Annotated in this window: 46 protein-coding genes and 2 pseudogenes; 31 read left to right on the forward strand and 17 right to left on the reverse strand. The window is 73.4% G+C overall.

Annotated features, from left to right (window positions below; genetic code table 11):
* Positions 1–12 precede the first annotated feature (12 nt).
* Positions 13–144, forward strand: a complete 132-nt coding sequence (locus ACFQBR_RS28565; RefSeq protein ID WP_378554896.1) for a hypothetical protein — start codon at positions 13–15, stop codon at positions 142–144.
* 171 nt (positions 145–315) lie between these two features.
* Here the strand turns inward: ACFQBR_RS28565 and ACFQBR_RS28570 are convergent.
* From ACFQBR_RS28570 to ACFQBR_RS28580, 3 genes and pseudogenes are all read right to left on the reverse strand, one after another.
* Positions 316–1,716, reverse strand: a pseudogene (locus ACFQBR_RS28570) (tyrosine-type recombinase/integrase); the annotation flags it as partial.
* On the reverse strand, positions 1,617–1,943 hold the full coding sequence (locus tag ACFQBR_RS28575) for a hypothetical protein (protein WP_344181100.1): 327 nt from the start codon (positions 1,941–1,943) through the stop codon (positions 1,617–1,619). The gene ACFQBR_RS28575 and the pseudogene ACFQBR_RS28570, both read right to left, overlap by 100 nt.
* Positions 1,944–2,029: 86 nt before the next feature.
* Complete coding sequence (locus ACFQBR_RS28580; RefSeq protein WP_344181098.1) at positions 2,030–3,472, reverse strand: hypothetical protein; 1,443 nt, start codon at positions 3,470–3,472, stop codon at positions 2,030–2,032.
* 564 nt (positions 3,473–4,036) lie between these two features.
* Between ACFQBR_RS28580 and ACFQBR_RS28585 the strand changes: the two genes are divergently transcribed.
* Positions 4,037–4,738, forward strand: a complete 702-nt coding sequence (locus tag ACFQBR_RS28585; RefSeq protein WP_344181097.1) for an AAA family ATPase — start codon at positions 4,037–4,039, stop codon at positions 4,736–4,738.
* 387 nt (positions 4,739–5,125) lie between these two features.
* Positions 5,126–5,335: a hypothetical protein gene (locus tag ACFQBR_RS28590; protein WP_344181095.1), complete on the forward strand. Its 210-nt coding sequence runs from the start codon at positions 5,126–5,128 to the stop codon at positions 5,333–5,335.
* A 115-nt stretch (positions 5,336–5,450) separates the two neighbouring features.
* Here ACFQBR_RS28590 and ACFQBR_RS28595 read toward each other — a convergent pair whose 3' ends face one another.
* Positions 5,451–6,194 (reverse strand): MBL fold metallo-hydrolase, encoded by a 744-nt coding sequence (locus tag ACFQBR_RS28595; protein WP_344181093.1) that lies wholly within the window; start codon positions 6,192–6,194, stop codon positions 5,451–5,453.
* 201 nt (positions 6,195–6,395) lie between these two features.
* Here ACFQBR_RS28595 and ACFQBR_RS28600 point away from each other — a divergent pair, with 201 nt between their 5' ends.
* From ACFQBR_RS28600 to ACFQBR_RS28675, 16 genes are all read left to right on the forward strand, one after another.
* Positions 6,396–7,295: an aminoglycoside phosphotransferase family protein gene (locus tag ACFQBR_RS28600; RefSeq protein WP_344181091.1), complete on the forward strand. Its 900-nt coding sequence runs from the start codon at positions 6,396–6,398 to the stop codon at positions 7,293–7,295.
* A gap of 198 nt (positions 7,296–7,493) precedes the next feature.
* Positions 7,494–7,802 carry a gas vesicle protein GvpO gene (locus ACFQBR_RS28605; RefSeq protein WP_267948540.1) on the forward strand — a complete coding sequence of 103 codons (309 nt, stop codon included), beginning with the start codon at positions 7,494–7,496 and terminating at the stop codon, positions 7,800–7,802.
* 72 nt (positions 7,803–7,874) lie between these two features.
* Positions 7,875–8,291, forward strand: coding sequence for a gas vesicle structural protein GvpA (locus ACFQBR_RS28610; RefSeq protein ID WP_267948539.1), 417 nt, complete (start codon positions 7,875–7,877; stop codon positions 8,289–8,291).
* Positions 8,288–9,019: a GvpL/GvpF family gas vesicle protein gene (locus ACFQBR_RS28615; RefSeq protein ID WP_344181088.1), complete on the forward strand. Its 732-nt coding sequence runs from the start codon at positions 8,288–8,290 to the stop codon at positions 9,017–9,019. The genes ACFQBR_RS28610 and ACFQBR_RS28615 overlap by 4 nt, the downstream gene beginning before the upstream one ends.
* A 41-nt stretch (positions 9,020–9,060) precedes the next feature.
* Complete coding sequence (locus ACFQBR_RS28620; protein WP_267948537.1) at positions 9,061–9,309, forward strand: gas vesicle protein GvpG; 249 nt, start codon at positions 9,061–9,063, stop codon at positions 9,307–9,309.
* Positions 9,310–9,330: 21 nt separating this feature from the next.
* Complete coding sequence (locus ACFQBR_RS28625) at positions 9,331–9,924, forward strand: hypothetical protein (protein ID WP_344181085.1); 594 nt, start codon at positions 9,331–9,333, stop codon at positions 9,922–9,924.
* Positions 9,911–11,152, forward strand: coding sequence for an SRPBCC family protein (locus ACFQBR_RS28630; protein WP_344181083.1), 1,242 nt, complete (start codon positions 9,911–9,913; stop codon positions 11,150–11,152). Before ACFQBR_RS28625 ends, ACFQBR_RS28630 begins: the two co-directional genes overlap by 14 nt.
* 106 nt (positions 11,153–11,258) lie before the next feature.
* Positions 11,259–11,717 carry a gas vesicle protein gene (locus tag ACFQBR_RS28635; protein ID WP_344181081.1) on the forward strand — a complete coding sequence of 153 codons (459 nt, stop codon included), beginning with the start codon at positions 11,259–11,261 and terminating at the stop codon, positions 11,715–11,717.
* Complete coding sequence (locus ACFQBR_RS28640; RefSeq protein ID WP_344181079.1) at positions 11,704–12,495, forward strand: GvpL/GvpF family gas vesicle protein; 792 nt, start codon at positions 11,704–11,706, stop codon at positions 12,493–12,495. The genes ACFQBR_RS28635 and ACFQBR_RS28640 overlap by 14 nt, the downstream gene beginning before the upstream one ends.
* Complete coding sequence (locus tag ACFQBR_RS28645) at positions 12,492–12,797, forward strand: gas vesicle protein (RefSeq protein ID WP_378554891.1); 306 nt, start codon at positions 12,492–12,494, stop codon at positions 12,795–12,797. Before ACFQBR_RS28640 ends, ACFQBR_RS28645 begins: the two co-directional genes overlap by 4 nt.
* 27 nt (positions 12,798–12,824) lie before the next feature.
* On the forward strand, positions 12,825–13,283 hold the full coding sequence (locus tag ACFQBR_RS28650; RefSeq protein WP_344181077.1) for a gas vesicle protein K: 459 nt from the start codon (positions 12,825–12,827) through the stop codon (positions 13,281–13,283).
* A 339-nt stretch (positions 13,284–13,622) separates the two neighbouring features.
* Positions 13,623–14,450: a MurR/RpiR family transcriptional regulator gene (locus ACFQBR_RS28655; RefSeq protein WP_267948530.1), complete on the forward strand. Its 828-nt coding sequence runs from the start codon at positions 13,623–13,625 to the stop codon at positions 14,448–14,450.
* Between the two features lie 79 nt (positions 14,451–14,529).
* Entirely contained in the window at positions 14,530–15,696 is a 1,167-nt protein-coding gene (locus ACFQBR_RS28660) for an extracellular solute-binding protein (protein WP_344181075.1), read from the forward strand.
* Positions 15,697–15,850: 154 nt separating this feature from the next.
* On the forward strand, positions 15,851–17,629 hold the full coding sequence (locus ACFQBR_RS28665; protein WP_344181073.1) for an ABC transporter permease: 1,779 nt from the start codon (positions 15,851–15,853) through the stop codon (positions 17,627–17,629).
* Positions 17,626–18,780: an ABC transporter ATP-binding protein gene (locus ACFQBR_RS28670; protein WP_344181071.1), complete on the forward strand. Its 1,155-nt coding sequence runs from the start codon at positions 17,626–17,628 to the stop codon at positions 18,778–18,780. Before ACFQBR_RS28665 ends, ACFQBR_RS28670 begins: the two co-directional genes overlap by 4 nt.
* Complete coding sequence (locus ACFQBR_RS28675; RefSeq protein ID WP_267948526.1) at positions 18,777–19,412, forward strand: histidine phosphatase family protein; 636 nt, start codon at positions 18,777–18,779, stop codon at positions 19,410–19,412. Before ACFQBR_RS28670 ends, ACFQBR_RS28675 begins: the two co-directional genes overlap by 4 nt.
* A gap of 251 nt (positions 19,413–19,663) precedes the next feature.
* On the opposite strand, the gene ACFQBR_RS28680 is transcribed toward ACFQBR_RS28675, so the two are convergent.
* Complete coding sequence (locus ACFQBR_RS28680) at positions 19,664–20,347, reverse strand: TetR/AcrR family transcriptional regulator C-terminal domain-containing protein (protein WP_267948525.1); 684 nt, start codon at positions 20,345–20,347, stop codon at positions 19,664–19,666.
* A gap of 39 nt (positions 20,348–20,386) precedes the next feature.
* Here ACFQBR_RS28680 and ACFQBR_RS28685 point away from each other — a divergent pair, with 39 nt between their 5' ends.
* On the forward strand, positions 20,387–21,271 hold the full coding sequence (locus ACFQBR_RS28685; protein ID WP_344181068.1) for a CPBP family intramembrane glutamic endopeptidase: 885 nt from the start codon (positions 20,387–20,389) through the stop codon (positions 21,269–21,271).
* 81 nt (positions 21,272–21,352) lie between these two features.
* Here the strand turns inward: ACFQBR_RS28685 and ACFQBR_RS28690 are convergent, their stop codons facing one another.
* From ACFQBR_RS28690 to ACFQBR_RS28715, 6 genes are all read right to left on the reverse strand, one after another.
* Complete coding sequence (locus ACFQBR_RS28690) at positions 21,353–23,746, reverse strand: ATP-binding cassette domain-containing protein (protein WP_378554892.1); 2,394 nt, start codon at positions 23,744–23,746, stop codon at positions 21,353–21,355.
* Between the two features lie 181 nt (positions 23,747–23,927).
* A complete protein-coding gene (locus ACFQBR_RS28695) occupies positions 23,928–24,335 on the reverse strand; it encodes a VOC family protein (RefSeq protein ID WP_344184287.1) in 408 nt (135 codons plus the stop codon).
* Between the two features lie 272 nt (positions 24,336–24,607).
* The gene (locus ACFQBR_RS28700; protein ID WP_267948521.1) at positions 24,608–25,258 is read right to left on the reverse strand and encodes a class II aldolase/adducin family protein; all 651 of its coding nucleotides are present in this window, start codon (positions 25,256–25,258) and stop codon (positions 24,608–24,610) included.
* A complete protein-coding gene (gene otnK / locus ACFQBR_RS28705) occupies positions 25,255–26,493 on the reverse strand; it encodes a 3-oxo-tetronate kinase (RefSeq protein ID WP_344184286.1) in 1,239 nt (412 codons plus the stop codon). Before otnK ends, ACFQBR_RS28700 begins: the two co-directional genes overlap by 4 nt.
* A gap of 100 nt (positions 26,494–26,593) precedes the next feature.
* A complete protein-coding gene (locus ACFQBR_RS28710) occupies positions 26,594–27,976 on the reverse strand; it encodes a GntP family permease (protein ID WP_344184285.1) in 1,383 nt (460 codons plus the stop codon).
* 18 nt (positions 27,977–27,994) lie between these two features.
* A complete protein-coding gene (locus ACFQBR_RS28715; RefSeq protein ID WP_344184284.1) occupies positions 27,995–29,362 on the reverse strand; it encodes a homoserine dehydrogenase in 1,368 nt (455 codons plus the stop codon).
* 167 nt (positions 29,363–29,529) lie between these two features.
* On the opposite strand from ACFQBR_RS28715, the gene ACFQBR_RS28720 reads away from it, so the two are divergent.
* Positions 29,530–30,369, forward strand: a complete 840-nt coding sequence (locus ACFQBR_RS28720; RefSeq protein WP_344184283.1) for a DeoR/GlpR family DNA-binding transcription regulator — start codon at positions 29,530–29,532, stop codon at positions 30,367–30,369.
* Between the two features lie 158 nt (positions 30,370–30,527).
* On the opposite strand, the gene ACFQBR_RS28725 is transcribed toward ACFQBR_RS28720, so the two are convergent.
* Entirely contained in the window at positions 30,528–31,607 is a 1,080-nt protein-coding gene (locus ACFQBR_RS28725) for an RNA ligase (ATP) (protein WP_344184282.1), read from the reverse strand.
* Positions 31,608–32,066: 459 nt separating this feature from the next.
* Here ACFQBR_RS28725 and ACFQBR_RS28730 point away from each other — a divergent pair, with 459 nt between their 5' ends.
* The 5 genes from ACFQBR_RS28730 to ACFQBR_RS28750 all read left to right on the forward strand — a co-directional run bounded on the left by ACFQBR_RS28730 (position 32,067) and on the right by ACFQBR_RS28750 (position 37,834).
* Positions 32,067–33,344, forward strand: coding sequence for an MFS transporter (locus ACFQBR_RS28730; RefSeq protein WP_267948515.1), 1,278 nt, complete (start codon positions 32,067–32,069; stop codon positions 33,342–33,344).
* A gap of 77 nt (positions 33,345–33,421) precedes the next feature.
* A complete protein-coding gene (locus ACFQBR_RS28735) occupies positions 33,422–34,756 on the forward strand; it encodes a preATP grasp domain-containing protein (protein WP_267948514.1) in 1,335 nt (444 codons plus the stop codon).
* A gap of 83 nt (positions 34,757–34,839) precedes the next feature.
* Positions 34,840–35,976 (forward strand): glycine amidinotransferase, encoded by a 1,137-nt coding sequence (locus ACFQBR_RS28740; RefSeq protein ID WP_344184281.1) that lies wholly within the window; start codon positions 34,840–34,842, stop codon positions 35,974–35,976.
* Between the two features lie 108 nt (positions 35,977–36,084).
* Positions 36,085–37,080, forward strand: coding sequence for an iron-siderophore ABC transporter substrate-binding protein (locus tag ACFQBR_RS28745; protein WP_344184280.1), 996 nt, complete (start codon positions 36,085–36,087; stop codon positions 37,078–37,080).
* A gap of 205 nt (positions 37,081–37,285) precedes the next feature.
* Entirely contained in the window at positions 37,286–37,834 is a 549-nt protein-coding gene (locus ACFQBR_RS28750) for a M23 family metallopeptidase (protein WP_267948511.1), read from the forward strand.
* Between the two features lie 85 nt (positions 37,835–37,919).
* Here ACFQBR_RS28750 and ACFQBR_RS28755 read toward each other — a convergent pair whose 3' ends face one another.
* From ACFQBR_RS28755 to ACFQBR_RS28765, 3 genes are all read right to left on the reverse strand, one after another.
* Complete coding sequence (locus ACFQBR_RS28755) at positions 37,920–39,572, reverse strand: ABC transporter permease (RefSeq protein WP_378554893.1); 1,653 nt, start codon at positions 39,570–39,572, stop codon at positions 37,920–37,922.
* A complete protein-coding gene (locus tag ACFQBR_RS28760) occupies positions 39,569–40,546 on the reverse strand; it encodes an ABC transporter ATP-binding protein (protein ID WP_344184278.1) in 978 nt (325 codons plus the stop codon). Before ACFQBR_RS28760 ends, ACFQBR_RS28755 begins: the two co-directional genes overlap by 4 nt.
* Before the next feature lie 210 nt (positions 40,547–40,756).
* Entirely contained in the window at positions 40,757–41,767 is a 1,011-nt protein-coding gene (locus ACFQBR_RS28765; RefSeq protein ID WP_344184277.1) for a helix-turn-helix transcriptional regulator, read from the reverse strand.
* A gap of 436 nt (positions 41,768–42,203) precedes the next feature.
* Between ACFQBR_RS28765 and ACFQBR_RS28770 the strand changes: the two genes are divergently transcribed.
* Positions 42,204–42,608, forward strand: a complete 405-nt coding sequence (locus tag ACFQBR_RS28770) for a hypothetical protein (protein ID WP_267948507.1) — start codon at positions 42,204–42,206, stop codon at positions 42,606–42,608.
* A gap of 202 nt (positions 42,609–42,810) precedes the next feature.
* Here the strand turns inward: ACFQBR_RS28770 and ACFQBR_RS28775 are convergent, their stop codons facing one another.
* Entirely contained in the window at positions 42,811–44,391 is a 1,581-nt protein-coding gene (locus ACFQBR_RS28775) for an apolipoprotein N-acyltransferase (protein WP_344184276.1), read from the reverse strand.
* Positions 44,392–44,704: 313 nt separating this feature from the next.
* On the opposite strand from ACFQBR_RS28775, the gene ACFQBR_RS28780 reads away from it, so the two are divergent.
* Positions 44,705–45,877 (forward strand): sensor histidine kinase, encoded by a 1,173-nt coding sequence (locus ACFQBR_RS28780; RefSeq protein WP_344184275.1) that lies wholly within the window; start codon positions 44,705–44,707, stop codon positions 45,875–45,877.
* Positions 45,868–46,512 carry a response regulator transcription factor gene (locus ACFQBR_RS28785; RefSeq protein ID WP_267948504.1) on the forward strand — a complete coding sequence of 215 codons (645 nt, stop codon included), beginning with the start codon at positions 45,868–45,870 and terminating at the stop codon, positions 46,510–46,512. Before ACFQBR_RS28780 ends, ACFQBR_RS28785 begins: the two co-directional genes overlap by 10 nt.
* Before the next feature lie 235 nt (positions 46,513–46,747).
* Here ACFQBR_RS28785 and ACFQBR_RS28790 read toward each other — a convergent pair whose 3' ends face one another.
* Positions 46,748–47,422, reverse strand: coding sequence for a lytic polysaccharide monooxygenase auxiliary activity family 9 protein (locus ACFQBR_RS28790; protein WP_344186706.1), 675 nt, complete (start codon positions 47,420–47,422; stop codon positions 46,748–46,750).
* A gap of 354 nt (positions 47,423–47,776) precedes the next feature.
* Between ACFQBR_RS28790 and ACFQBR_RS28795 the strand changes: the two genes are divergently transcribed.
* Both ACFQBR_RS28795 and ACFQBR_RS28800 read left to right on the forward strand, forming a co-directional pair.
* Positions 47,777–49,135, forward strand: coding sequence for an MFS transporter (locus ACFQBR_RS28795; protein ID WP_344186705.1), 1,359 nt, complete (start codon positions 47,777–47,779; stop codon positions 49,133–49,135).
* A gap of 431 nt (positions 49,136–49,566) precedes the next feature.
* Positions 49,567–49,897: pseudogene (locus tag ACFQBR_RS28800) on the forward strand (hypothetical protein); the annotation flags it as partial.

The raw sequence follows: 49,897 nt of genomic DNA on the forward strand, positions 1-49,897 counted from the left end.
GACGTGACTTCGGTGGCCTTCAACCACGACGGCACCACCCTCGCCACCGGCAGCAACGACGGCACCGCACGCCTGTGGGACGTCCGTTGCGAAGTGGCCATGGCCGATCTCCCGCAGGAACAACGACAAGCGTGTCACTTCTGAGACTCAGATCCATGAAACCGGCCACACGAAGGAAGCCTTACTCAGGAGACCTTTGATCCGATGGTCACCCCGCCCCAGCCACGAGGAAACCCCAGGCCAGAACGGTTGAACCCGTATCCTCACCTGGGGCAGAGCGCCTCGTGGTGCTCCTGGTGTGCTTCCCGGTACCGGCTACCGCACCGGCACCACACCACCCGACCCAGCCGGCGCCGCCGCTCCGCGCAGCAGAGCGGCGGTCGCCTCGGCCGCGGCCCTGGCAACGTCCGGGAACACGCTCTGGTAGGTGTCCTGGGTGAAGTGGGTGGTGGAGTGGCCCAGCTCGGCTGAGACCACCTTCACGTCCGTTCCCGCGGCCAGCGCCATCGAGGCGGCCCCGTGGCGGAGCCCGTGCAACGTGATCGGTGGGAGTCCGGCTGCCCGTGCGATGCGGGCGAACCAGTCGCTCACATGCGAGGGGTGCCACCCTGAGCCGTTCTGGCGGGTGAACACCAACCCCGAATCCGCCCACTCGGCCCCGGCTTTCAGGCGGGCCTGGTTCTGGAACTTCTTCCACCCCCGCAGCACCTTGACGGTGTCGGCGTCCAGGGTGATGGTGCGCTGACCCGCCTCACTCTTCGGCGTCGAAGTGAACGTTTCCCAGGACAACTGCACCACCTGGGTACGGATATCAGCCTCAGCGTCGGTCAGTCGCGTGTCCGCCCAGGGCAGCCCGACGGCTTCGCCCCGCCGTAGGCCCTTGAGGGCGATCAGGTGGAACAACGGGTGCAACCACACATACCTGCGCGCGTGCTCCAGGAAGGTACGGGTCTGTTCCGGAGTCCACACCATCACCTCCCCCGGGATCGTCCCGTCCTTCTTCCACTGGGCCACCCGCCCCGGAGTCCACACCAGCGGGCGTTTCCTCGGACACGAGGGCAACCTCGCATGGGAGGCGACGTTGACCGACACCGCCGCCTCCGGGCTGCGCACCGCGTCCGACAGGGCGCTGCGCAAAGTGGCGCGGATCCGGTGCTTGCTCGACAAACCGATGACCCGCTGCCCGCGCACCAAGACCCGCACCCGGGGGTCTTCGGATTCTCGGCACTCGAGAATGCGGGTGTTGGTCTCCTCGATGGCTGCGAACATCGCCTCGACGTGGCGGGCCTGCAACCGGTCCAGGCGGATCGTGCCCAGGTGCGGGGCGAGGTACTTGCGGATGTGGCCGGCGTAGGAAGCACGGGTTCCTGAGGCGAGGTCGGGCTTGCCGGCGAGCCACTCCTTGAGCCATGCGGCGAGGGTGGGTGGTTCGGTGCGCACGTCCACCGCCATCGCCACCCGCGCACGTGTCTCCTCCAGGTCCGGAAGCGGACGGCGTTTCCGCAAGGAGTCCTGGATCAGGTCGGCGATCTGGACCCGCACCTCTTCTTCATGCCGGGCCAGGTCGAGCAGCACCTTGAGGTGGTCGAGTGCCTCCCACGCCTCCTCTTGTGAAGTCAGGCCCGTCCTGCGGGCCTGGCGCCGTCGACCGTCGCGGGTGCGGGGCAGTTCGAGTTGGTAGCCCCATTCTCCGTGGCGGGGGTTCCACGCCCCGCCCGCCGGTCCGCCTGGGCCACCTGTCCGGGAAGGTCCACGAGCCTGCCCCGGGTGCGATAGGGGTGCGTGGTCACCACGACCACCCCGCCCGGCACGAGCAGCACACGGCAGGCGGCCATCATCCTGGTGAAGGGATCGATCAGCTTCTCAGGGCGCTGGTAGGCGAGGTCGGCCGCACGCCGGTCCCGGTCCCGGTCGCGCGAGTAGCGGTGTGCGTGCTTTTCCACCGGGTTCGACGCACCTCGCTCGGACAGGCGAACAGCACGGCCCGGATCCGCGGCGAACGCAGATCCGGGCCGCTGTCATCCAGACGTCAGGCCTTCCCGGAACCAGGATCCATTCGTCCCAGAAGCGCTGACATTCTTTCCCTGGTCGTGGTGTGCGGTTCCTCGGTTTCAGCCGAGCGGAGCACGGATGTCGCCTCCGTCGGCAAGGACCCGTCCGGCCACCCTTCCAGAGCGGCGATCGCTGCTGAACGTGCCCCGATACAGCGGTTGCGCAGGCCGGCACGGATGAGCGGCCAGCCCGATCCCGGGACGTGGACGAGGCAGTGCAGGACACTGGTCAAGGCACGGTCGTTCTCGTACCCGGGTCCTACCGACGACGCCTCGGACGGTCCTGTCGACAACTCGTCCATCGGCAAGAGGGCCCCGGCGAGTCCCACGAGCTCGTTCACACGCTCGGGGGCGACCCAGCGGAAGGCCCAGTGCCAGGCGGAGGAGTCCTGTGGTGCGATGCGCAGACGCCGTAGGACATCGTCGAACGGTTTCATCCCCAGGCGGTCGGCCGCCCCCAGCGCAACGGCGAAATCCCTTGCCTGCGGGTCGGCCAGACCCGCACGGACCTGCGCTTCCCATGCGGAACGCTCCAGTACGCGGGCGAACCGTCGGCCGAGTTCGGCGACCTTGTCGGCCGAGTGCGCCAGTCCCTCGGGCCCGGCGCGCAAGTGGTCGCGGATGACAGCCAGGCCGGTGAGGCGCCCCAGGGTGGCGGGCGCGGTATCGATCAGTTCGGCGTAGCGCTCCAACGCGGCCGGCGCGTCCGGGTAGTCGGCCAGTCCTTCGGCCGGGCCGCCCTCGGACAGGGCCATGGCGCTGAGGATGCCGCCCGCACCGTCGAGCAGTGCGTCGTCCACGTCCCCTTGGGCCCCGTCGCCGGCAAGGGCCTCCACCAGCCCGCCGTTCACTGCGGCGAAGTGGGCGAGGTACTCGTTCATGACACCGTTGCGGAACCCCTCACGCAGCAGCCATGCGCGTACGGCGGGGTCGGTGGTACCCGCCAGCCGCTTCACCGCGTGGATGCGGCCCCACCCCGTGGCCCGCCGGGCGAGACGGAACAGGTCCGGTTCGGGGTCGGGTACGGCACGCCGCAACGCGACGGCCGCGTAGAGGGTGAACTCGTCCAGCGACCCGAGCAGGAGGAAGAGGTCTCGTTCGCGTTCGTCTCCGCACAATCCCAGCAGCGCGAGCGCGATCTTGATCGCGTTGCGGTGGGTGCCGTGCTCGACCGTCCACCGGGCGAGGACCCGTGTACGGCGACGGGACACCTTGCGTGCGGCAAGTGGTTCGAGGAGATGGTCCACGACCGTCAGGGCGTCGGTGTCGGCGAGCGCGTCGTGGAAGAGCTGCGCGGCAGCGACGTCGGGCGGTCCCTCGACGGTCCGTGAGACGACCTCGGCCAGGGTGTCGGCCCGTTCCGTCTTCGAGTCGATCCCGAAGTGGTGGGTGCGGATCCCGTCGAGGACAACGCTGTGCATCACGTTGTTGGCCCAGTCGGGCGGATCGTCGGGAAACGGGTAGCCGTCGTCCGGCCAGGGAGGTTCACCGTGCTCGGCGAAAAGAGAGGTGACGTGTTGAAGAAAAGTGGATCGTCCGTCAGCAGGAGCGCCGAGGGTCCACTCAGAGGGGCTCAAAGGCCCGGGCGGAGGCCGCCCTTCCATGAGATCTGCGTGATCATGACGGCAAGAGTGGCCTATTTCGCTCTCAGGTGCAAGGGCGGATCTGCTGATCTTCCACGCATGGACAGACAAGAGCCGTAGAACCGGCATAGAGAATCCACGAATCGAGGCGGTTCCCAAGCGATCTGTGATCCGAGGGTCAACACACCCGGACCACGAGGAAACCGCAGGCCAGGGTCGATGAACCCCCACCCTCATCTGGGACCGTAGGCCCTGAGGTGCTCCTGGGGGGCTCCCCGGTATCGGCTTGGAGTGTCCTGCATTTTCCGGAGCCGTCGATGCCCGGTAGCGTCAATGACATCGGTGACGCGGCCACTGCAGGGCCGCACCTCACCGGCGCGAAGGTCGGAGGAGCTGCCGAAGATGTTCCAAGGGCTGGCGCGGTACGTGCCCGCGGTGAATGACGCGACGGTGCGCGGCATGGTCTACCCCCGGCGATCGCTGGTCCTGGTCTCCGGGGTGCCCGGGGCCGGGAAGAGCACCCTGCTGCGGCGGCTGTTCGGACTCCGCGAGAACGAGGAGCGGACCGTGCTCACCGCGGAGGGTGTGCGGGTGATCGACTCGCTGCAGTCGCGGTACCGGCTGGGACCGTTGCTCGGGCGGATCCCCTACCCGCTGTGGCGCTGGGTGGTGCACGTACTGCACCTGGTCCGGGTGGCCGCGGCGTTGCGCGGCGGCCCGGTGGTGCTGCACGAGTGCGGGACCCGGAGCCCGGTCCGCGTGCTGCTCGCCCTGCTCTGCCGACTCCGCCGGTACGAGATGCACGTGGTGATGATCGACGCCACCCCGCGGGAGGCCCGCAACGGGCAGGACGCCCGGGGGCGGCGGGTGTCCGAGCGCAGCCACCGGGCGCATTCGCGGCGCTGGCGACGGCTCCGCGCGGCCACCCGGCGCAGGCCGACGGCGTTCGCGCCGGGCGTGCGCAGTCTGCTCGCACTCGACCGGCACCGGGCGCAGGAGCTGGCCTGGATCCGTTTCGGTCCCTGCGCGGATATCCATGGTCCCCTGTACACCGCGAGGGAGTCGCCCCCTGGCGAGCTCGAACTCGTGATGTCCGATACCTAGCGGCACCGGTCGGCCGAACCCGCTCCGGACCGGGGATCCGCGCAGCAGCGCGGCGGTGGCCCCGGCCACGTCCGGGAACACCGTCCGGCGGGCGTCCCAGGCGAAGGCGTCGTCACACGGTCCAGCCCGGCCGGGCGCACCTTCACGTCCGACCTCGCGGCCGGAACGGGACGCCGCCGCAGCGCGGCCCGGGAGATGTCGTCCCCGTGTCAGACGCCGGGCCCGGGGCGAGGCCCCGTGTAGGGCGGGCCGACCGGGAGGGCGAAAAGCGGGCGGATACGCTGCTGAGCGGGGAAGGCCGCGGATCTTCGCGGTGATGGGTTCTCTGCTCGACTGCACTCTCGCGGCGTACGTCCGCGATCCCGGCGAACGGTGAGGTGGACGGCCATGGACAAGCCGCGTGGGAAGGACTCGTTCTCGTTGCTGTACAGGACGGGGTTCCGTATCAACTACGCGCTCCTGCACGTCATGGGCCCGGCGTCCCAGTCCCCCGAAACCGATCCGCAGAACCGGGCGAAGAAGGAGTACGACCGTCGGCGCGGACTCCACCGGGCGTGGAAGGCGCACCGGCGGTCGGAGCAGCACGACCGCGCCTGAGGCGTTCGCCGGCTCCGGTCCCCTGCGAACGGGCAGGGGCCGGGCGCCCGTCCGGGCCCCGGCTCCTCGGCGGCTCCGGTGGTCTTCCCCGTAGACGCGGGGCAGGACGCCTCCCTCAGTGCTCACCGACGTCGAGGGCCCCGCGTACGGCGGCTTCCACCCCTCCGGTCCAGGGCTGCCCGTGGCCGGGGAGGACGGTGGCGGCGCCCGTGGCCGCCAGGGCGTTCAGGGAGGCCAGGGCCTGGCGCGTGTCCTTGGTGGCGGCGGAGGCCACGATCTGCGGACCCGTCCGCCCGGTGTAGGGATCGAGTGTGACCAGGGCGTCGCCGCTGATGACGGTGGCGCGGTCGGGCAGGTGCAGGGCACAATGGCCGTCCGTGTGGCCGGGGGTGTGAACGGCGACGGGCCGGCCGGGCACCGGCAGGGCGGTTCCGGTCGCCAGTGGTTCGACCCGTTCCACCCCCTTCACGTTCAGCGCCCCGGCCGCGGCCATGCTCACGAGCAGGGGCAGGGAGCGGGGGTGGGCGAAGGGGTAGAGGAAGCGGTTGCGCTGGGGTGAGTACCGGTAGGGATGGGCCGCCAGGCGCGCGTCGCCCGGGTGGACCAGCACGGGCACCCCCCATTCCCGTTGTGCCCGTGCCGCGAGGCCGACATGGTCGAAATGACCGTGGGTGAGCACCAGCGCCCCGACCTGGTCCGGGTTTCGGCCGCGTTCCTCGAGGGCTCGCAGGACCATGGGCCACATGCTCGGCAGGCCCGCGTCGACGAGGGTGACGCCCTCCTCGTCCTCGACCAGGTAGCAGTTGACGTGGGCGTGGGTGACGAGGTGGACGCCGTCGGCGACTGTACGGGTGGGCATGGGCAACCTCGTTCGTCGGCACCGTGCTGTGCTCTCCCCTCCCAGCCTGTGGGGCCGACCTGGGCCGGTCAAGCGTGCCGGGGCCATGGGTTCGGCAAGGATGCCGGACACGGTCGTGGCCGGACCGCGGCGGTTCCTCCGCCCGGGGCCGGGCCGGAAAACGGGGTGCGCCGCCGGGCGGGGGGCGGCCAGACTGGGTCGATGGACATGCACGAGGGCCAGGTCGCGGTGTCCGCGGAGTGGGCTGCCCGCATCGTCGCCGCCGAGTTCCCGGAGTGGGCCGGGCTGCCGCTCGCGCCCGTGCTCCCCGGGGGCACGGACAACGCCGTGTTCCGCCTGGGCGAGGGGTTCTCGGTGCGCTTCCCGCTGCGGCCGGGTGACCCCGGGGAGGTCGGCCGCCGACTGCGGGCGGAGGCCTCGGCCGCACGCGAGCTGTTCGGGCGCACACGGTTCGCCACCCCCGCTCCCGTGGCGATCGGGGGGCCGCGGGAGGGGTACCCGCTGCCGTGGGCGGTGCAGACCTGGCTGCCGGGGACCCCGGCCGACCGGCTCGACCCGGGCGGGAGCACGGGGTTCGCCCTGGACCTGGCCGAGTTCGTCCGCGGGGCACGGGCCGTGGACACACACGGCCGGACGTTCCGGGGAGCGGGTCGCGGCGGCCGGATCGCCGACCACGACGCGTGGATGCGCACGTGCCTGGAGCGCAGCGAGGGGTTGCTGGACGTACCGCGGCTGCGCGGGCTCTGGGAGGGGATGCGGGAGCTGCCCCGGAGCAAGGAGCCCGACCTCATGTGCCACGGCGACCTGATCCCCGGCAACCTGCTGGTACGGGACGGGCGCCTGGCCGGGGTCCTCGACGTCGGCGGTCTGGGGCCTGCGGACCCGGCACTGGACCTGGTCTGTGCCTGGCACCTGCTCGACGAAGGGCCGAGGCACGCGTTCAGGGAGGCCCTGGGCAGCGGCGACCAGGAGTGGGAGCGAGGCCGGGCCTGGGCCTTCCAGCAGGCGATGGGGCTGGTCTGGTACTACCGGTACAGCAATCCGGCCATGAGCCGCACGGGGCGGCGGACCCTGGAACGGATCACCGGCGCGACCCGGTGAGCGTGCCGGTCCGGACCGTCTCGCGCCCCGCTCCCGGCGGCGCCTCCCGAAACCGGCTCCGCGCCCCCTGCCTGGTGGAACACGCCCTTCTCCCCCGCCTCTGACCAGCGGGACGTTTTGCCTGGATTTTTCGTGGTAGTGGTTAGTCCTGAGGGCAGGAAGAACGAATTCGGACAATGGCCATTGGACAGGAGATCCATGAGCCAAGACAATGGAAGCGAAGGCCGCCCCCCGCCTCGCTCCCCAGGCAGAAAATCAATGATGGAACGCTTGCGGGAGGCCCGGGAACAGTTCGAGGAGATCACCGGGATCGAAGTCGAGAGCGTTTCCAGTTTCGAGCGGGACGGCGAAGGATGGAGCCTGAACCTGGAGACACTCGAGTTACGACGCGTCCCGGACACGGTGAGCATGCTGGCCACCTATTCCGTGGAACTCGACTCGGACGGTGAAATCCAGGGCTACCGGCGCGTGAAACGCTACACGCGAGGCCGTTCCGACGGGACATGACCCCATTTTCTGCGCACTGGACAGGAGTATCTGCCCTTCGGTTCTTCACTGACGAAAAGGAGCACGATTCCGATGACCGTGATGCAGCAGTCCTCCGGCGGGGGCCGGAGTTCCGGCAACCTCTACGAGGTCCTGGAACTCATCCTCGACAAGGGGCTGGTGGTCGACGTGTTCGCGAGGGTCTCGCTCGTGGGCATCGAACTCCTCACCGTCGACGTCCGTATCGTGATCGCGAGCGTCGACACCTACCTGCGCTTCGCCGAGGCGTGCAACCGCCTGGACCTGACCAGCAGCGGCGGAGCCGGGCTCCCCGACCTGGTGAACGGCGGCATGGAGAAGGGCGCGCGCAGCAAGTCCAAGGGCGCGCTCTCCGGCGCCGCCGAGGCCATCTCCGAGTCCTTCTCCAAGGGGCAGGACGACGAGAGGGGTGAGGAGAAGGCCCCGGCCCGCTCCCGCCGCCGCGCCTCCGCCAAGAAGGAGGACGAATGAGCACGTACGTCTACGGCATCGTCCGCGACGACGAGTCGCTCGACCGCCTGAAGCTCACCGGGGTCGGCGAGAGCCCCGCCCCCCTGCGCTTCGTCCGCGCCGGCGGCCTGGCCGCGGCGGCGAGCGACGCACCCGAGGGGCTCCGCGCCAAGCGGCGCGACCTGACGGCCCACCAGGACGTGCTCCAGACCCTGGCCCAGGGGCACGGCGTCCTGCCACTGCGCTTCGGCGCGGTGAGCGCGGACGACGAGGCGGTCGCGGCCGAGCTCGACCGCGGGGCCGACCACTACTCCGAGCTGCTCGCCCGGCTGGCCGAGCGGGTGGAGTTCAACGTCAAGGCCACGCACATCGAGGAGGCGGCGCTGCGGCTGGTGCTCCTCGAAGACGAGTCGCTCCGGGCCAGGAACGAGGCCCTGCGCGCCTCGGGCGGCGGCACGCCCGCCGAGCAGATGGAGTTCGGCGAGCAGGTCTCCCAGGCCCTGGAGGTTCTGAGGCAGCGCGACGCCGAGGCCGTCACCCGGCCCCTGGCCGCGCACGCCGAGCGCGTGGCCATGGGCCCCCTCGTGGGCGGCTGCCTGGCCAACGTCTCGCTCCTGGTCCGGAAGGACCGGACCGAGGACCTCCTCCGCGTCGCGGGTGAGCTCCAGCAGAAGTGGGGGACCCTCCTGGAGATCCGGGTCAACGGCCCGCTTCCCCCCTACAGCTTCGTGACGGCTCCGCCGCGCTGAACCGGGGCACGACCGCCCCGGCCCGAACGAGAGGAGGGCGCATGGGCCTTCTCCGCACGATCCTCACCGCTCCCGCCGTCGCTCCGGTCCGGTTCGCGGACTGGACTGCGCGCCAGGTCCTGGAGGCCGCCGAGCGGGAGGTGTACGACCCTTCGCGGATCCGGCAGCGCCTGGCCGAACTGTCGGAGCGGTTCGACCGGGGCGAGCTGTCCGCGGACGAGTTCGACAGGCTCGAGGACGAGCTGCTGGACGAGCTGGAGGAAGCCGAGAGGTACCAGGGTCTCCGATAGACGACATTGAGGTGTGAACCCGTGAGTGACACGGCGAAAATCGTGGCCGCCGCCGTAGGCGGTTACATCCTCGGCCGGAAGAAGAAGCTGAAGCTCGCCCTGGGGCTCGGCCTCTACCTCGGCGCGAAGAAACTCGACATCAAGCCCCAGATGCTCGCCCAGGGCCTGCTGAAGGAGGTCTCCTCCCTGCCTCTGGTGGGCGAGCTGAGGAACCAGTCGCGGGAGCAGCTGCTCGACGTGGGCAAGGCCGCCGCGGGCAACCTGGCCGGCAAGTGGGCGGGGTCCCTGGCCGACTCCCTCAACGAACGGACCGAGAGCCTCCGGTCCGGCGCCGGGAAGGGCGCGGCGGACACCGTCACCGGCGGGTCGGAGCGGTCCGAGGACGGGGAAGGGGCCCGCGAGGACGACGAGGACACCGGCGCGCCCTCCTCCGAGAAGGACTCCGAGGGGTCCTCCCCCGACAAGGGCGGGCGCAAGGCCAAGGTGAGGAAGACGGCGCCGGGGCGGGCCGCGGCGGGCGCCGCCGGGAAGGCGGGCAGCGGTACGCGCAAGGCCGCCCAGCGCAAGCGCCCGGCACGCAAGGGCGGCGAGGAGGACGGTGATGGGCGTGGCTGAGTCCGAGGGCCCCCTGGCCCGCCTGCGCTCCGCCGCCGACAGGAACGAGGGCACCTCCAGGCTCGCCGACGCGGTCCAGGACTACGTCGGCGCCAAGGCGAGCAGTGTGGTGACCGGCGCCGCCCGCAAGCTCGGCAGCACGGTCGGGCGGTTGTCCGGCGAAGGTGTCGCCGGCGCCCCCGTGGTGGGCGAGGTCGGCCGCAAGCTCGTCCAGGGCAAGGGCCCGGCCAAGGCCGTGGTCACCGGCGGGGCCAAGGGCCTCAAGAACAAGGCCGGGAAGGCCTTCGGCAAGGGGGGCGGGGGCGGCAGGCCCTCGAAGAGCGTCAACATCGTCGAGGACATCGACGTCGGCGTCCCCGTGCGTGTGGCCTACAACCAGTGGACCCGCTTCCCCGACTTCGGCTCCTTCGCCGAGGGCGTGCAGAGCGTGGAGAAGACCGGCGACACCACCTCGCACTGGAAGGGCAAGGTCTTCTGGTCGAGCCGGAGCTGGAAGGCCGCCGTCACCGAGCAGGTGCAGGACCACCGGATCGCCTGGTCGACGGAGGCCGCCAAGGGCACCATGAAGGGGGCGGTGACCTTCCACCCCCTGGGGGAGAACCTCACACGGGTCCTGCTGGTGGTGGAGTACTACCCCAAGGGCCTCTTCGAGCGCACCGGCAACCTCTGGAGGGCCCAGGGCCGACGCCTTCGGCTGGACCTCAAGCACTATCGGCGCCAGGTCATGATGATGGCCCTGTCCGAGGCGGAGGAGATGCAGGGCTGGCGCGGGGAGGTGCGCGAGGGCGAGGTCGTCCTCTCCCACGAGGACGCCCTGGAGCTCGAGGAGGCCGGCCTCTCCGAGGAGCAGTGGGAGGAGCTGGCGCGGCTGGACGAGGACGAGGCCGCCGAACTCGCGGAGCTGGACCCGGAGGAGCGGGAGCGGCTCGCGGAGCTGGACCCCGGCCCCCCGCACGAGGACGACCCCGACGACGGGGACGACCCCGACGACGGTCCGTCCGACGGGGACGGGCCCCGGGGCGAGGCGTCGGAGGAGTTGGAGGAGGACCCGGAGGAGACCGACGAGGAACTCCTCGACGAGGAGCCGGAGGACGAAGAGCCCGAGGACGAGGAGCCCGTTGATGAAGAGCCTGCGGACGAGGATTCTGATGAGGCGGACGAACAGGACCTGGACGACGACGAGGAGTACGTCGACGAGGACGAGCCCCGCGCCGACGAGCGCTCCTGAGCCGGGCGGCCCCGCAGGTCCGGGAGCCGGGGCGCCGAAGCCGACGGGGGCGTGCCCGTGACCCGCACCCGTGCGCCCCGGCCCGGTGCGGAGGAAGGGGGGACCCGTGAGTGAACCGACACCGTGGCGCGGCGAGCCCCGGCAGATCCGCTCCTCCGGAGGCTCCTCGTCCGCCAACCTCGCCGACGTCCTGGAGCGCGTGCTCGACAAGGGCGTGGTCATCGCCGGCGACATCAAGATCAACCTCCTCGACATCGAGCTCCTCACCGTCAAGCTCCGACTCCTCGTCGCCTCGGTGGACAAGGCCAAGGAGATGGGCATCGACTGGTGGGAGCACGACCCCGCGCTGTCCTCTCGCGCGATGAAGCGGGGGGACGAGGAGCTGGAGGAGGAGAACCGGCTCCTGCGCGAGCGCATCGCCGCGCTGGAGGAGGGACGGGCGCCCCAGGTCGCAGCGGACGGGCGGGCGGACGCCTCCCCCGAGGACGCGGCCGGCGCCGCCGCGCTGGGAGGCGGGGCCTCCGGGGCCGGGACCGACGGCGAGGAGGAGCATGGACAGGGCTGAATACGCGAGCTACGTCTACGCCGTGTGCCGTCCCCCCGGGGCCGGTGCGCTCGACGGGGCGACCGGGGTCGGGGGGCATCCGGTGCACCTCGTGGCCGAGGGCGACCTCGCCGCCGTGGTCAGCGCCGTCCCCCTGGACGAGTTCGACGAGGCGGCCCTCCAGGCCAACCTCGAGGACCTGCGCTGGTTGGAGGCGGTGGCCAGGGCGCACCACGGCGTCGTCGACAGGACCGCCCGCCGGACCGTGGCCGTGCCGCTGAGGCTGGCGACGGTCTACCGCGGGGACGGGCGCGTGCGCCAGGTGCTCCGGGAGGAGCACGCGTCCTTCGACGCCGTCCTGCGGCGGCTGGAGGGCTGCGTCGAGCTGGGGGTCAAGGTCTACGCGGAGACCGGCGCGCGCCGTCCCGAGGACGCGCCGCGGGCCGAGGCGGCGCCTCCGGGCGAGAGCCCGGGCAAGGCCTACCTCCGCAGGCGCAGGCAGCAGCGCGAGAGCCGCGACGACGCCTGGCAGCGGGCCGCGCGGCTGTGCGAGGAGGCCGACGAGGTGCTGGGAGCGCTGTCCCGGGCCCGCGAGCACCACCGGCCCCAGGACTCGGCGCTCTCGGAGGCCCCCGGCGAGAACGTCATGAACACCGCCTACCTGGTGGAGGACGCCCGTGTGGAGGCCTTCCTCGACACGGTGCGCGAGCTGGACTCCCGGGCGTCGGCGGGTACGCGGGTCGAGGTCTCCGGGCCGTGGGCGCCCTACTCCTTCGCCTCCCCGGGGGTGGGCGTATGAGTCCGGTGGAGGGCCCGGACGCCCGTGACGGGTCCGCGTCCGGCTCCGCCCCGGGCCCCTACTCGCTCACGCGCATGCTGGACGAGGACCACCCCCTGGCCAACCGCGAGATCTCCCTGGTCGACCTGCTCGACCGCGTCCTGGCCAAGGGGGTGGTGATCACGGGGGACCTGACCGTCTCCATCGCCGACGTCGACCTGGTCCGGGTGTCCCTGCGTGCGCTGGTGTCCTCGATCAACGAGGACGTGCCCTCGCCGTGGGAGCACGGCCATCCCCTGGCCGGATGGATCCGTCAGGACTGACACCCGACCTCACCGAAGGGGGACAGCATGGCAGGAGGGACCGGGGACTCCCGGCAGCACACGGCGGGGGCGGTCGTCCGCGACCTGGACGGGGCCTCCGAAGCCGGTGGAGGGCGCGACCTCCTGGGCGAGCTCCAGAACGCGCTGGACGGCACGGCGCGGGGCGGGGAGGCCGCCCCCGAACCGCGGACGGAGCAGCAGAGGCTGCGCCACAGGATCGAGACCGAACCCGACACGGTGGAACGCGACCTGATCAAACTGGTGCTCACGGTGGTGGAGCTGGTGCGCCAGCTCATGGAGCGGCAGGCCCTGCGCCGGGTGGACCAGGGCGACCTCACCGAGGAGCAGGAGGAGCGCATCGGCATGACCCTGATGCTGCTCGACGAGCGGATGACCGAGCTGCGCGAGCGCTACGGCCTGTCCGCCGCCGACCTCAACCTCGACCTGGGTCCGCTGGGATCCCTGCTCCCCGGCGGAGACGGCTGACCGCCGACCGCCCCGGGGCCCGCCGCAGGCGTCCGCGGACACGCCCCGGGACCGTCCCCCGGGACCGCGACCGCCGGGCCCCGGGGCCCCTCCCACCGCGCCGCCCCGCCCGTGGAACCCGACCGGGCGGGGCGGCGCGCCGTCTGCACGGGAGTCCCGTGCCCCCGCCGTCCGGAGGGCGGCCCCGTGTCCGGGGTCGCGGACGCATCGGGCCTGGCAGAGGCCCCTCCTCCGCGGGACCGGGCGCCCGTCCGACCTGGGGGTGAAGGCCCCATGAACCGCAACTTAAATTGCAGAAGGTCATACTCACGCAATTAAAATTGCTGTAGCGTCACTGTCGTGAACTTCCACGAGCGTGTGAACGAGTACCGCGACCGGCTGACCAGGTCGGACCGCGTCCTCCTCGACGAACTCCTGGCCCACCCGGCGGAGGCCCCGCTGTGGCGGGGCGGGGACGTCGCCCAGCGCGCGGGGGTGCACCCCGCCGCCGCCACCCGCCTGGCGCAGCGCCTGGGGTACCAGGGGTACCTGGAACTGCGGGACGACCTGCGGGAGGACCGCGAGGCCCACCTCAACGGCGCCGGCGACCGGTTCCGCGCGGAGCTCCGGGGAGAGGGCCGCGTCCTGGACACGCTCCTGGCCACCGAGCTCGAATCACTGGCGGCCGTCGGAAGGCACGTGGACCAGTCGCAGATCGACGAGGTCGCCGACCTCCTGGTCGGCGCGCGCGTGGTCCACCTCTTCGCACGGGGCAACGCGGGGATCCTGGCCGAGCTCCTCGACGGACGGCTGCGGCGGTTCGGGATGCACTCGGTCAACCTCGTCGGCCCCGGGCGCGAGGTCGCCGAACGGGTGCTGGCGATGTCGGAGTCCGACGTCGTCGTGTCCTTCGCCTTCCGCCGCGCCCCGCGCAACCTCACGGACCTCTACGCCCGGGCCTCCGCCGTGGGCGCCCGCTCCGTCCTGATCACGGACACCCTCCACACCCTCGACCCCGCCCCGACCACCGTCCTGTCCGCCCCGCGCGGACACCAGGAGGGCTTCTCCTCCCTGAGCGTCCCGATGATGATCGCCAACGCCATCGTGCTCACCGTCGCCCAGCGGCACCCCGACGTCATCCTCCCCGCCCTCGACCGGCTGGACGGCCTGCTCACGGACTTCGGCTGACGCCACCGGCCGCAGTCCCCCGGCGTCCGTGCCCGCCCCCCTCCCCCACCTGCGCGAGAACTGACACAAAGGACCTGTCATGCGCTTTTCGAGAATGCTCTCCGCCTCCGTCGCCCTCCCCCTCGCCGTCTCCCTCGCCGCCTGCGGCGGCGGCGCCCCCCAGACCCCCGCCGCCGACGGGGGCGCGGACCCCCACGAACTCGACGACGCCACCCACGAGGAACTCGTCGAACTGGCCACCGAGGAGGGCGAGGTCACCGTCTACTCCTTCACCTCGCGCATCGCCTCGGTCGAGGAGGCGTTCGAGGCGGAGTACCCCGGCATCGACCTGATCGGCCACGACATCTCCTCCTCCGAGCAGATCACCCGGCTGCGGTCCGAGTCGCAGGCCAGCACCCCGTCGGCCGACGTCGCCTACATCTCCGACGCCCCGGTCGTCATCACCGAGCTCGTCGCGGGCGGCATCCTCCAGAACTACGTCCCGCCGCGGGTCGCGGAGACCGTTCCCGAGGAGTACCGTCAGCCGCTGCTGGCCAACCGCCTCTCGACCAAGGTCCTCATGTACAACGAGGAGGCCCATCCCGACGGCTCCCCGGTCGGGAACCTGTGGCAGCTGACCGAGGAGGAGTGGAACGGCAGGGTCGTCATGGTCGACCCCGCGGTCCGCGGGGACTACCTCGACCTCGTGGCCGAGATCGTGCGGCAGTCCGAGGCGATGGCGCAGGCGCACCTGGACCACTTCGGGACCGAGGTCGTCCTCGACGACGGCGTCGAGAACGCCGGTCAGCAGTTCGTCAAGGACCTGTACGGCAACGGACTGGTCCTGGTCGACGACACCGACAACGTCAACCAGGCGGTGGGCGCGGCGGGCCAGGACGACCCGCCGGTCGGCTTCACCTCCTACTCCGACCGCCGGGACAACGAGGAGGAGGGGTGGGCGCTCCAGGCCTCCCTGGGGACCGCCCCCTCGCCGGGGATCACCTTCCCGGCCTACATCGGCATGGTGCGCGACTCCGACAGCCCGGCCGCCGCCCGGCTGGTCGCGGACTTCCTCATGGGCGACGAATCGGAGACGGGCGGCCCCGCCTTCGACCCCTTCTACGTCCCCGGCGACTACCCGGTGCGCACCGACATGGCGGCCCCCGGGGGCGCGGTCTCCCTCGACGAGCTCGGCGCCTGGGACATCTCCCCCGAGGAGACGGCGCAGATCCGCGACGACGTCGCCGACTTCCTGCTGACCCTGTAGGCCGCGTTCCGCGGACCGTTCCGGGCCTCGCGAGCGCCGAGCCGGCCGGGAGCGTCCGCGGAACACGTCCCGGGGCGCGTCCCCGGGCGCCCCCACTGCGCCGCGCCGCGGAACACGTCCCGGGGCGGTCCCCCCGCCCCTGAGAGAGGATTCCATGAAGAGGGCACCCGCCCCCCGCCGCACGACGGTCGGCAGCACGCTGGCACGTGCGCGGACCGCCCTCGGGCAGCCGACCGCCGTACTGGGCGCCGGCACCCTGCTCGTCCTCGCCGTCCTCGTGGTCGCGCCGCTCCTCGGGCTGGTCAACACGACCCTGACGGCCGGCAACCGCGAGGCGTGGACGGACGTCTTCGCCAGCCCGATGTCGGAGAACCTCCTGTGGAGGCCGATGGGCAACTCGGTCCTCATGGGGGTCGCCACCGCCGCCGGCTCCACGGTGATCGGCGGCTTCCTCGCCTGGGTGGTCGTGATGACCCGGCTCCCGGGGCGCGGGATCCTCGGCCTCCTGGCGACGATCCCGTTCGCCCTGCCGAGCTTCGCCCTGGCACTGGCGTGGGAGTCGGTCTTCCGCAACGACCTGATCGGCGGTTCCACCGGCATCCTCATGAACCTGGGGATCCCCGTCCCCGACTGGCTGGCCTGGGGGCCGGTGCCGATCGCCGCGACCCTGACGGCCCACTACTTCTCGCTGTCGTTCATGCTCGTCGCCGCCGCCCTGGCGAGCGTCAACGGCGACCTCATGGAGGCCGCGGAGCTGACGGGCGCCCCGACGATGCGCGTGGCCCGCGACATCGCGCTGCCCGTCGTGGCCCCGGCGATGGTCTCGGGCGCCCTGCTCGCCTTCGCCGAGGGCGTCTCCAACTTCGTCACACCCGCGCTCCTCGGCCTGCCCGTCCGGTTCCACACGCTCTCGACCCGCCTGTACGGGGCGATCTCCACGGGCGACGTCTCACGCGGATACGTGCTGTCCATCGTGCTCATCCTCGTGGCCGCGATGATCATGTACGCCTCGACGAGGATCACCGGCGGCAGGCGCAGTTTCGCGACGATCACCGGCAAGGGCGGCCGCCGCCGGGGCGTCGACCTGGGGCCGTGGGCGCGGCCGGTGGCCGCGGTCGCGTGGCTGCTGGTCACCTGCACCACCGTCGTCCCCGGCCTGGTGCTCGTGTTCAGCTCGCTGACCCTGCGCACCAACGACTTCTCGTCGGGCCTGACCCTCCACTACTGGATCGGCGGTTCCGACCCCGCCCTCGCCCAGGGGCAGCGGGGCATCCTGAACAACCCGCAGATCCTCCAGGCCACCTGGAACACCGTGCTCCTCGGGGTGTGCGTCGCGGTCTGCGCGGGCGTCCTCGGCCTGCTCGTCTCCTACGTCATCACCCGCTCCGGCGGGCCGAGGTGGCTGAGGGGGACCATGGGCGTCCTCTCGTTCGTGCCGTTCCTCATCCCCGGCATCGCGCTGGGCGCCGCGTTCATCGCGCAGTTCGGTGCGCCCATCGGTCCGATCCCGAGCCTGTACGGGACGTTCGCGATCCTCGTGCTGGCCGGGATCGCGGCGACGATCCCGTTCGCGGTCCGGTCGGGCACCTCGGCGCTGGGCCAGGTGTCCAAGGACGTCGAGGAGTCGGCGGTGATGGCGGGGGCGGGGCTGTTCCGCAGGATCGGCTCCGTCATCGCTCCCCTGACGGCGCGCGGCCTGTTCACGGGAGGGGTGCTCGTGTTCGTCCAGATGGTGCGCGACCTCTCCCTCGTCGTGCTGCTGGCGACCCCCGCGATGCCCGTCCTGGCCGTCCTCACCTACCAGTACTCGTCGGAGAACTTCACGCAGTCGGCCAACGCGGTCACCGTCGTCATCGCGGTGATATCGGTTGCGGCGACCATCATCGCGCGGCGCTTCGAGGGCGCCGCCCAGCCCTGGAACTCGAACTCATGACCTCCACGATCGGCACCGATCGGGCGGAAAGGACCGGCATGCGCTCCGAGGCGTCTTCGGCCTCCCTGACCATCACCGACCTCCGGAAGGACTTCGGCGGCACCGCGGCCGTCGACGGCATCTCGGTCGACGTCCCGGCGGGCTCCTTCCTCGTCCTCCTCGGCCCGTCCGGCTGCGGGAAGACGACGACCCTGCGGATGCTCGCGGGGCTGGAGAACCCCACCGGCGGCGAGATCCGGTTCGGGGACCGCGTCATCGCCCGGGGCGACGGCACCGCGCTCGTGGCGCCCGCCGAGCGGGGGGCCGGGCTGGTCTTCCAGTCCTACGCGCTGTGGCCGCACAAGACGGTGCGGCAGAACATCGAGTGGCCTCTGACCGTCGCGAGGTGGCCGAAGGAGGAGCGCCGCTCCCGGGGCGACCGGGTGCTGTCGATGCTGGCGATCTCCGACCTCGCCGACCGGTACCCGGGGGAGATCAGCGGCGGGCAGCAGCAGCGCGTGGCGATCGCCCGCATGATCGCGCCGCAGCCCGAGGTGCTGCTCTTCGACGAACCGCTGTCCAACCTCGACGCGAGGCTGCGGGTCGAGACCCGCGGGGAGCTCATGCGCGTCCACCGCTCCAGCGGCGCCACGAGCGTCTACGTCACCCACGACCAGGTCGAGGCGATGACCATGGCCACGCACATCGCGCTCATGAAGGACGGCCGGATCGAGCAGTTCGGCACGCCGCGGGAACTGCTGGAGTCGCCGCGCACGGCGTTCGCCGCCACGTTCATCGGCACTCCCCCGGCCAACATCGTCGAGTGCCGGGTCCACGAGGGGAGGCTGCGGGCGTTCGGCGTCGACTGCGGCGCCGCCCCGCCCCCGTCCGGGGGCGGGACCGTCAGGGCGATGTACCGGGCCGGTTCGGTCGGGATCGCCGCCGACGCGTCGGAACCGGGGTGTGTGGAGGCGACGTTCGCCGACCAGGTGCCGATGGCCGACAGGTGGGTCATCGGCGTCGACCTCCCCGACGGGACGCGGATGCACGTCTCCCGCGACACGCCGGTCGGACTGCTGCCCGGTGACGCGCTCGGCGTGCGCCTGCCGTCGGCGCCGGACGCGTACTTCGACGCCTCCGGTGAGCTCCTGGACGCCGAGGTGTCCGGATGATGCGGCTTCTCCTGGTCCGCCACGGCGAGACCGCGTGGAACGAGGAGCGCCGCCTCCAGGGGCAGCGGGACGTCGGGCTGTCCGAGGCCGGGCGGCGGCAGGTCTCCGCCCTGGCGGAGACGGTCGGGTACCTGGCCCCCGGGTACGTCGTCACCTCGGGCCTGCGCCGCACGCGGGAGACCGCGGAGGTGCTCGGCGTCCGTCCGGACGCGCGCGACCCCCGGTTGAACGAGGCGTACCTGGCCGGCTGGGAGGGGCGCTACTCGGCGGAGGTCAGGGCGGAGGACGGCGGCGTGTACGCCGCGTGGCGCGCGGGGCGGTTCCACCCGCCGGGGGCCGAGAGCTTCGGCGAGCTGACCGAGCGGGTGGTCGCCGGGCTCGACGCCGCCGTGCGGCGGGCCGCGGACGGCGGGCACGAGCTGCTCATGGCGGTCACCCACGGCGGGCCGGCGCGGGCCTTCCTGACGGCCGCCGTCGGGCTCGACCCCGCCCGCACGGTCCCGAGCCACCCGGCCAGCCTCAGCATCGTCGACGTCGACCCCGGGGCCGCGTCCCTCCTCGAACCGGGGGCGGCCAGGCTCCGGCTGTTCAACTACTCGCCGGCGATGTCGCCGCTGGACCCGCCGGACTGACGGCCGCGGGACGGGGACCGGTCGGGAGCCCCCCGCCGGGGCGGCCTCCGGTCCGCGCCCCAGGGGCCCGCGGCCCCGACGGCACGGCCGCCGCCGGCGGTGGTGCCGGCCCCGCCTGGCCGGCCCCGCCGCCGTGCCCGGCGGACTCCCCGACAGGCTCCGCGACGGAGAGGTCCTCCCGTCGTGTACGGGGCCCGCCCCGTCGGGCGTGCGCCCCGGAACGGCCCGCGACCCCGGCGGGACGGGGCCGCCTACCCCGCCCGGCGGGCCCTGACCCCGTCCAGCACCAGGTCCAGCACCTGGTCGAAGTAGTCGTTCTCCACGGCGAGGGCGTCCGGCTCCGACACGGCGGCGGCGACCGCCCCGTCGTGCTCGCCCGAGTCCCTGGAGCGCATCGCGCGCACCGCGACCGCGGACGTGGCCGCGCCGAGCATCTGGTTGGACACCGCCCGGATGGCGACCGCCTGCTCCTCCTCGCTCCCCCCGCACTGCTGGAGCGCGGCGATGATCCTCCTCGAGAGCGCGACCGCGTTGGGCCCGACCAGGGGCCGGGCCCCGGCGAACTCCGCGGCCCAGGCGTGCGCGGTCAGAGCCGCGTAGAACCGGTACGCGGTCTCCTTCACCGCGGCGTCCCAGGGGGCGTCGGGCCCCGGCAGGACGGCCGCGGCGTCGGCCAGGATGCCGTCCACCGCCAGGTCGACGAGGTCCTCCCTCCGCTCCACGTACCAGTAGAGGCTCGTCGCGTGCACGCCGAGTTCGGCGGCGACCTTGCGCATCGTCAGCGCCGAGGAGCCCTCCCGGTCCAGCAGCCCGATCGTCGCGGTGACGATGCGCTCCCGGGTGAGCGCCGGCTGGGTGCGGCGGCGGCGCTCGGGGCGGCTGAAGACGCTGTCGAACTGCTGGTCGGATCGTGGTTCTGCCATGTCCGACAGCATACAACGGAACCTACGTTGTATGTCTTTCTCAAACAGTGTATGTTTCTCGGCATGAAGAACGAGCACCTCTCCACGCATCCCCGTCCCTCCGCCCCCACCGCCCCCGCGGTGGACCCGGCGCGGACGACCGTCCTCGCACCGCGCGGCCTCACCGCCTTCCTGGTGATCGCCTTCGCCTTCTCCTGGATCGCCTGGTGGGGAGGCACGCTCCTGCTCGACGGCGCCAACCCGATGCCGGCCGTGCTCGTCGGCAGTTTCGGCCCGATGGCGGCGGCGGTCCTCGTCACCGCCGCGACCGAGGGCAGGTCCGGGGTGGGCGCCCTCTTCCGGCGGTACTCGCCGCTGCGCAGGGGCGGCGTCACGCCCTACGCGATCGCGGTGCTCGCGGTCCTGGCCATCGCGGCCTCGGGCGTGATCGCCGTCCGCCTGCAGGGGGCGACGGTGGACGGGGCCGCGCTCGACGCCGCGCTGATGGCGGTCCCCGTGCAATTCCTGCTCATCGCCCTGGTCGGCGGCGGCAACGAGGAGCTGGGCTGGCGCGGATTCGCGCTGCCGCGGCTCCAGGGCTCGCTGCCCCCGCTCGCGGCGAACGCGGTCCTCGGCGCGGTCTGGGCGGTGTGGCACGCCCCCCTGTTCTCCATGGCCGGCACGGTCCAGGCGCAGATGTACTTCCCCGCCTACGCCCTGCTGTGCGTCGGACTGACGGTCGTCCTCGGCCACGTCTTCAACTCCTCCCGCGGCGGCGTGCTCGCCGCGGTGATCGCCCACACCGCGATCAACGTCGTCTCGGGCCTCAAGGGGGCCGCGGTGGGAGACCCCGCCGGAGCCCCCGAGGTCGCACTGGTCGCCCTCGTCGCGGTGTTCCTCGTGGTGGTCACCCGCGGCCGCCTGGGACTGCGCGGGACCGACGCCCCCCAGCGCTAGAGCCCTCCCGACCGCCCGTGCCGGCGCCCCCGGCCGTCGATCCCGACGGCCGGGGGCGCCCGTGTCCGCCCGGGGGCGGGGTCAGCCGCCGACGTAGTCCGCGAGGTGCTCGCCGGTGAGGGTGGACCGGGCGGCGACGAGGTCGGCGGGGGTGCCCTCGAAGACGATCCGGCCGCCGTCGTGCCCGGCGCCCGGCCCGAGGTCGATGATCCAGTCGGCGTGCGCCATGACCGCCTGGTGGTGCTCGATGACGACGACCGTCTTCCCGGAGTCGACGAGCCGGTCGAGCAGGCCGAGCAGGTGCTCGACGTCGGCGAGGTGGAGCCCCGCGGTCGGCTCGTCGAGGATGTAGACGCCGCCCTTCTCCGCCATGCGCGCGGCCAGCCGGATCCGCTGCCGCTCGCCCCCCGACAGGGTGGTGAGCGGCTGGCCGAGCGTGAGGTAGCCGAGGCCGACGTCGGAGAGGCGTCGCAGGACGGCGTGCGCGGCGGGCGTGCGCGCCTCCCCCGAGCCGAAGAACTCCTCGGCCTCGGCCACCGGCATCGCGAGCACCTGGCCGATGTCGCGTCCGCCGAGGCGGTACTCCAGCACCGAGGCCTGGAACCTCCTGCCCTCGCACTCCTCGCAGACGGTGGCGACGCCGGCCATCATCGCCAGGTCGGTGTAGACCACGCCCGCACCCTTGCAGGCGGGGCAGGCGCCCTCGGAGTTGGCGCTGAACAGCGCCGGCTTCACGCCGTTGGCCTTCGCGAACGCCTTGCGGACCGGGTCGAGCAGCCCGGTGTACGTCGCCGGGTTGCTCCGCCGCGAACCGCGGATCGGACTCTGGTCGACGGACACCACGCCCTCACGGCCGTGGAGCGAGCCGTGCACGAGGGAGCTCTTGCCCGATCCGGCGACGCCGGTGACGACGGTGAGCACCCCGAGCGGGATGTCGGCGTCGACTTCGCGCAGGTTGTTGGCGCTCGCCCCGCGGATCTCCAGCGCGCCGGAGGGCTCGCGCACCGCCTCCTTGAGGGAGGCCCGGTCGTCGAGGTGGCGGCCGGTGAGGGTGCCGCCGGCCCGCAGGCCCCCGACGGTGCCCTCGAAGCAGACGGTCCCGCCCCCCGTCCCGGCGCCCGGGCCGAGGTCCACGACGTGGTCGGCGATCGCGATCGTCTCCGGCTTGTGCTCGACGACGAGGACCGTGTTGCCCTTGTCGCGCAGCCGCAGCAGGAGGTCGTTCATCCTCTGGATGTCGTGGGGGTGCAGGCCGATGGTGGGCTCGTCGAAGACGTAGGTGGTGTCGGTGAGCGAGGAGCCGAGGTGGCGGATCATCTTGACCCGCTGCGCCTCACCCCCCGAGAGCGTGCCCGAGGGCCGGTCGAGCGCGAGGTAGCCGAGCCCGATCTCCACGAACGAGTCGAGGGTCCTGCCCAGGGAGGTGAGCAGGGGGGCCGCCGACGGCTCGTCCAGCCCGCGCACCCACGCGGCGAGGTCGCTGATCTGCATGGCGCACGCGTCGGCGATGTTGATCCCGCCGATCTTCGAGGAGCGCGCCGCCTCGTTGAGGCGCGTGCCCCCGCAGTCGGGGCAGGCGGCGAACGTCACCGCGCGTTCCACGAAGGCGCGGACGTGCGGTTGGAGCGAGTCGACGTCCTTGGACAGGAACGACTTCCGGACCTTGGGGATCAGGCCCTCGTAGGTGAGGTTCACGCCCTCGACCTTCACCTTGACCGGATCCCTGTGGAGGAAGTCCCGCATCTCCCGCTCGGTGAAGTCGCGGATCGGCTTGTGGGGGTCGAGGAAGCCGGACTCGGCGTAGGTCCGCACCGTCCACCAGCTGTCCGACTTCCAGCCGGGGATGGTGAACGCGCCCTCCGCGATCGACCTGGAGTCGTCGTAGAGCTGGGTGAGGTCGATGTCGGAGACCGTGCCCCTGCCCTCGCAGCGGGGGCACATGCCGCCGGTGACGCTGAATTCGCGGCGCTCCTTCACGGTCCGGCCGGCGCGTTCCGTCGTGACCGCTCCCGCCCCGCTGATCGAGGCGACGTTGAAGGAGAACGCCTGGGGGGATCCGATGTGGGGGCGCCCGAGTCTGCTGAAGAGGATGCGCAGCATCGCGCTGGCGTCGGTCGCGGTGCCGACGGTGGAGCGCGGGTCGGCTCCGAGCCTCTGCTGGTCGACGATGATCGCGGTGGTCAGCCCTTCGAGGACGTCGACGTCGGGCCGCGCCAGGGCGGGCATGAACCCCTGCACGAAGGCGCTGTAGGTCTCGTTGATCATCCGCTGCGACTCGGCGGCGATCGTGCCGAACACCAGCGAGCTCTTGCCCGAACCGGAGACGCCGGTGAACACGGTCAGCCGGCGCTTCGGGATCTCGAGGCTGACGTCGCGGAGGTTGTTCACGCGCGCGCCCTGCACGCGGATCAGGTCGTGGCTGTCGGCGGCGTGCTGCGCGGGCGGCTGCGTGCTCGCCCTCGGGGCGGTGGTCATCGTCTCTCCATCGTCGTCCGGACCGCCGGCGCGGTCCTCCTCGGCGTCTTCCGGCACGGTCGGGCCGGTGTTTCACGGCGCGTGCGGCCCTTCGGGCGGCGCGGGGGTGTCGTTCCTGCGCGGGCGCAGGAGCTCGTGGCGCGCGCCCGGCCCTTCGGGGCGGCGCGGGGCGGCCGCCGGTTCAGCGCTGCTGGATGCGGATCAGGTTGCCGGCGGGGTCACGGAAGGCGCAGTCGCGGATGCCGTAGGGCTGGAGGGTGGGTTCCTGGACGACCTCGGTGTCGGTGGCCTGGACCCTGTCGAAGACCTGGTCGAGGTCGGACGCGGCCAGGAGGATCCACCCGTAGGTGCCCTTGGCCATCATCTCGGCGATGGCGGTGCGCTCGGCGTCGGTGATGCCGGGATCGGTGGCGGGCGGTGCGAGCAGGATGCCGGTGTCGGGCTGTCCGGTGGGGCCCACGGTGATCCAGCGCATGCTCCCCTGCCCGACGTCGTTGCGGACCTCGAAGCCCAGGACGTCGCGGTAGAAGGCCAGGGAGGCCTCGGGGTCCTCGTGCGGCAGGACGCTGGTGTGAATGGTGATGTCCATGGCCACCACGCTAGTTCCGGGCCGGTGAAGGGCGCTTCTCGATTCCTGACCGGTCGGGTCACCTGTTTCTCGGGGGCCGGGGGAGGCGTGGCCCCGCTCCGGCTTCCCTGCGGGCGCCGGGGGCGGGCCGGGGAGCCCGGCGCACGGGCCCGTGCGCCGGAGGCACGGGCGTGCCCGTGTTCCGGCCCGCGGGCCGACCGCTTCCGGGCCGGGCGCCGACCGTGCGGTCGGCGCCCGGCCCGGGTCGTGCCCTCACCCCCGCGGGGGACGGGTCACAGGTCCCACGCGGTCCCGTAGCGCTCCGTCAGCTCGCGCACGTCCTCCGCCGAGAGCACGGAGAACCCGCCTCCCCGCAGCGAGACGACGATGCGCGAGGCCTCCTCCAGTTCCACGGCCCCGTCCAGGGCGGCCGCCGGGTCGGCCGCCGCCATGAGCGAACCGTGGTTGGCGAGGAGGGCGGCGCGGAAGGACCCGGGCAGGTCGGCGAGGTTGCGGGCGAGCCGCTCACTGCCCGGAGCCGCGTACGGCACCAGGGGCGCCTGGCCGACACGCATCACCAGGTAGGGCGTGACGGGCGGCAGCGCCGACGAGGCCGACCAGGCGGGCAGGCACGAGGCCGCGGTCGCGTGGGGCGAGTGCAGGTGGACGACGGACCCGGCGCCCTCGACCCGCCGGTACATCGCCAGGTGGAGCGGATACTCCTTGGAGGGAGGCGGGCCGGAGACGTGCTCCCCCTCCGGGCCCAGGACGGACAGGCCGTCGGGGTCCAGGTCCCGGAGGGACACCCCGGTGGGGCTCATCAGGGTGTGGTCCCCGGCGCGCACGGACACGTTGCCCGACGCGCCGGGGCTCAGCCCGAGGTCGACGGCGCGGCGTCCCGCCCGGCACAGCTCCCGCGCGGCCTCGCGTGGTGTGCGGTTCACAGGCCCCCCTCCCAGGCGCGGACGAAGAGGTCCTCGCGGCCGAAGTTCCCGGACTTGAGCATGAGGTGGATGTCCTCGCCGTCCCGGCGCCCGCGCATCCACGCGACGCCGGGGTCGATCTCGGGGCCGAGCGCGAGCGCGCCCACGCCGAGGCGCTGCACGACGGCTCCGCTGGTCTCGCCGCCCGCCACGAGGAGCGCCCGCGTCCCCGCGGCCACCAGGCGCTCGGCGGTCTCGGCCAGCGCCTCCTCGATGAGCGGGGCGTCCGCGGTGTCCACGACGTCCTCGGGGGAGGCGGTCGCGTACACGACGAAGGGGGCGTCCGCGGCCTCCAGCGCGGCGGACACCGCGGCGGACACGGCCGCCTCGAAGTCCTCCCGCAGGTCGGCGGGGCGCAGCTGCCGCCCTCCTCCGGCCGCGAGCGCGTGGCGGACCTGGCCCTGGGTGGCCCGCGAGGCGCTGCCGGAGAGCACGACGCGCGGCCCCCCGGGCAGGGCGACCGGCGTGCGCGCGAGCGTCCGGGGACCCCTGAGCCCCTGGGCGAGGGCGCTGCCGCCGGTCAGCAGGCGCAGGTCCTCCGTCGCCCGGGCGAGGGTGGCGAGGTCCTCGTCGGTGAGTGCGTCGACGACCACGAACCGGGCCCCGGCGCGGCTCGCGCGCGCGATGGCCTCGCGCACCGCCTCGTCGCCCCGGGCGACGGTCGGCCACGGCACCAGGGCGACGTCGTCCTCCCCACCGCTGACCTGGGGTGCGAGCAGGCGCAGCAGGTTCGAGTCGGTCATGGGCGTGAGGGGGTGGTGGCGCATCGGGGACTCGTCGAGGGGCTCGTCCCCCACGAACAGGTGGCCGCGGTAGACGGTGCGCCCGTTGGCAGGGAAGGCCGGCGCGACCACGGTGACGGTCTCGCCGAGGGCTTCGAGGAGGGCCTCGGCCACCGGGCCGATGTTGCCCGCCGGGGTGGAGTCGAAGGTCGAGCAGTACTTGAGGTAGAAGCGCTCGCAGCCCGCCCGCCGCAGCCTCGCGAGGGCGTCCATCGAGGCGGCGACCGCCTCGCCGGCGGGCATGGTGCGCGACTTCAGGGCGACGACGACGGCGTCGGCCCCGTCCGCGGCCCCGTCGCCGTCGGGGGCGTCGGAGCCCAGCACGACGGCGGTCCGGTATCCGGCGGACGTGAGGGCGAGAGCGACGTCGGTCGCTCCGGTGAGGTCGTCGGCGATCGCGCCGAGGGTCGCCATGGGTTCTCCTGTGGTCGGGTCGGATGGGCGGGGCCGGTCCCGGGCCCGCGGCCCGCGGGCCGTGGGCGCGGGGACCGGCCGCGCGTGGGGAGCGAGCGGTCTAGACGACGCCGGTCGCGATCATGATGTTGAGGACGGCGAACCCGGTGAGGCCGGAGATGACCGAGGCCACCCCGATCGAGCGGATCCCCTGGCCCACCGTCATGTTGGACAGCGTCGTGGTCACCCAGAAGCCCGAGGAGTTCGCGTGCTTCATGATCTGGGCCCCGGTCGCGCAGGCCAGGTACACCACGATCGGTTCGAGCCCGAGCGCGGGCAGCAGGGGCTGCATGATGGCCGCCGAGGTCATGACGCCGAGGATGTTGGAACCGGTGATGGTGCACACCGCGGCGGCGATGAGGAACGGGATGATGACCGGGGACATCCCGGTGCTCTCGATGCTCGTCGCGATGTTCTCCGCGACGCCCGTCTCCCGGATGATGGTGGCGAGGGCGCCGCCGACCCCGGTCAGGGCCAGGGGCATGGCGGCGATCCGCAGCCCGGCCTCGAACAGGTCGTTCAGGGTGGACTTGTCGCGCCAGCGCCCGCGGAACAGCGGCAGGGCCAGCAGGCAGGCGAGGAACAGCGCCACCGTCGGCTCGCCGACGAAGAGCACGGTGTCGGTGAACCACGCCCCCTCGGGGAGCGCGGGGCCGGCCAGGGAGGCGAAGACGATGAGGACGATGGGCGCCAGGATGGGCACCAGGGAGCCGAACAGGCCGACCGTGTGCGGCGCGGCCTCCTCGGCGGCTCCGTCCGCGTCCCCTGAGCCGGCGGACGCGGGTGCGTCGGGGCCGCCCACCAGGTGCTCGACGAACTCCGGCTTCGGCGGCACGTGCGTCTTGGTCCGCGACAGGTAGATCGTCGCGGCGACCACGCCGGGGACGCCCACCATCAGTCCGTAGAGGATCGCGTCGCCCATGCCGACGTCGAGCAGTGCCGCGGACGCGAGCGGGCCCGGGCCGGGAGGGACCACCGAGGTCATGACGTAGGCGCCGATGTACAGGATCGGGCCGAGCTTCATCATCGAGATGCCCGTGCGGTAGGCGAGGGCGGAGACGATGGGGATGAGCATGACGACGGCGGTGTCGGCGATGAGGGGGATGCCGAGGACGGTCGAGGCGAGCGCGATCGCCCAGGGCACCTTGTTCCTGGAGAACAGGCTGAGCGCGGATTCGGTGATCTTCAGGGCGGCGCCGCTCAGTTCGAGCATCTTGCCGAGGACGCAGCCGAAGATGATCAGCAGGCCGACGCTGGCGAGGGTGTTCCCGAAGCCGGTCGTGATGAGCTCGACGGTCCCGGTGCCGCCCATGCCCAGGACGAGCCCCAGCGCCACGACCACGATGAACAGCGTGGCCACGGGGTGGACCTTGAACCGCGCGATGAACAGCACGAGGACGACGATGGCGGCGAGGAACGCCAGCAGGGTATAGATGTCCGACATGTCACTGGGTCCTAACGGTCACAGGTGGGTGCGTGTGTGACGCCAGGCGTCCAGGAGGGATTCGGCGGGGTCGGCCAGGTCGCCGAGGCGTACCAGCGCCCCGGCGGCGACGTCCCGGGCCAGAGTGGCGTGGGCGGCCAGGTACAGCGGGGCCACGTCGTCGGGGGCGCTCGCGGCGTCCAGCAGGACGGGGGCCACGCCCCGGACGTCGTGGTGGTGCCCGCCCATGTCGAGGCGGGTCCCCCGGGGGAGGTCCTCCCCGGCCCGGCCCGCGAGGACCGCGTGCGGGGCGGGAGGGCGCGAGGTCACCGCGCGTCGGCGGTCGACCGCGTCGAGCAGGCTCAGGGGCGTCTCGACGCCCATGAGGTGGTAGGGCAGGTAGAGGCAGGCGTAGCGTCCCGAGCGGGAGACCACGTGCCCCTTCTGGGCGAGCAGGTCCCAGGAGACGGGGTCCCCGGTGCGGACGACCACGAACACCCCTCCGGCGAAGGAGGCCTCCTCCGGGAGGCGGAGCACGCTGAAGACGTCCACGGCGCCGGACCGGGAGAGGATGCCCCCGTCCTCGGCGAGGGAGTAGACGTCGGCGAGCTCGGCGACGCGGGCGACCGGGTAGTGCAGTGCCTCCACGTCCGGGACGAGACCGGTGTGGTTGGCGACGACGCCCATCTCGCAGTAGTCGGCGGCGGCCGAGCGCTTGAGCGCCCCGACGGCCCGGGCGCGGGCGGCGAGCGTGGCGGGCACGTCCTCCCCCAGGGTCAGCAGGCCGGCCAGCTCCGGGGCGTCGACCTCCTGGTCGAGCTGGCGGACGCGCCCCGTCGAGGGGTCGAACACCAGGTCGTACTCGCCGGACTTGCCGATCGCGACGACGTCGAGCCCGAGGACGCGTGCGCGCTCGTACCACTCGATGAGGTTCGCGGGCTGGTCCCCGATCCCCGGCGTGTACACGACGCCCTTCGCCCGGGCCTCGTCGGCGAGGGCGACCCCGGCCACCGAGTCGACCTCCTTGGAGACCATGACCACGTGGCGGCCGGTCCCGATGGCGGTCCGCGCGGCCGCCGCACCCGCCTCGGGGCTGCCGGTGGCCTCGACGAGCACGTCGTAGCCGGCCCCCGCGAGGAGGGCCGCGTCGGCGACGACGGCGATCTGCCCGCCGGTCAGCGCGGACACCTCGTCGGGGCCGGTGCACACCTTGAGGTCCTCGGGCGCGTAACCGAGCTCGGCGCACAGCGCGACCGTTCCCTCGGCGTCCAGGTCGCACAGGACCGAGGGGCGCAGGCGGTCCATCCGCAGCGTCTGGGCGAGCAGTGTCCGGGCGAAGCCGCCCCGCGCCCCGGTGAGGGCGTAGCGCACGGGTGGCGGTGTGGCGGTGGCGTCGGTGCCTTGCATGGTTTCTCCTTCTTCCGCCTCTGAGCGGCGCGTATACGACGAAGCCGCGGCGGCGACCCGCCATGTTTAACACTTACGGAACATATGAGTCAACAATTTTCACGCTTGGGATCATCTGGTAACTATCGGTACCATGGTTCCTCTGGGTGACCCCCCGAAGGAGGACGATGATTCCGGCGCAACGGCGTGACATGCTCCTGCGAGAGCTGCGAGGCACGGGAGTGCTGAGCGTGAAGGAGCTGTGCGACATCCTCGACGTCTCGCACATGACGGTGCGCCGCGACATCATGACGCTGGAGGAGGAGGGGCGGGTACGCTCCGTGCCCGGCGGCGTCGAGCTGGCCTCCCAGGTGCGCTCGGAGCCGTCCTACCGCGACAAGTCGCGCGTGGACGTGGACGAGAAGCGGGCGATGGCCCGTGCCGCGGCCTCCCTCGTGAGCGAGGGGCAGACCGTCTACCTGGACGCGGGCACGACCCTGGGGCACCTCGTGCCGTCGCTGTGGAGCGTCACCGGCCTCACCGTCATCACGAACGACATCACCACCGCGGCCTCCCTCACCGACCACCCCGACGTGACGCTCTTCCTCATCGGAGGGCAGGTCGACCGCGAGAACCGCTCCTCCGTCGGTGACATCGCGGCGGCCACCATCGCCGAGTTCAACATCGACGTCGCCTTCGTATCGACGAGCTCCTGGGACCTCGGCAGGGGGTCGACCACACCGTCGCGGGCGAAGGTGGCGGTCAAGCGCGCGGCCATGGCCGCGGCCTCGTCGTCGGTGCTCGTGGCGGGCGCGGACAAGTACGGCGCGTTCGGCACCTTCAAGGTCGCCGCGCTCACGAGTTTCGCGTCGGTGATCACCGACGACCGGCTCTCCGAGGCGTCCGTGCGCGCGATCCGGGACCTGGGGGTCGACCTGGAGGTCGTGACGCCCCGGGGGGAGGCGGTCGGGGACACGGGGCCCGTCCCCGGCGCGGAGGAGGCGCCGGCCCCGACGGCCTCCGCCTGACCTCCCCGGGGGCGGCCGCGGGGGCCGCCCGGGCAGGACGGCCCACCCCGGGCCGGCGGCGCTCCACGCGCCCCGCGCGGCGGCGTGGTCCGGCGCGTCCTCCGGCTCCGCGACCGCGCCCGGACGCACGGAACAGGGCCGCGGGAGCCCCCGCCCGGCTACTCGTACTCCGTGCCGCCCTTGCGCGTGAGGTAGGCCTCGGACACGAACTTCGCGATCGCCCTCCCTCCCAGGACCCCGGACGCGCGTTCGCGCGCCGGACGGACGACGACCCCCTCCCGCATGTGCAGCCCCGAGCCGCTCCAGGTCTCCGCCCCCTGCGCGACCGCCGTGAGCGCGGCCTCGTCGTAGGGGCCGTCGTGGAGCACGGGCACGGCGGGCAGGCCCACCGCGTCCAGGACCCCGGGCAGGTCGACCGCGTCGATCCAGGTGCGGGCGCCGCCGATGTCGAGCGCGATGTCGAACACCGCGTAACCGGGGCGCGCGCTGCGGCCGGACTCGCCGTAGACGAGGTCCTGGACCCCCGCCCCGAAGACCTCTCCGAACACGCCCACCCTGGCCGCGCCGAACCGGTCGGCCACCTCGCGCGCCGCCTCCGGGACCCCGTGGGCGGCCACCGCCCTCCAGTACAGGTTGTCGTCGGCGGGCGCCAGCGCGAAGTTGCGAGACCCGTGGCCCTTGGAGGAGACGAACTCCTCCCCCGTCCCCGCGACCAGGGTGAAGAGGCACGCGGTGCCGTGGATCTTCTCCGTCGCCACGACCCGCTCCCCCGGCTCGAAGGCGTCGGGGTAGCGCTTGGCGTTCTCCACCTCGATCCACCGCATCAGGTCGGGCGCGGCCACGAGCTCCCCGCTCATGTGCAGGGGCACCTCCGGCACCCACTTGGTGATGCCCAGGTCCGCCGCGAAGTCCGTCCCCTCGCCGTGCGCCGAGGCCAGGTCCACGCCGGCCAGCCGTCCGGGCCGGCAGACGATGCCCTGCGACAGCTCCCCCCGCAGGCGGACGGCCTTCACCCTGTTGCGCCCGGAACCCGCGAGCCTGCCCGTGAGCCCCAGTTCACCGATGAGGTCGTCGGGCAGCAGGGCGTTCTCGGGGATGTACACCGCCCAGTCCCCGGTCCGGTACGCCCCCTTCGCGACGACCGCCCGGAACAGGCCGACCTGGGCCAGCTCCAGCGCGTCGGCGTCGGGGTGCGGGTGGATCGTGAGGCGCTCGGCGGTGACCCGCAGGGTGGACATACTGTTCCTCCGTGGTGGTGGGGCGCCCTCGGACGGCGCCCCCGCGACCGGTTCACCATGCCCGGTCCGCCGACGGGCCGACAACGCCTTTTCGGGACGGCCCGGCGGCGCTTGTCACCGCACCGGCCCGTGACCTGGCCCTTCGGCGTCGCAATTGGCAGGAAAAATGATCATTCGCCGCCCACCGGGCCACCTGGAAAAAAAGGACCCTTGTCAGGGGGTGCGGGGGGACTTATATTCTTCACGTCGCACCACCGGCGCGGCTTCCGGGAATCCCAGGGAGGACGACACCATGAAGATGCCCTACTAGGACACGCCTTCTTCCTCCGCGAATACGCGGAATGAGCGACTGCCCGGGCCGGGCGGCATTCCATCTCCGCCGCCCGGCCCCTTTCGGCGCGAAGAGCGCGGTGGAGCGCCCGAGGAACGCGCGGCTCGAAGAGGAATCGGAGGACACCCGTGAAGTCCCTCGTGGCGCGCGCGGTCAAGGGCTCCCCCTACTGGCCCGTGCTCACCCATCCGCTCCTGCGGCGCGTCCTCCCCGGCATCGGCGTGTCCGCGCTCGGCGGCGGGATGAGCTCCCTCGCCGTGAGCTGGCTCGCCATGGAGCTGGCCCCGGCCGACCACCGCGCCGCCTGGGTGGCCGCCGCCGTCGCGGCGTACACCCTGCCCGGAGCCGTGGGCGCCTTCCTCCTCGGCGGTCTGCTGAACGGTCGCAGCGGCGCCCAGCTGGCCGGCTGGGACGCCCTCCTCCGCGCCGGAGCGCTGGCGCTGATCCCGCTGGTCCACGTGCTGGGCTCGCTGGACATCCTGCTCTACGTCGCCCTGCTCGGCCTGTCCTCGGTGCTGAGCGCGTGGGGCAAGGCCGGCCGCTACACGATGCTCTCCGAGCTCCTGGACAAGAAGGACCACCTCGCCGGGAACTCCGTCGTCAACGTGATGCTGGAGCTGTCCACGGTCGTCGGGCCGCTCCTCGCCGCGATCGTCATCGACAGGGGAGGGCCCGAGTACGTCCTGGCCCTCGTCGCGCTCTCCTTCGCCGTCCTCGCCGCGACCTACCGGTTCGCGATCCCCCGGGGCTCCGGGCAGGACGGGGTCAGGGCGGGCGCGTCGCGCTCGGAGGGCTTCAGGGCCATCGGCCGCGACCCCGGCCTCCTCGGCCTGCTGGCGCTCTCGTTCGGCTTCTTCCTCTTCTTCGGCCCGTCGAGCGTGGCGATCCCCCTGTACGTGGTGGAGGACCTCCAGGCCTCGGCGGCCACCCTCGCGGGCTTCTACACGGCCTTCGGCATCGGCGCCGTCACGGGAGCGCTGCTCACCGGCTACCTGCGCGACCTGCCGCTGATGCCGACCACGATCTGCATCGTCCTGGGCTTCGGCCTCGCGCTGGTCCCGCTGGGCCTCGGCCTGCCCGTGGCCGTCTCCTGGATCTCCTTCGGCGTGTGCGGGCTCTTCTGGGGACCGTTCCCCTCGACCACGACGGCGCTCTTCCAGAACTCCGCGCCCGCGGCCGCGCTTCCGCAGGTCCTGGCGGCGCGCGGGGCGGTCACCGGGGTCGCCGTCCCCCTCGGCGCCATGGCGGGGGCCCCGATCGTCCTCGCGGTCGGCGCGCAGGGCACACTGCTCGCCTCCGCGGTGTGCCTGACCGCCCTCGGCGCGGCCGCCCTGCTTTTCCGGTTGGTTCCGCGGCGTTCCGTGAAGCGTTCCCCCGAAGAGGCGGGACAGGATATGCGCCCCTGACCCGGACGTCCGATCGCGCTTTCCGCCGGGCCCGCCCTTTCCCGGCCCGGAAACGCCCCCCGGAAGAGGAGAATTCCATGACCGCAATGATCATTGTCAACGTCCCCGAGGAAATGGTCGGCGACATCGGCAGGATTCCCGTGGAGAAGAGGCGGGCCTTCGGCCTCGGCGCGCAGCGCATGCTGTGGTACGCCGAGGACGGGGACGTCCTGGTCCTGCCCTCGCCGCCGAGCACGGACTTCATGGACTACGTGACCGGGCTGACCGGCACCCGCGCCTCGACCCTGCGGTTCGTCATCCCCCCTCCCGGCCGCTTCGGGCCCGACATCCTCACCGCCGACCGGCTGGTCGACCCGGTCTTCCTCCGGGACCTGGGCAAGGCCCTGGCGGACCGGCCGGTCGACCGGATCACCTGCACCTACAGCGACCTCGCCGTGACGGCCATGGCGTCGGCGGTCGGCGTCGAGGACGCCCTGCCGGGGCACGCCTTCAGCGCCCAGGGCGGGGACGCGCTCGTCAACAGCAAGGCGGTCTTCCGCGCCGTGGCCGCGGGGAACGGGATCCCCATCGCTCCCGGCGTGATCACCGACAGGCCCGACCACGCGGAGGGCACGATCGAGTCCCTGCTGGCCGACGGGGCCGCCGTGATGGTCAAGCAGCAGTTCGCCGGCGGGGGCCTGGGGAACGAGATCCTCAGCCGGGCCGAGGGGGTCCGTGCGGCGGGCGCGGGCAGCGTCGTCGTCCTGGCGGACCGGGACGCCGTCCGGCGCTACGTCAGCGACCGGTGGGAGTGGCTCACGGGACACAAGGGGCACAGCCTGATCATCGAGCGCTACTTCCCCGACTCCACGACGGTGTACGCGGAGTTCGTCGCCGACGACGACGGCTGCGTGCTCCGCGGGGCCGGGGAGATCCTGATGGAGCCCGTGGCCACCGGCGAGGTGATCCCGCCCCAGTCGGTCGGACCCGAGGAGGTCGCGGAACTGGTCGAGACCGGCCGGCGCGCGTGCGAGCCCTTCCGGCTGATGGGGTACCGGGGGACGCTGTGCGCCGACGCCATCCGGACCCCCGGGGGCGATCTCGTCTTCACCGAGGTCAACGGCAGGCTCACGGCCTCCTCCCACCTGCACGTCAACCTGATCGACAGGGTCGTCGGCCGCGACCGCCGCGACGACCGCGTGTTCCTGGAGCGCGGGGGCCGGTGGGCGGTCCCCTCCTTCGCGGAGGCGCTCAGCCGGCTCGCCGGGTCCGGGCTCGGCTACGACCCGCACTCGGGACTGGGGGTGGTCGTCACCGCCGACTACACGCCGGTCACGGGCCGGGTGACCTACTGCGCCGTCGCCGAGAACCTGGACGCCGCGCGCGCCCTGGAGGAGCGCGTCGCGAACCTGTTGAGCGACCCGACGGCCTGAGGACCGCGGAACCGACGCCCTCGCGGTACCGGCCCCGGCGGCCGGGCCCCGCGGACGAGAGCCCCGCCCCCCGGAAGGAACACATGAGCACTGGAACCGCGGACGCGCCGACGGAGCGTCCGGCACCGCCTCCCCCGCCGGCCGGCGGGCCGCGGCCCGCCCTGCCGGCCGTCCACTCGTGGGACGAGTTCACCAGGCTGAGGGAGGTGGTCGTCGGCGACGCGACCCATTCCCGGGTCCCCCCGCTGTCGGACCCGTCGGCCTGGCTCAACTGCTACCCGGAGCTGACCCCCGCCGAGCTGCGCGGCATCGGCGCGGGGCTCTTCCCCCGGCACGTCATCGAGGAGTCGAACGAGGACCTCGCCGTCCTGGCCGACACGCTGCGCGGCCTCGGTGTCACCGTCCACCAGCCGCCCGCGGTCGACCACGGCGTGGAGTACGGAGGGCCGGGCTGGCGGACGACCGGCCGCAGCTCCTACTGCCCGCGGGACCTCACCCTCGTCGTGGGGTCCGCCCTCATCGAGAGCCCCAGCCCCATGCGGGCCCGCTACTTCGAGGCCTTCGGCTGGCGCCCCCTGTTCCAGGACTACCTCCTGCGGGGCGCCCACTGGATCTGCGCCCCGCGGCCCCGGCTCGACGACTCCCTGTTCGGGACCGACGAGGACGGCTTCCCCGTGCTGGGCGAGGCGGAGCCCGCGTTCGAGGCGGCGAACTGCCTCAGGCTCGGCCGCGACGTCTTCTACCAGGTCTCCCGCAGCGGCAACGAACTCGGGCTGCGCTGGCTGGAATCGACCCTGGGGCTGCTCGGCGACGTGCGGGTGCACCCGCTGCGCGGCGTCTACGAGGGCACCCACATCGACAGCACCGTCTGCCTGCTGCGTCCCGGCCTGGTGCTGCTCAACCCCGAGCGCATCGGCCCGGACACCGTGCCCGAGCCCCTGAAGGGGTGGGACGTGCTGTGGTGTCCGCCCATGGCAGGCGGCCCGACCGCGGTCCCGCACACGCTCAGCACCCCCTGGGTCGGCATGAACCTCCTGATGGTGGACGAGGGGACGGCGATCGTGGACGAGGACCAGACCGAGCTCGTCCGCCTCCTGGAGGGACGCGGCATCACGGTGGTCCCGCTCCGCCTCCGGCACTCCCGGGTCCTGGGCGGCGGGTTCCACTGCGTCACCCTCGACACGGTGCGCGAGGGGGGCCCGGAGGACTACCTGGGATGAGCGGCCGTGCGCGGACCCCCCGGGCGGCCGGGGAGGATCCGCGCACCGCCCCCCGCACACCGGGACTCTTGAGGATAGGCTCGCCTAACCCGAACCGAACGGAGTCCCATGTCCCCCGGTGCCGCGCCGCGCGCCCTCGTGTGCGCCTCGCTCTCCCTCGTCCTCCTCTCCGCCTGCGGGGCCGGCAACGGCTCCCCCGAGCCCGAAGCCGCTCCCGCGTCCGACACGGGGGCCTTCCCCGTGACGGTCGACCACGAGTTCGGCTCCACGACCGTCGAGGAGGCGCCCGAGCGGATCGTCACCCTCGGGGTCACCGACGCCGACGCCGTCCTCGCCCTCGGCGTCGTCCCGGTGGGCAACACGGGCTTCTCCTTCTTCGAGACCGGCCTCGGGCCCTGGACCGACGACCTGGTCGGGGACGCCGAGCTGACGCACATCGCGTCCGACTCCGAGCCCAACATCGAGCAGGTCGCGAACCTCGCCCCCGACCTCATCGTCGGCGTCTCCGCGGGGTTCGACCAGGCCGTCTACGAGGACCTGTCGCAGATCGCCCCCGTCGTCGCCCGCCCGGCCGGCGTCGCCGCCTACACCGTGCCCCGGGACGAGGCCACGGAGCTCATCGCCACCGCGCTCGGCCGGCCCGAGGAGGGCGCCGCCCTCAACGAGGCCACCGACGAGCTCCTGGCCGAGACGCGCGCCGCGCACCCGGAGTTCGAGGGACGCGTCGGCGCCGCGGTCCTGCCCTTCGACGGCAAGTACGGCGCCTACCTGCCCGGGGACGCGCGCGGGCAGTTCCTCGCCTCCCTCGGCTTCGACCTCCCGGAGCCCGTGACGGAGCAGGACACGGGTGAGAGCTTCTTCGTCGAGCTCTCCCCGGAACGGGTGGACATGCTCGACGGGGACCTGCTGCTGGTCTTCGGCGACGACGAGTCCTTCGACATCACCGAGGGCTCCACCGCCTTCGACTCGCTCGACGTTGTGCGCGACGACGCGGTCGTCACGACGTCGCTCGACCAGAGGGGGGCGGTCACCTACAACTCGGTCCTGTCCATCCCCTACGCGGTCCGGACCCTGGTCCCGCGCCTCTCGGACGCCCTGGCCTGACGCCCCCGGCCCCGCCGCGGGGCCGGGGCCCCGCGTCCCCCCGGCCCCGTCGGCCCGCGCCGCCCGGCGGCGGGGAGCGCCCCGGCGGGGGCGGGCGCGACCGCAGCGGTTTCTTTCCGTACGGGGACACGAATCGAAACTTCCCTACGGGGTATCTGTTCCTCTGGCATCTCGCAGCCCCCGCTGTGCGAGGAAAGGACCCCCCGTGAAGACCCCCCGCTTCCTGACGACCCTCAAGAGGCTCGGCGCCGCCGTGGCCGCCGGAGCGCTCCTGACCGTGCTCGCCCCGGTCGGCGCCGCGGCCGACGACCTGGCCGTCACCGCCGTCAACCTGCGCACCCCGTTCGACTGCGGCCAGGTCTGGAACGCCAACACCCGCAGCAACCACAACCCCCAGCTGGCCGTGGACTTCCAACGCGGCAACGCCCAGGGGCAGAACGTCCGCTCCAGCGCGTCGGGCACCGTGACCACGGTCGCCGACCGCGGCAGCACCAGCTACGGCAAGTACATCGTGGTCAGCCACGGCAGCGGCATCACCACCCTCTACGCGCACCTGAGCTCCCAGTCGGTCTCGGTCGGCGACAGCGTCGGCACCGGCACCGTGATCGGCCGGGTCGGCAGCACCGGCGGCTCGACCGGCCCGCACCTGCACTACGAGCAGCGGGTCAACGGCACCGTGGTCCGGGCCGTGCTCAACGGTGTGCGCATCGCCTACTACGGCAACACCACCATCACCAGCAGCACCGGCTGCTGACGCCTCCCGGGCGCCCGCCCCGCGCCCTCGCGGTGCGGGCCCGCGGCTCCGCGGGCCCGCACCGCCTCCCCGTCCGCGCCGGCCCTCAGCGGGACGAGCGCTCCCGGAGGGCGCCGGCCGCCGCGCGCAGCGCCCCCGGGCGGGAGCGGGCGGCCGCCACGGCCGCCGCCGTCCCGAGTAGCCCCAGAGCGACCGCCGCGACCAGCAGCGGCGGGGGGCCGGTGAGGTGTCCGTCCGCCCGCACCGCCCCGAGGAAGTCCACCGGCGACACCCCGTTGAGGACCAGGTACCACAGCAGCGGGTAGACCGCCTGGAACGGGCGGCCGACCCGGCTCACCACTCCCAGGGCCAGCGCCAGTCCGGGGACGAACAGCGCCCCGGCGGCCCAGGCCGAGGCCCCGGCGGCGTCCCCGGACGCGACCATGCGGACCAGGGGCCCGGCGCCGACCAGCGCGGCGACGGCCACCCCCGCCGTCCACTCGGCCAGGAAGCGCGCGGCGGCACGGGGGTAGGAGGCGAACAGGACGTCGAGGCCGACCAGCCGGGCCCGGGTCCCCAGGCCCGACCAGACCAGGACGGGCCAGATCCAGGCGAGGAGGAGGACCATGGGCGCCGACCGCGCGGGCAGCAGGAGCGCGGCCGCGGTGATCGCGGCCACACCGCCCCACCACCAGCGGCTCCGGCCGCCGAGCAGCATCCGCAGCTCTCCCGCGACCAGACGCGGGAACACGGCCCACGCGCCGGGGGAGCGGGTCGGACAGGGCAGGGGCTCCAGCCGCGGCGGAGCGGTCGCGGAACCTCCCGCCCCGTCCGGGGAGGCGTCCTCCGGCCCCGGAGGGGTGTGCGGCGCGGCTCCCCGCGGGCGGGGCGCCCCGCCCGCGGCGCCCCGTGCGGGGTCGAAACGGTCGAACCACAGTGCGGGCAGCACGGCCAGCGCGACCGCGGCGGCCAGGATCACCAGGCGCGTCGCCATCAGCTCGCCGGACGGCTCCCACCCCGGCCACTCGATCGCGCGCAGCGGCTCGTCCACGTAGGTCAGGCCGAGGCTGAACTCGCCGGCGGACGCGTCGACGCCCTGGGCGGCGAGAGACGCGCGGAAGGACTCCGCCACGCTCGCCGCCCCCAGTCCGCCGAGCGGGGCCCGGGGCGACAGCCCGCCGAGGAGCAGGGTGAGCGCCGCCACCGACCACACGACGTTGCCCGCCCCGCCGCGCAGCACGGGCGCGGTCTCGAAGACGACCGCCGCGGCGGCGGTGAGGGCCATCAGCGGCAGGGCCAGCACGAGGTAGGGGGTGAGCAGCCGGACCGGGTCCACCCACACGGCCTCGCCCCGGGCGATCTGCATCACCGCGGCCGTCGCGGCGAGCACGCCGAGCATCGACACCAGGACGGTGAGGTTGCCGCCGAACTTGGCCAGCAGGTAGGCGGGGGAACGCAGCCGCGTGGCGGCCAACAGCTCCCCCACCCCGGTCTCCCTGTCCCTGGCGACGGTGTTCCGCACGACGTAGAAGCCCGCCAGGGTCAGCCACAGGGCGCCCGCCAGCGCGGTGACGGTTCCGACGTAGGCGCTGTCGTACACGCCCCGGTGCCCCGCGACGTCCACCACCGTCCAGTGGGAGTCGACGGCCGGGACCGCGACGTAGCCCAGGCCGACGGTGGCCAGCAGGGTCACCAGGTAGACCGGCCGACGGACCCGCTCGCGGACGTCGCCCAGCACGAGGCGCGCGTAGCCCCTCACCACGACGACCCCCGCAGCGCCCCGGCGGGGCCGCCGGAGGTCCCGGCCCGGCCGGGCGGGACGACGAGGAGGTAGAGGTCCTCCAGGTCGGGCCGCACGCCGACGGCGCCGGCCAGCGGGGCGTGCGGGGAGAGGATCCGGACGCGCACCCCGTCCCCGGTGCGCACCATGCGGCTGACGTGGTGGCGCGCCCGCAGGTCCGCCGCGGCGTCGGGGGCGACGACGGCCTCCCACACACGGCCCTCGGCCTCGCCCAGCAGGTCCTCGGGGGCACCGTGCCGCAGGAGCCGGCCGCCCGCCATCACGGCCAGGCTGGAGGCGGCAGACCCGACGTCGGAGACGATGTGCGTGGACAGGACCACGATCCGGTCCCGGGCCAGGTCCGTGAGGAGGTTGCGGAAGCGCGCCCGCTCCTCCGGGTCCAGTCCGGCCGTCGGCTCGTCGGCGATGAGCACCCGGGGATCGGTGAGCAGGGCCTGGGCGATGCCGACGCGGCGCAGCATGCCTCCGGAGTAACCGCCCAGTGGGCGCCGGACGGCGCCCGTGAGGTTGACCAGTTGGAGGAGGTCGTCGATCCGGGCCCGCGCGACGCGCGCGGGGAGCCCCCGGGCCGCGGCGAGGTAGCCGAGGAACTCACGGGACGTCAGGTGGGGGTAGGCGCCGAAGTCCTGGGGGAGGTAGCCCAGGCCCGCCCGCAGCGGCCCGGGGCGTGCCACGGCGTCCGCGCCGTCCAGGAGCATCCGGCCCGAGGTCGGCCGGGTCACGGTCGCCATGATGCGCATCAGGGTGGACTTTCCCGCCCCGTTGGGCCCGAGGAGCCCGATCACGCCGGGGGTCAGCCTCAGGGTGAGGTCCTCGACGGCGGCGTGGCCGCCCCGGTAGACCTTGCCCACGCCGATGAGGTCGAGCACGGGCCCCGCGTCCGGCGCACGGCCCTGCGGCGCGGTCGTGGGGAAGGTTCGGTCGTCACTCATGGGGCGTCTCCCCGGTGCGGCGTGCGTGCTGGGGCCCGGGGCCGGTCCCCGTCGTCGGTCTCGTCATGGCACCAGCCTGGCCGTGCCGGAGCCGCCTTCCCATCCCGCTGCGCCCCCTACCGGGGGTGGGGTGCGCCCCACCCCCGGGAGGGGTCCCGGTGCGTCGACCGGTCGGCCGGGGGCTCCCCGCGCGTGTGGAGGGCCCGCCCGCTACGGGCGCGGGTCCGCGGGGCGCGGCCCTCGGAGCGCCGGGTCCACGGATCGGTGCAGGAGGTCCGCGAGGGCCGCGGTCCGGCGGGCGAACTCCTCGGGGCCCTCGACCGTGAACGGCAGACCGGTGAGGGCGAGCACGACGGCGATCCACTCGAAGGAGTCCACCCGGGCGGTGTAGCGGGCCCGGTCCGCGCCGACCTGCACGAGGTCGCCGTCCACGCGTGTGATCCGTGCGGCGACCTCCCGGGCGGGGGCGTCGAACAGCACCGACACGGCGTGCCCGGCCCCGCCCTCCCGGAAGTCCCGTTCCAGGCGGGCGGCGAGCCCCTCCCCCGGCTCCCCGCCCGGCATCTCCCTCGGGACGAAGGGGGCCCGGGCCGGGACGACCTCGCCGACCCGGTCCAGCCGGAAGGTCCGCCAGCCCTCCGCGTCGCGGTCCCAGGCGTACAGGTACCAGCGCCGCCCCGACATCACCAACCGGTACGGGTCCGCCCTGCGGCGGCGCTCCTCCCCGTCCCGTCCCCGGTGGAGGAACCGCACCCAGTGCCCGGCCGCGACGGCCTCGCCCAGGGCCGCGAGGACGTCCGGCCGGACCCCGGGCCAGGAACGGCGCTCCGGCTCGACCGCCGCCCCCAGTGCCTCGGCCCGGCGCGCCGGCCGGGAGGGCAGGACCTGGCCGAGCTTGGCCAGCGCGCGTTCGGCGCTCTCCTCGACCCCCTCCACACCGCCGGGCCCGCCCGCGACGATCCGCAGGCCGAGGGTCGCGGCGACGACCTCGTCGTCCTCGAGCAGCAGCGGCGGCACCGCCCGCCCCGCGGCGAGGCGGTAGTGTCCGCCGGGTCCCCTGAGGCTCTCCACGGCGTATCCCAGCTCGCGCAGCCTGTCGATGTCGCGGCGCAGCGAGCGGGGGCTCGTGCCGAGGGCTTCGGCGAGGTCCGCCCCGGGCCACGCCCGTCCGGTCCCGAGGAGGGACAGCAGGCGCAGGATCCGCTGACTGGTGTCGGCCATGTCCCCATACTGCCCGCCGCCAGGGAGTTCCCGTGCGGGGGCGGCCACGCCCGGGAGCGCGGACGGCGGCGCCCCGGGGGGCGCGCCCGGACGTCCTGCACGACCCGGGTCCCGGTCCCCGCGGTGTCCGCGTTCCGGCGCGACACGCGCCTCGACCTCGGCGGAAGGGGCTTCGGCCCCGCTGCCGCCGACCGCCTCCGGGTGCACACCGCCGGGCTGCCGGGGACGTCGCGGGGCGGCGGCCCCGAGGCGTCCGCCGACGGCCGGTTCGCGTCCGGCAGGATGGGGGGACCCGGGAGGGCGGTGGACCCGTGCGGAGCGCAGGCGTCGCAGCAGAAAACCGTGCCCCAGGACGACCATCCAGCACTCGATCCCCTTACCAAGGCCTTATCCGTCCTGGGTAAGGGGCCGGGGCAACCTATGAAGTGAGAGAGCGATGTTCGACGACCTGATCGGTTGGTTCAAGGGACTCTTCGGCGGCGCCGCCGAGGAGGTGACCCAGGGGGTGACCGACACCCTGGAGGGCGCGGGCGTGGGCACCGCCGTCGAGTCCGCGCAGGGCTTCGGCGAGGAGGCCTACGGCGGCGCGGTCGAGTCCGCGCAGGCCTTCGGCGAGGAGACCTACGGCGGCGCGGTCGAATCGGCGCAGGCCTTCGGCGAGGAGGCCTACGGCGGCGTGGCGGAGGAGGCCCAGGCCTACGGCCAGGAGGCGCTCGGCGGGGTCACCGAGACCGTCGAGGGGGTCCAGGGACAGGCCGACGCGATCGGCGGCGTCATCGAGGACCCGGGCGCCGCCGCGGCCGACGCCGCCCGCGACCAGTTCTACGGCAACAACGGCTAGCCCCCGTGCCCTCCCGCCCCGGGAGGGCGCACGTACAGGCCACCCGTGTCCCGGGGCCCGATGTCCGGGTCCCGGGACACGGTGCGTGCGCGGTGGCGTGCCGCCGGGCGCCGCCGGTCCGGCTCCGCGCACGCGGGTCCGTCTGCCGGTGGCGGCCGGAGCACCCGCCCGACCGGCGGGCTCCCCGCCCTCCACCGACAGCTCACCGTGACCGGCCGGCGCCCCGAGGCGCGGCCCCGCGCCCGTCCCGTGCTCCGTCCTCCGGGGCCTCCGACGGCCCCCGCCTGCCTCCGGGACGCCTCCGGCCGGTGGCGGCCAGCGCCAGCAGCGCCGCCAGGCACGACCACGCGAAGGCGTCACCGATCCGGGAGTAGAGCGTGGTCACCCCCTCCCGGGGCACGTACGCCACCATGGTCTGCTGCCCGGTGGTGAAGTAGTCGGTCGTGGCCAGTGTCCGGCCCTGGTGGTCGGTCGCGTTCGACCGCCCCCTGCTCGCCTGCCGGAACAGGGACGCCCCGTTCTCCACTGCTCGGAACACGGCGTTGCGGGCGTGCATCTCCTTGATCCCCTCCCAGGTGTTGGCGCCCACGAGGAGGACGTCCGCGTCGGCGGCGCCGGCCTGCCGGACGAGTGCCGGGAAGTCGCCGTCGTAGCAGATGGCGGTGGCCAGCCGACCCGCGGGCGTGTCGGCGACCGGGATGACGCCGTCGCCGGCCTCGTAGGGTTCGAGCACCGGGATGGGACGGCTCTTGTCGTAGGTCCACGCGACGTCGCCCTCGGGGGTGACCATGACCATCTGGTTGCGAAGGTGCGGTGCGTCCTCGGTGTAGACCGACATCCCCGCGTTGACGTACACACCGTGCTCCTCGGCGACCGCGCGCACGCGGTCCACCAGGTGCTCCCTGTCGGCCTCCAGGGTGAAGGCGGCGGACTCCGGCCACAGGACGACTTCCGCGCCGGCCACGGCCTCGCGCTCGGTCCCGGCGAGGAGGTCGTCGTTGACGGGGGCGAAGCGCCCGCGCATCTCCTCGGGATCGGCCGCGACGATCGCCTCCAGCGAGTCGTACTCGCGGAAGGTCGGGACGACCTCCTCCCACGCGTCCTCGGAGGCGGTGATCCCGGCGATCCGCACCGTGTCCGACGAGGGCGGCGCGAACACCAGGCGGGCCCCTCCCGCGGTCGCGACCAGCACGACCGTGCCGACCGCCCCGGCGGCGACCGAGCGGGCCGCCCGGTCGGAGAGGCCCCGCTCCCAGAGCAGCACCGCGGCCGACGCAACCCAGGCGACCAGGAAGCTCACCCCGAAGACGCCGGTCACCGACGCCACCTGGACGAGGGGGAGGTTCGAGGCCTGTGTGGCGCCGAGGACCCCGTGGACGGTCCCGAAGGGGGTGCCGACGGAGACCGCGAACTCCACGGCGACCGTGGCCAGCGGGAAGACCAGGGAGGCCCGCCACTGGCGGTGCTCCCCCAGCCGGGGGGTCAGGAGCCGGTCCAGGGCGAACGGAAGCGCCCCGGCCAACGCGAGCGGAAGCGCGAGCAGGATCAGCGACGGGGAGAGCAGGTCGGCGAGGGCGAGCCAGACGAGGGTTGCGGCGGTGGTGGAGCCCAGCACCCCGAGAAGGGCGGGAAGCGGTCGGCCGGTGCGCGCGAACCTCAACAGCAGCACCGGGTGGACCCATGCCAGCAGGGCGATGTCCCATGCGGCCTGCATGGCGAAGAGGGAGAGGACGGTGCCGGCGAGGAGCCAGGCGGGGCGGAGGAGGGGAGGGCGGGGGTTCACTGGTTCCACCGTTCGGTACGGAGCGACAGGGGTCGGATTGCTGTGGTGGGTCTGCGCCCGGCCGGGGCCCCACGAACGCTACGGAACCGCGGGGCCCCGGCCCATGGGTGGTTCCGCCCGGTCGCCTGGGCGACCCGCCACCCCCGGTCATGCGGTGTCCCGCAGTACCCGCGCGCCCCACCGGCCGCTACTCTCCGAACGGGCTCCCGGCGCTCCGGGCGCCCGTGGAGAACCGCGTTCCCGGACGCGCGGCGCCGCGGTCCGGGGGCGCCGCTCCCGAGGGCCGGATCCGGCGGGGAGAGGGAGGACGGACGTGACCACGGACGACGGGACGCGGCCCGACGGGCACGGCGCCCGGCGGCACGGTTGGGCCCGGGCCCTCGCGGGCGCCGCCGCCGGCACGGCGACGGCCGGGGCCGCCGCGGTCCTCCTCGCCCTCCTCCTCGCGGCCTCCGTCGCTGTCCTGCCGTTCCTCGCGCGGCCCGCGGCCCGGACCCGCTCGGCCGGCGCCCTCGGTGCGGCCGTCCGGCCGCTGGTCGCCCTGGAGCGGCGGCGCCTGGCGGCGCTGTTCGGCGTCGAGATCGTCGGCCGGCCCGGGACGGCCCGATCCCTGGCCTATCTGGCGGCCCGCTGCCCCGTGGGACTCTTCGGCGGACTGGTGCTGGCGTTCCTCCCCGCGGGCCTCTACCTGGCGGCGTCCCCGCTGGAGGTGCTCGACGGGAACGATCCGGGGATCGTGCCCGTCGGCCTGGCGCTCGTCTACCTGAGCGCGCAGGGGACCGTGGGCCTGGTGGGCACGGAGGGCTGGCTGGCACGCCGGCTGCTCGGCCCCAGCCGCCAGGACCTCATGGAGGAGCGGATCGGGGTGCTGGTCGCGACCCGGGCCGGGGTCGTCACGGCCGTGGACGAGGAGCGCCGCCGGATCGAACGCGATCTGCACGACGGCGTCCAGCAGCGGCTGGTCCTTCTGGGCATGGCCCTGGGCCGCGCGCGGCGCGACCCGGGCTCGGAGAAGGGCCGGGCCCTGGTCGAGCAGGCGTACGAGGAGACCCGGAACGCGCTGCGCGACCTGAAGGAGGTCGCCTGGCGGGTCTATCCGGCCGCCCTGGCGGAGGAGGGACTGCGTGCGGCGCTCCACGGCCTGGTGGGACGGTCGGCCCTGCCGATCGACCTGGAGTACCGCCTGTCGGCGGCCCCGCCCCCGGCGGTGGAGACGGCGGCCTACTTCGTGGTCGCCGAGGCGGTGACCAACGCGGTCAAGCACGCCGGGGCGCGGCGCGTGGACATACGGGTGGGGGAGAGGGACGACGGGGGGACGAGGTCTGTGGTGGTGCGGGTGAGGGACGACGGGGCGGGTGGGGCCGACCCCTCGGGGACGGGGCTGACGGGCCTGGCCGGCCGTGTGGAGGCGCTCGACGGCAGGCTGTCCGTGGACAGCCCGGCCGGCGGGCCGACGACGGTCACCGCGGAGGTCCCGTGCGGGTGATCGTGGCCGAGGACTCGGCCCTGCTGCGTGAGGGACTCGTGCGGCTCCTGGAGGACGAGGGGCACCGGGTCATCGCGTCGGTCGGCGACGCGGACTCCCTGCTGGCCGCTGTCGCGGAGGAGGCCCCCGACGTCGCGGTGGTGGACGTGCGCATGCCGCCCACCCATACCGACGAGGGGCTGCGCGCGGCGGTGCGCATCCGGCGGGAACGGCCCGGCGTGGGCGTGCTCGTGCTCTCGCAGTACGTGGAGAAGCGCTACGCCACCCGCCTGTTCAGCGAGAACACCACCGGGGTGGGGTACCTGCTCAAGGACCGGGTGGTGGAGGTGGACGAGTTCCTGGAGGCCCTGGTCAGGGTGGGCGGGGGCGGCGCCGCCTTCGACCCGGAGGTCGTACGGCAGCTGCTGGCGGGAAGCAGCCGACAGGACCCCCAGGGGCGCCTGACCGGCCGTGAGCGGGACGTGATGGACCTGATGGCGCAGGGGCACACCAATCCGGCGATCGCCGCGCGGCTGTTCGTGTCGCAGAGCGCGGTCGAGAAGCACGCGAACGCGATCTTCGACAAGCTGGACCTCGGTGACACCGCGGGGTACAGCCGCCGCGTCCTGGCGGTGCTCCGCTACATCGGCGCTTGAGGCCCCGCGCCGCGGGCCGGACCGCCGGGCGGCCGAGTGCCGGAGGGGCCGCCCGGCGGGGCGCCCGGCCCCGGTCGGAGGCGGGTACGACGGGCCCGGGCGGTCGGGGGTCCCACGGTGGTCGGGCCCCGTCCGGCGCGGGGGACGGCCTCCGGGGACGGCGGCCGCGGGCCGGAGCGCCGGGGGCCGACGGCCCCCGGGCCCCGACCGGCCGCCGCCCCCGGCGCGGGAGCGGTCAGCCGAAGGTGACGTCACTGCACAGGTAGTACACCTGGTCGGCGTGCGAGGCCTTCCAGATCGTGAAGACGACGTGGTCGCCGGTGCGGCCCGACGTGCTGACGTCGATCAGGTAGTCGTTTCCGGGCGGGTAGGACCCGGTCTCCTCCACCAGTTCGAGGTCGTCCCAGGCCAGGGACTGCGTGGCCGGGTCGAAGCCCTGCTCGGTGACGTAGACCTGGAAGTAGTCCGCGCCGTGCGACGCCTGGTCGTACAGGTGGATGGTGAAGTCGTCGGCCACGTCGGTGGTCCGCCACGCCCCGGGGGTGTCCATCGAGTCGTAGCGTCCCCCCTCGGTGTTCCCACCGCTGCACAGGGTCCCGTCCGGGACCTGGCCCTGGTGGTCCCCGCCGACGTTGTCGCGGTAGAGGCCGTTCCAGTTCCACATGGCGTTGGGGTTGTCCTGCCACGCCTGCCAGCACATGGGGTCTTCCTGCTCCATGGCGGGGTTCTGGAAGTCGTCCCCCCAGCGCTCGAAGCAGCCGTAGTTGCGGGAGGCGGGGTCGACGACCGAGCCGTGCGCCGACGCGGGCGCGGCCATCGTGGTCAGTCCGAGCAGGGGGACGGACGCCAGTACGAGTGCGCGTCCGAACCAGCGGGAGTTGCCGTTGGTCTCGTGGGTCTTGCCGTTCATTGCGTTCTCCATCGTTGTCGGCTGGACCAGCCGATCGACGGGAGCGCTCCCAATCGGTGTGTTACCCACCGGGGCAGACCCGAAACGGAGCGCCGGAAAACCTGTGGATCCGAGCTCCGCCCGGGGTTACGGTGGCGCGGAACGAGGCCGCCCGAACGGAAGAGGACACCGATGAGCACCGTCGCCGCGAACCAGGTCCCCGCCCCCGCCCGGAAGACGTACCGCCGGTAGCCCGGGCCGGGCGCAGCCCGGCACGACCGGAACCGCAGGACGTCCCCGCCGGGGGGCAGGCCGGACCACACCGCCGTCCGCCACGCGCCGACCGGCGCGTTCGCCGTGCCCCGGGAGTTCTCCGTGCCCCTGTTCCGCCGTCCCCGCCGTCCCCGCCGCGCCCTCCGACGTTCCCGACCGGGATCCGCCCGGCTCCGGCTCCTCCGCCGGACCCGCCCCGGCCGGTCGCACCCCGCCGGCCCGTTCCGCCGCACCCGAGCGGACCGGCCCCGCCTCGGCCCCGCGTTCACGCGCCTGTGGTGGGCCTCGGCCCTGACCAACCTCGGGGACGGCGCCCTCGCCGCAGCGGGGCCGCTGCTCGTCGCGTCCCTGTCCTCCTCCCCGGTCGCCGTCGCCTCCGCCTCAGCGGCCCAGCTCCTGCCCCACCTCCTCTTCTCACTGGCCTCGGGCGCCCTGGTCGACCGGTGGCCCCGCCGCAGCGTGCTCCTCGCGGCGAACCTCGCCCGCTGCACCGTGCTCGCCCTGCTCGCCGCCGCGCTCCTCTCCGGCGGCACAAGTGTGTGGCCGCTCTACCCGGCCCTGTTCGCCCTGGGTGTCGGCGAGTCCCTCGCCGACACCGCGTACGGCTCCCTGGTGCCGTCCGTGGTCCACCGCGACTCGCTGGGCAGGGCCAACGCGCGGCTCGCCCTGACGTTCTCGCTCAACAACCAGCTGCTCGGCCCGCCCCTGGGCGCGCTGATGTTCGCCATGGCGTGGGCGCTCCCCTTCGGCTTCGACGCCCTCGCCCACCTGCTGGCGGTGGCGGTCCTCCTGCGGATGGCGCCGGTCCGGCCGTCGCCTCCGGACGGGAGCCGCCCCGACTCCCCTCCCCCGCCGCGGACCACGCTGCGGCAGGAGGTCGGCGAGGGCCTGTCGTTCGTCCTCGGCTCACCGGGGCTGCGCGTCCTGTGCGGCTGCATCCTGGTGATGAACCTGGCGGGCGTCGGCGCCTTCGCGGTCTGGGTGCTCTACGCACGGGAGCACCTGGGGCTGTCCGAAGCGGGCTTCGGGCTGTTCGTGGCGGCGGGAGCCGTGGGCGGCATCGCGGGCTCCCGGGTGTACGGGCGACTGGAGCGCCGAGTGGGCCGGACCTCCCTGCTCCGCTGGGGCCTCGCGGTGGAGGCCCTCACCTACCTGGCCCTGGCACTCACTGCGAACCCCCTGGCGGCCGGCGCCGTCATGGTCCTGTTCGGGGTCCACACCGTGGTGTGGGGGACTGCCGCCACGACCGTCCGCCAGCTGCTCACCCCGGACCGCCTGCTGGGCCGCGTGGGAGGCGTGTACCGGCTGGCCGACCTCGGCGGAGCCGCCCTGGGCGCGGTGCTGGGCGGGCTCGTCGCGGAGGGTGTGGGCCTGTTGGCCCCGTTCTGGCTCGCGGCGGCAGCGGTCGGCCTGCTCTGCGTGATCTCCTGGAAACCCCTGGTTATTACTGAACAGTTGTGAACCAGATCACCACCTGGCCATTCACCGAACGGGGACAGCGTCCCAGAAACCCCGTGGACATTTGGTGTTTACATATCACCATTGGAGAGCTACGGTTCTGAAAAGCGTTCCGGAATAGTTACCCCCCGTAACCACATACGGAACGCCCTTCGCACCCCTTGTCCAGACAACGCCACCCACCATTCCCGCTTACGACTGGGAGCGCTCCCACCCCCCTTCCGGTCACCATCCCCCCGTTTCTCCCACCTTTTTCCAGGAGAAACACGGACGATCAACCGCCAGCCTTGCCCCGGATCTCAGGCCCGCCCATGCCCCGCTCACCACCATGAACACCACCTCTCCCCAGCCGCCGGCCCGCCGGGTGCCGTGACGCGCCCGGCGAGCCGCACACTCCTTCTGGTCACCCGCTCCCCATGAGGAAGAAAAACACCATGAGTAATTCCCCCCGCGACAAGCAACGAACTCCGTGGGCACGGCGCGGCCTCGCCACCGCTGCCGGACTGGCACTTACCGCCTCTCTCACGGTCGCCGCCACCAGTGCCTCCTCCGCCGCCGAACGCGTGGACAATCCGTATGAGGGCGCGGATGTGTACGTGAACCCGATCTGGTCGGCCAACGCCGCCGCCGAGCCCGGCGGGGACGCGATCTCCGACCAGCCCACGGGGGTGTGGCTGGACCAGATCAGCGCGATCGAGGGCAACGACAGCCCGACCACCGGATCGATGGGCCTGCGCGAGCACCTGGACGAGGCGGTGGCCCAGG

The sequence above is a fragment of the Nocardiopsis tropica genome (assembly GCF_042660575.1).
Classification (GTDB): domain Bacteria; phylum Actinomycetota; class Actinomycetes; order Streptosporangiales; family Streptosporangiaceae; genus Nocardiopsis; species Nocardiopsis tropica.

Bases quoted from the DNA above. Each gene is read 5' to 3' on its own strand.
- ACFQBR_RS28580 (WP_344181098.1), bottom strand. From the start codon at position 3,472: ATGCACAGCGTTGTCCTCGACGGGATCCGCACCCACCACTTCGGGATC.
- ACFQBR_RS28585 (WP_344181097.1), top strand. From the start codon at position 4,037: ATGTTCCAAGGGCTGGCGCGGTACGTGCCCGCGGTGAATGACGCGACG.
- ACFQBR_RS28590 (WP_344181095.1), top strand. From the start codon at position 5,126: ATGGACAAGCCGCGTGGGAAGGACTCGTTCTCGTTGCTGTACAGGACG.
- ACFQBR_RS28595 (WP_344181093.1), bottom strand. From the start codon at position 6,194: ATGCCCACCCGTACAGTCGCCGACGGCGTCCACCTCGTCACCCACGCC.
- ACFQBR_RS28600 (WP_344181091.1), top strand. From the start codon at position 6,396: ATGGACATGCACGAGGGCCAGGTCGCGGTGTCCGCGGAGTGGGCTGCC.
- ACFQBR_RS28605 (WP_267948540.1), top strand. From the start codon at position 7,494: ATGAGCCAAGACAATGGAAGCGAAGGCCGCCCCCCGCCTCGCTCCCCA.
- ACFQBR_RS28610 (WP_267948539.1), top strand. From the start codon at position 7,875: ATGACCGTGATGCAGCAGTCCTCCGGCGGGGGCCGGAGTTCCGGCAAC.
- ACFQBR_RS28615 (WP_344181088.1), top strand. From the start codon at position 8,288: ATGAGCACGTACGTCTACGGCATCGTCCGCGACGACGAGTCGCTCGAC.
- ACFQBR_RS28620 (WP_267948537.1), top strand. From the start codon at position 9,061: ATGGGCCTTCTCCGCACGATCCTCACCGCTCCCGCCGTCGCTCCGGTC.
- ACFQBR_RS28630 (WP_344181083.1), top strand. From the start codon at position 9,911: ATGGGCGTGGCTGAGTCCGAGGGCCCCCTGGCCCGCCTGCGCTCCGCC.
- ACFQBR_RS28640 (WP_344181079.1), top strand. From the start codon at position 11,704: ATGGACAGGGCTGAATACGCGAGCTACGTCTACGCCGTGTGCCGTCCC.
- ACFQBR_RS28645 (WP_378554891.1), top strand. From the start codon at position 12,492: ATGAGTCCGGTGGAGGGCCCGGACGCCCGTGACGGGTCCGCGTCCGGC.
- ACFQBR_RS28650 (WP_344181077.1), top strand. From the start codon at position 12,825: ATGGCAGGAGGGACCGGGGACTCCCGGCAGCACACGGCGGGGGCGGTC.
- ACFQBR_RS28660 (WP_344181075.1), top strand. From the start codon at position 14,530: ATGCGCTTTTCGAGAATGCTCTCCGCCTCCGTCGCCCTCCCCCTCGCC.
- ACFQBR_RS28665 (WP_344181073.1), top strand. From the start codon at position 15,851: ATGAAGAGGGCACCCGCCCCCCGCCGCACGACGGTCGGCAGCACGCTG.
- ACFQBR_RS28670 (WP_344181071.1), top strand. From the start codon at position 17,626: ATGACCTCCACGATCGGCACCGATCGGGCGGAAAGGACCGGCATGCGC.
- ACFQBR_RS28675 (WP_267948526.1), top strand. From the start codon at position 18,777: ATGATGCGGCTTCTCCTGGTCCGCCACGGCGAGACCGCGTGGAACGAG.
- ACFQBR_RS28680 (WP_267948525.1), bottom strand. From the start codon at position 20,347: ATGCTGTCGGACATGGCAGAACCACGATCCGACCAGCAGTTCGACAGC.
- ACFQBR_RS28685 (WP_344181068.1), top strand. From the start codon at position 20,387: ATGTTTCTCGGCATGAAGAACGAGCACCTCTCCACGCATCCCCGTCCC.
- ACFQBR_RS28690 (WP_378554892.1), bottom strand. From the start codon at position 23,746: ATGACCACCGCCCCGAGGGCGAGCACGCAGCCGCCCGCGCAGCACGCC.
- ACFQBR_RS28695 (WP_344184287.1), bottom strand. From the start codon at position 24,335: ATGGACATCACCATTCACACCAGCGTCCTGCCGCACGAGGACCCCGAG.
- otnK (WP_344184286.1), bottom strand. From the start codon at position 26,493: ATGGCGACCCTCGGCGCGATCGCCGACGACCTCACCGGAGCGACCGAC.
- ACFQBR_RS28710 (WP_344184285.1), bottom strand. From the start codon at position 27,976: ATGTCGGACATCTATACCCTGCTGGCGTTCCTCGCCGCCATCGTCGTC.
- ACFQBR_RS28715 (WP_344184284.1), bottom strand. From the start codon at position 29,362: ATGCAAGGCACCGACGCCACCGCCACACCGCCACCCGTGCGCTACGCC.
- ACFQBR_RS28720 (WP_344184283.1), top strand. From the start codon at position 29,530: ATGATTCCGGCGCAACGGCGTGACATGCTCCTGCGAGAGCTGCGAGGC.
- ACFQBR_RS28725 (WP_344184282.1), bottom strand. From the start codon at position 31,607: ATGTCCACCCTGCGGGTCACCGCCGAGCGCCTCACGATCCACCCGCAC.
- ACFQBR_RS28735 (WP_267948514.1), top strand. From the start codon at position 33,422: ATGACCGCAATGATCATTGTCAACGTCCCCGAGGAAATGGTCGGCGAC.
- ACFQBR_RS28740 (WP_344184281.1), top strand. From the start codon at position 34,840: ATGAGCACTGGAACCGCGGACGCGCCGACGGAGCGTCCGGCACCGCCT.
- ACFQBR_RS28745 (WP_344184280.1), top strand. From the start codon at position 36,085: ATGTCCCCCGGTGCCGCGCCGCGCGCCCTCGTGTGCGCCTCGCTCTCC.
- ACFQBR_RS28760 (WP_344184278.1), bottom strand. From the start codon at position 40,546: ATGAGTGACGACCGAACCTTCCCCACGACCGCGCCGCAGGGCCGTGCG.
- ACFQBR_RS28765 (WP_344184277.1), bottom strand. From the start codon at position 41,767: ATGGCCGACACCAGTCAGCGGATCCTGCGCCTGCTGTCCCTCCTCGGG.
- ACFQBR_RS28770 (WP_267948507.1), top strand. From the start codon at position 42,204: ATGTTCGACGACCTGATCGGTTGGTTCAAGGGACTCTTCGGCGGCGCC.
- ACFQBR_RS28790 (WP_344186706.1), bottom strand. From the start codon at position 47,422: ATGAACGGCAAGACCCACGAGACCAACGGCAACTCCCGCTGGTTCGGA.